The organism is Bacillus cereus group sp. BfR-BA-01380 (assembly GCF_022663535.1).
GTDB lineage: Bacteria > Bacillota > Bacilli > Bacillales > Bacillaceae_G > Bacillus_A > Bacillus_A cereus_BB.
The window spans coordinates 57,672-115,342 of sequence record NZ_JAKUFS010000012.1; the positions used below are offsets into that span (position 1 = coordinate 57,672).

The window sequence follows — 57,671 nt, forward strand, 5'->3', positions numbered from 1 at the left end:
GATTGAAACAGCTGAGCTTCCAACGATGGATACAACATTGACAACGGATGCAACATCTTCCAGCGTAATGAATAATACAATGGAAGGGTTATATCGTCTTGGAAAAGATCAAAAATTAGTTCCAGGTGTTGCCGAGTCGTATGAAAAATCACCTGATGGAAAGAAATATACATTTAAATTACGTAAAGATGCAAAATGGTCAAATGGGGACCCTGTAACAGCAAAAGATTTTGTGTATTCTTGGCAACGAGCAGTAAATCCAGATACAGCTGCAAAATCGTCTTACATAATGTTTGATGTGAAGAATGCAGAGAAGATTAATTTGAAGCAATTACCACCAGACCAATTAGGTGTAAAAGCAGTTGATGATTATACATTAGAAGTAGAACTAGACAATCCAGTTCCGTATTTTCTGAATTTAACAGTGTATCCGTTGTTCTATCCTCTTAATGAAAAATATGTGAAAGAACAAGGTCCGAAGCATGGACTAGAAGCAAATACAACATTGTATAATGGACCATTTGTATTAAGTGAATGGAAACATGAGCAAAGCTTCCAGTTAAAGAAAAATCCATCTTATTGGGATAATAAAACAGTTAAATTAGAGGAAATCAACTATAATATCGTAAAAGAGATAGGGACAGCGGTAAATTTATATGACACAAAAGCAGTTGACCGTGTTTATTTATCGGCAGAATTTGTGGATAAATATAGAAAAGATAGCGGTTTTAAAACGACAAGTGATCCAACAGTATATTTCTTACGTTTAAATCAAAAAAATCCAGTTTTAGAGAATAAAAATATTCGTAAAGCAATTTCTTTAGGGTTTGAGCGTAAAGCGATGGTAAATACATTATTGAATAACGGTTCAAAATCAGCTGGTGGTTTAATTCCAGAAGGCTTTGTTAAGAATTCTGACGGAAAAGATTTCCGTAAAGAAAATGGAAATCTTGTAAAAACTGATGCGAAAGAAGCGAAAAAGTATTGGGAAGCTGGTAAAAAAGAACTTGGGAAAGACACAATTGAACTTGAATTGTTAAACTCTGATATAGAATTATCAAAGAAAACAAGTGAATATTTAAAAGGTGAATTAGAAAAGAATTTACCAGGATTAAAAGTAAATATTAAATCACAACCTTTTGCACAAGTGTTAAAATTAGAAAAGAGCGGCCAGTTTGACATTTCATTTAGCGGTTGGGGACCAGACTATCCAGATGCAATGACATTCCTTGATATGTTTGTAACAAATGGTGCGCAAAATAAAATAGGTTACTCAAATGCTAAGTATGATGAAATCATTAAAAAAGGTAAACAAGATAGTTCAGACGTAAAGGCTCGTTGGAATAGTTTATTGAGTGCAGAGAAAATCTTATTCGATGATGCAGCGATTGCACCAATCTATCAACGTGGAAGAGCATATTTAGAGCGTGAAACAATAAAAGATCTTTACGTCAATAAATATGGTCCAGAGCTAAGCTTTAAATGGACTTCTGTAGGAAAATAATAAGCATAAAAAAAGAAGCAGGATTCGAATCCTGCTTCTTTTTTTAATACGTATGTTTTTTATAAATTCCTTTACCGCCAACTTGATTCCAGCCAGTTTGCACTTCGGCAGATTTATTTACGAATTTCATCTTGTCTTTCCGGCCAAATAATTTTTCCCCGATTCCATTCGTAATAATACCAATAGTTGCGGTAATCCCAATGACTAATGCTGCAACGATTACAAAATCAAGAAAAAAAGCCCCCATATGTAATCCCCCTTTGCACAAGTATACTTATATTGTATGTTGAAAAAGACGAAAAAAAAAGAATTGTTCGATAAAAAGATTGTATTTTCATAATTTGTATAGACAGCGGGAAAGCAGTTTGATAAAATAAAACAAGAACAAACGTTCCTTTATTTTCTTGCATACATACTTTTCTTACAAAATGCACATCTTTTGCATAACTTTTATGTATATTATGAAGAAAATTTATTGTATATTTCTTTCTTGTTCTATTGTATAATGATTATAGAAGTTACTTCTTTAAAATAATTATTTTTTTAGAGAGATTCGCTTGCAAATTTTGAAGTTCTTTATTTTTAGATAAGTAATCATGAGCAATACAAAATTTGTTTGAGTATAATTATAAAAATGTGAAATAGTACAGAATTTGTACTCTTTTAAGGAGAGTGAGTAATGTATGGTAACACTATATAGTTCTCCAAGTTGTACGTCTTGTAGAAAAGCGAAATTATGGTTAGAAGAAAACCATATTCCTTATACAGAACGTAATATTTTCTCTGATCCATTATCGATTGAGGAAATTAAAGAGATTTTACGTATGACGGAAAGTGGAACAGATGAGATTATTTCAACTCGTTCTAAAGTTTTTCAAGAATTGAATATTAATTTAGAATCTTTACCTCTTCAAGATTTATATAAGCTTATTCGCGATTATCCAGGTATTCTTCGTCGTCCTATTATCATTGATGAAAAACGCCTGCAAGTTGGTTATAACGAAGACGAAATTCGTCGTTTCTTACCACGAACAGTGAGAACGTTCCAATTGCGAGAAGCGCAGCGTCTTGTAAATTAATATAATATGAAAAAGGAACTGATTCCCACTCCTGCTTTAGCAGAATGGGCGAATCAGTTCCTTTTCATTTTGTACGGAGGAGAAACTGTACATTTCGTCAAACGACCGATATTGTAAGTAAATCCATTTTGATTATGCAACGCTATAAGTTGGTGCTATGAGAAAACAACATAACCGCTACTTGCTTTCTCCTTTTGTTTTAAATCCTGTCCGTGGCAGAAAAAGGCCCTGACCGCTTCTATGCATGGCCAGATACTCTCGTCCCCACAAAAAGAAAGAGGTTTTTTCTTTGTATTTATAGCAGACAGAAAAAGTCTGATCATAATCAACGATAAATAGTTCAAGTATTTCGCAGCTTTACTTGGTTTACAACCATTCCAACTAGTAGCACTGTAATCATAAAAAGAAAGGGAATGCTTGCCGTGAAAAGTGGTTTTGTCTCGAAAAATGATCTAAGATTTTCTTCATGTGCTACCATTCTGCCTGCCGTGTAAGCTAAGATTACAGCGCCGATATAGACGAGAAGAGGAAATCTTTCCATGCATAATAAAATAAGTTTACTTCCCCAAATAATGATAGGAATAGAAATGAGTAATCCGACAATAACTAATATAATATTTCCATGAGAAGCTCCTGCGATTGCAAGTACATTATCAAATCCCATAACAAGATCTGCAAAAACGATTGTTCGTACCGCCTGAAATAATGTTGTCTTTGCCTTAATATTAGAAAGATCATGGCTGTTATCTGTAAGAAGATTGATTGCAATGAAAGTGAGTAAAATGCCGCCTATTAATTGCAAAAAAGGAATATTAAGTAAATAAACGGCCATTATTGTGAGTAGGATACGTAATATGATGGCTAAACCAGTGCCTAAAACAATCGCCTTATTCCGTTCTGCCTCCGGTAAGTTTCGACTAGCGAGTGCAATGACTATTGCGTTATCGCCGCCTAATACAACATCGATACCAACGATGATAAAGATGGATGTGAGAAAGTCTAAATCCATTCAGTTTGCCTCCATTTACTCAGTCCTAATAGGAAGAAATATCGTCTATCAGGAGCGGATTTGTTTTCATTCACGTCATAGGTAAGAGAGAGATTTTGTTTATGTATCGTAAGCTTGTTTCGTTTACATCATATGCAGGAAAAAAGAATATAGGACAATCATTTCTGGTGATAGCATGTCCAATGTTTTTCCTAAAATAAGAAGAGGGGGATCCATGTTGATTTTTCAACGCTATAAGTTGCTGCAATGAAGAAAAACCATGCCCTGTACTTGCTTTCTCCCTTTGTTTTAAATCTTGCCCGTGGCAGAAAAAGGCCCTGACCGCTTCTATGCACGGCGAGATGCTCTTGCCCATCAAAAAGAAAGAGGTTTTGAGTTCGGTTTTTCAATTTGTATTCCTATACAGTAAAAATCGTTGCTCTATATAAACAAAAAGTTGGGTAAATGACTGTTTTTTTGGCAAATAAGGTGATTTTATTTCCATTCTGGCGCATCTTATCATAAAATGAGAGTACAAGATTCTAATTTTTTTGTAATATGATTGGGGATTCCCTTCATAACTATTCCAAACAGGAAGGGAGAGGTGCATTATGGATATTGAAAGAGTTAATGATCATACGATGAAATTTTATATCTCGTACATTGATATAGAAGACCGCGGATTTAACCGTGAAGACATCTGGTATAATCGCGATAAAAGTGAACAATTATTTTGGGAAATGATGGATGAAGCGCGTGACCATGATGACTTTTTTATAGATGGGCCGCTTTGGATTCAAGTGCAGGCGCTTGAAAAGGGAATTGAGGTACTTGTAACGAAGGCACAGCTTTCGAAAGACGGGCAAAAATTAGAACTACCAATTGGCCTTGATAAAATTATCGATATTCCTTTAGATGAGCGAATTGAATCGTTATTTGAACAGGAATTAGCAGAGGTAGAAGCAGGAGCAATTTTTAACGAAGATGGTACATTCGGTTTTTTAATTAAATTTGACGACTTTGAGCATGTTATTTCATTAAGTCATCGACTTATATTTGAAGAGATAAAGGATGAATTATATTCATTTGAAGACCGCTATTATGTATATGTTGAGTTTGATGAGGTAGTGCACGATGAAGAGGAAATTGACCGTATTTTAAGCGTGATTTTAGAATATGGAGAGGAATCTGCTTTAACAATTCATCGTGTTCGTGAATACGGAAAGCAAATTGTTGTTGAAGGGGCGCTTGAAACAATTCGTCATCATTTTTCTCCTGGAATGTAGGCCGATTTCCTTATAATGAAATCGGCTTTTTAAATGCGTATATACGAACAGTGATTGCAAGTAAGGGGGACGGGTATGAAAAATACGTTGAAGTTATTGTTCTTTTTAATTGGTTTATTTGCTGTATTTATTTCGTTGCGTTTGTTTATTGATGTAACATTTTATTCAGATGTAATTGGCATTAAAGATATTTCGTTTTTAGGAATTTTAAGTATTTTATTTACAATATCAGGGTTTCTAATTGGGTTTGTCATTTTTTTAGAAAATCGTCATCCCTCGAAAACATTAACTTGGTTAATTGTGCTTGGCATTTTTCCGGTAGTTGGTTTTTTTGCATATCTTCTGTTTGGACAAAATTTTCGAAGGAAACGAATGTTTCAAAAGAAAGCGCTTTTAGACGAACAAGCATTTTTACAGTATAAAGGGCATGAATACGATCAGGATCGTATATTGAAAAAGCATGGACATCAAGAATTATTGTTTCGGTTAGCTGATCGTCTAGGAGCATTAAATATTTCCTTTCATACGGAAACGAAAGTATTAACAAATGGGAAAGAGACATTTCAAGCTATTTTAGATGGATTGAAAAAGGCAAAGCATCATATTCATATGGAATATTATATTGTGCGTGATGATAAAATTGGCACAAAAATTAAGGACATCCTTATCGAAAAAGCAAAAGAGGGTGTGGTTGTTCGATTTTTATATGATGCTGTAGGGAGTTTTAAACTTTCAAACACATATATTGAAGAATTGAACAAAGCCGGTGTTGAAATGGTCCCGTTTTTTCCTGTGCGTTTTCCGATTTTAAATGACAAAATTAACTATCGAAATCACCGGAAAATTATTGTTGTTGACGGAAATGAAGGATTTGTTGGCGGTTTAAACATTGGGGACGAGTATTTAGGAGAAAATAAATATTTTGGTTTTTGGCGAGACACTCATTTATATTTACGAGGCGAAGCGGTGCGAAGTTTACAACTTATCTTTTTACAAGATTGGTTTTATATGACGGGGGAAGCTGTATTAACTCCTGATTATTTACAGGCGGATGTTGTAAACGGGGAAGAACAGGGAGGTGTGCAGCTCGTTGCAGGCGGACCTGATAATAAGTGGGAAACGATTAAGCATTTATATTTTGCGATGATTGCCTCAGCACGAAAATCAATTTGGATTGCAACGCCATATTTTATTCCAGATGATGATATTTTATCAGCATTAAAAGTAGCGGCGTTAGCAGGTATTGATGTTCGCTTGTTAATGCCGAGTAAACCGGATAAGAGGACTGTATTTTATGCGTCACGCTCTTATTTTCCAGAATTATTAGAGGCAGGCGTCAAAATATATGAATATGAAAAAGGGTTTTTACACAGCAAAGTTGTGATTGTTGATTCTGATTTGGCGTCAATTGGAACGGCAAATATGGATATGAGAAGTTTTCATTTGAATTTTGAAGTGAATGCTTTTTTATATGATACAAACAGTATTCGTAAACTTGTGACCGATTTTGAAGAGGATTTGCGGGTGTCGAATGAAATTCATGCCGATCGTTTTCATAACCGTCGTCTTGTGATGCGGATTGTGGAATCGACATATCGGTTATTATCTCCTTTACTTTAAAGGCTCATGGAAATGAGTCTTTTTTGCACTTGGGCAGGAACTCATTCCTCGTTGTCGAATAGTCCATACGGAAGAAAGGAGTGATTTTATGTTTATTGCAAAGAGAGAAAACGGGGAAGAAATTCATCTTCTTCATGGATGGAAGGAAAAGCAGCTTATGGTGTTACGGAAGAACGAGCGCTTTTTCTGTCCCATTTGTTACTTCGAAGTACAGCTGAAATTAGGAAAACAAAAGCAGTGGCATTTCGCTCATAAGAAATCACATAGCTGTAAAATTGAGTTTGAAAATGAATCAGCGTATCACTTGCAGGGGAAAGAGCAGTTATACAGATGGTTTCAGTCACAAGTTTATTCAGTAAAAATAGAGCACTATTTACCAGCGATTCAGCAGCGGCCTGATTTGTTTGTAACAATTGGGAATCGGCAAATTGCAATTGAATATCAATGCGCAACTTTATCAGAGAAGCAGTTGTTAAAACGAACGGAAGGGTATTGGAAAGAAGGGATTCAAATATTATGGATTTTAGGAGGGAATCAATTCAAACGTCACGGGGCATATTGGTTGTCGCTTTCCTCATTTCACTCATGCTGTGTGCAATATCACCCCAATCCATATCTCCTCTATTATTGTCCAGATGCAAAGGCCTTTTTCAAATGTAATCTTCTTTTACCCTTTTCCTCGTCTATCGTTTTTTCACATGCAATTTATTTTCCTCTTCATATCACTACATTCAAAACCCTTCTTACAACATCTCCCATTTCCATTCAACGTATAGAAAAAGAGTGGCTGAATAAAAAACAGCGCTTCCGAGCAAATAGCATTCATATGTGGAAACAAAGTGATCGCTCTTTTTTAGAGCTTCTTTATCAGCACAGCATATCTCCCTCTTGTTTTCCTGCTGAAATTGGTGTTCCTTTACCATCGCTTTTGGCATTTCGTACTCATTCTTTCGTATGGCAAGCTTATGTTTTAATTGAGCTATTAGGAAAATTTGAGGTTGGAGAGTATTTTTCATTGCATACTGTTTTTCGGTATGTTGAACGGCATAGGGGGATTCGTAGACGCTCTCTTCCATATTTTTCGCAAATATTTTGGCAGCAAGCAGTGAGAGAATATATGCAATTTTTATGTGTAATTGGGGAGATTGAGCAAGTAGATGTTTACAAATATCGAAAAATACGCTGTTTTATTGTTGCTAAAACAGAAGAGGAAGTGCAGAAATTTGATCGCTTATTTTTAACAGAGGCTCTTATACTTTTGGAAGCAAAGTACAACATGAGTGAAGGGAAAACGGATATAATAGAAAAGTACCCAGAAGGAATTACATAAGAAGAATCGAATTGTACTATATAAATACGAATTGAAAAAACAGCATAAAAACCCTTTCTTTTTAGGTGGACGAGAGCATCTGGCCATGCGTAGAAGCGGTCAGGGCCTTATTTTGCCACGTGTAAGATTTAAAACAAAGGGAGAAGGCAAGTAGCGGTCATGTTGTTTCTGCATAGCGGCGACTTATATGTTGAAAAATCAAAATGGATTTATATGGGATAGGAATAAGGAGGGTTTACAAATGAATGAACAAAAAACAGCAAAAGCATTGCCAGCGCGTAGTGAAATTGAAGTAGAAAACACGTGGCGCTTAGAAGATATTTTCCAAACGGATGCAGAGTGGGAAACGGAATTTCAAGCGGTGAAAGAATTATTACCAAAGATGACGGGATTTAAAGGCAAACTTGGAGAATCAGCAAATACATTGCTAGAGGCACTGCAATATGAAGATGAAATATCAATGCGTCTTGGTAAACTGTATACATACGCACATATGCGCTATGACCAAGATACAACAAATTCATCTTATCAAGCATTAAATGACCGTGCGAAGAGTTTGTATTCTCAAGTATCAAGTAATATGGCGTATATTGTTCCGGAAATTTTAACGATTTCAGAAGAGACATTACAATCATTTTTACAAGAAAGTAAAGAATTAAAGGTATATGAGCATGCATTAGAAGAAATTACGCATCAACGTCCTCACGTATTATCAGAGGCGGAGGAAGCGTTATTAGCGCAAGCTTCGGAGGTTATGAGTGCATCTAGTAACACATTTGGTATATTAAATAACGCAGACTTAAAATTCCCATCTATTCAAGATGAAAATGGGGAAGAGGTAGAAGTGACGCATGGACGTTATATTCAATTTTTAGAAAGTGATGATCCTCGTGTTCGTCATGATGCGTTTCATGCGGTATATGAAACGTATGGAAAATATAAGAATACATTTGCGAGCACATTAAACGGTGCAATTAAACGAAATAACTTTTATGCGAACGTCCGTAAATATGACTCTGCTCGCCAAGGGGCGCTGAGCAATAATAATATTCCAGAGTCTGTATATGATCAGCTTGTGGAAACAGTAAATGAAAACTTACATTTATTACATCGTTACATTGACATTCGGAAACGAGCACTTGGATTAGATGAATTGCACATGTATGATTTATACACACCGCTCGTACCAGAAGCGAAAATGAACGTCACGTATGAAGAAGCGCAAGATATCCTTTTACAATCATTACATGTACTTGGGGAAGAGTATGTTGAGATTTTAAAAGAAGCGTATGAAAATCGCTGGGTAGATGTATATGAAAATAAAGGGAAGCGAAGCGGTGCTTATTCATCTGGTGCATATGGAACAAATCCATATGTATTAATGAACTGGCATGACAATGTAAATAATTTGTTTACGCTTGCGCACGAGTTCGGTCATTCTGTGCACAGTTATTATACAAGAAAAACGCAGCCTTATGTGTATGGCGATTATTCGATTTTCGTTGCGGAGGTAGCGTCTACATGTAATGAGGCACTTCTCAATGATTACTTATTAAAAACGACAGATGATAAGAAGAAGCGCCTATATTTATTAAATCATTATTTAGAAGGCTTCCGTGGTACAGTATTCCGTCAAACAATGTTTGCTGAGTTTGAACATGTAATTCATCAAAAAGTGCAAGAAGGCCATGCAGTAACGCCAGATATGTTAACGGACATTTACTATGAGCTAAATAAAAAGTATTTCGGCGATAGCTTAGTAATCGATAAAGAAATTGGTTTAGAGTGGTCTCGTATTCCACATTTCTATTACAATTATTATGTATATCAATATGCGACGGGCTTCAGTGCAGCAACTGCTCTATCAAAACAAATTTTAGAAGAAGGTAAGCCAGCTGTAGAACGTTACATTAATGAGTTCTTAAAAGCAGGAAGCTCTGACTATCCAATTGAAGTATTGAAAAAAGCTGGTGTTGATATGACGTCATCAGAGCCTGTAAAGGAAGCAATGCAAGTATTTGAAGAGAAATTAAATGAATTAGAAGCACTTCTATTTGAAGAGAAGTAGAAAGAAACGAGAGTCGCATGACTCTCGTTTTTTGTCCCGCTCTAACGGCTAGAATCTCCGGTCGTTTCGCTCCCTCGGACGAGGCAAAAAGCGCCTCTTTGTCAGGGGCGTGGGTGTCCTGCGATTCTGAGCAAGCCGCTTCCGCTTTTCTAAAGAGATAGGTGGGGGATGAAAAACCCCCCACTGATGGAAGTTTCACTGTATTTAAAATCCTTTAAAACGCTTTTGGCTACTGAAATAAGATACAGTGAATATAATTGCTCCAAATAAAAGGGGAAGTGATAAAATGAGCGGAAACACTTGTAATAATGAAAGAACGTATAAACAAAAAAGGAGAAAAACAATACAAAGGAGTAATAAAAGATAGGATTTTTTCAATGAAATCCCTCCTAAAAAGATTCTTTATAAATTGTATTCTAAAATGAAAACGTTTAGAATGTGACAGAAATGTGAAATTCGACAAAAAAGGTTGTCATCTGACGTCGAATCTTGTAATATAATAAACGTGAACGAATTCACATACAAACATATACCCCTTTGTTTGAACGTGAAAATTTCTCCCATCCCCTTTAATATTTTTATAAGCCGTAAAGAAAACGACCTAGTGTTTTACACTAGGTCGTTTTCCTTTGTAATCCATTTCCAATAACGTTCTCGTTTTATATCAATCATGCGTACTTTTCTCTTCAGTAACAATTTTTTCATTTCTCGTTCTGTTTCATTTTCAGAGTAATTATAAATAAAAGCAATTTCTTTTGTTGACATAAACTGAACATGCTCTAGTAATATTTCTAGAGAAGGAAGTGGCTGTGGCTCAATTTCTTCTTTCACAATTTCTTTTAATACTTGTACGTATACATCGTAACAATAAATACCGCCAATTTTAATTCCTTCTTCGTTTGAGTTTGCGTGAAAGAAAACGAGAGAAGGAATTTCTGTAATGTGCATTTCATTCGTAAATTTTAAATCACATTGAAAGGCTTTTGTCGCGCTTACAGAATGTAAATCTTGTTTGAATTCTTCCACATCAATTCCACTTTGCTTCGCACATGTGAGCAGCGTATCTATGTTAGGCTTTGCTATATTTTCAAGTAAAATGTACTCTTGTAGTTTTCGTAAAAATTTCGAACCTGCTTTTCGACCTTGTAATTCTGCTGCTTTAATTGCAATTGAAATGATATATGGAGTGGAAGCGCCGCTGTGCATATATACTTTTCCGTCGCAAGAAAACCCTTGTAAACTTGTTGTTTTCTCCCACACAAATCGAATATTAGCAGGTTTATTCCATTTGTGTGATGGGGAAATAGCCCCTTCTACTTTACCGGTAACGATGTGACGGAGTGAAAAGTATTTTCCATATTCGAGCCATAATTTAATTATTAATGGATCAATGTCCCAACAATCTTTACATAGTGGATCAATAAATAAATATGCTTCTACAGACTTAGGCTCACATTTTGAAGGAGAGATTGGTACAGTATATTTTGTTTCCTGTTTATCCATTAAGCTTCACCTGTTTCGGGAGTGTTCACCATATGCTGTGCAGTTAATGTCAAACGTTCAAATATAAAATCACGAATCGGTCCATGTACATCCGTATCATCCATCGCTTGCTCCATACAGGAGAGCCAGGCTTTTGCCCGCTTTGGTGTAATTTCGAATGGCAGATGGCGAGCGCGTAGCATTGGATGACCATGCTCTTCTGTATAAAGGCTCGGTCCTCCTAAATATTGCGTTAAAAATTGTTTTTGCTTCCTAGCAGTTTCTGTTAAATCGTCTGGGAAGATGGGAGATAAGTCAGGGTGTTTACTGACATAGGAATAAAATGTATCGACTAATCTTGCAATGCCTTGTTCACCGCCAATTGCTCCAAATGGTGTCGTTGGTTGCTTGTTCATCCTTGTAACTCCTTTTTCCATCAAATGTATATATCTATCCTCGCTATGATTTGTAGTAAGACAAAGAGATAGGCGAGAGATAATTGTAAGTAAGAGCCCGATTGGTTCAACTAACCTCTTGTGAGGAAAAACGTCTCACAAGAGGAAGTTTCACTTTATTGTAGCAACGGATTGTCATGAAGAGCAAATAAATAGCTCTCAATCAATCCTTTGCTAGTTTATTGCTCTTTTTGCTCTTTGGCAAGAAAAAAGCGTTGTACTTTATTTTTTGTATGTCTGATAGGAATATTATGCTCCTTTAAGAAAGAGGAAAATGCTGCTTGTCCAGCCTGTTCATCGCTTACTTCATATTCAATTTCATAATCATCATGCTCGTAATAAAAACTATGATCGAATACGAGTGTACCGCCTTCAAATGTTGTTTCTGCTCGTTCTGTTGTTAAGCTTCCCATATACTGTAGTGAAGAAACAGGAATTTGTAGCTTTTCTAATTGCTTAGAAACGGCACCCTCGATTACTTTATTTGTTTCAATCATTATGTGAGCTTCTTCTTCTGTTAACGTTTGATGTGTCTCTAATAAGCCGATCTCTGCTGGCTGTTTGAGTGTTAGCGTATACGTATTATTTTTATGGCGAATACGAAGGGCAGAACCGGCGTTTTTTAATGAAAATGCTGGCGTTTCGAAATAATGATTGACTTGTTTTGCAAATGTTGTAATGGAAAATGCGTGACATAAAGAATGGAATTCTTCTTTTGTTACTATATTTTTAAATTCAATTTCAATTTCTTGTTTCATATGTACGCTCCTTTTGTGAAATATCTGTTATTCATTATCGCTTTTTCTTAAATTTCAATCAATGTTTTATTTGTTTCAGTGTATGTTATGTTACAATGAAAATGTTGATTATGACAGGAAGTAGGATATGGAGGAGTTAAAGTATGCAAAATAAAATTCAAGTTAAGAGCGTAGAAAAAAGAGAGAATGCTCTTATTTTTTGTGCAGAAAATACGGAGCTATGTGTAGAAAAATTAAAAGCACGTAGTCATGTACTTGTGGATTCAGACAATTTATCATTTTTATATATTTTAGAGAATGAAACATCTTTTATTTACATAAGCATCCTGCATACGTTTTGGGAAGAATTAAAACTTGCAATGCAGAATGACGAAAAAATGTTTGTTCGTATTCAAGACGTTGAAATTGAATTAGAACAAATGAAAGAAGAATTAGAGTATTTAATTGGAAATATTGAAGGAAATGCAAATTACGGTGAGGAACTCGTAAATGAAGTAGAAAGAGTGTTTCTGTAAAGGGAAGCTTTCAGCGGGATAAAAGAAACTGATTTGTTTTGGTGGTGGTTACATTGGATCGAAATTGGGAAGAATTTTTAGCCCCTTATCATCAAGCTGTAGGAGAATTGAAAGTAAAATTAAAAGGAATGCGTTCTCAGTTTGAAATGTTGGCCGAACATTCGCCGATTGAGTTTGTAACAGGTAGAGTCAAATCTGTTGCAAGTATTATTGATAAAGCAGAAAAACGAAACATTTCGCTCAGTCGTTTGCAAGAAGAGATGCAAGACATTGCGGGGCTTCGGATGATGTGCCAATTTGTTGATGATATTAAGCCAGTTGTAGAGTATTTACGAAAACGTAACGATTTTGAAATTGTCGAAGAACGCGATTATGTGACGCAAAAGAAAGAAAGTGGATATCGCTCCTATCACGTTGTTATTAGTTACCCTGTGCAAACGATTCGCGGAGAGAAAAAAGTGTTAGTTGAAATTCAAATTCGAACGTTAGCAATGAATTTTTGGGCAACAATAGAGCATTCTTTAAATTATAAATATCGTGGACGCTTTCCAGAAGATATTAAAGTGCGTTTGCAGCGCGCAGCTGAAGCCGCTTATTTATTAGATGAAGAGATGTCTTCGATTCGTCTTGAAATTAAAGAAGCACAAAAGATTTTTTCGCGCAAGAAAGAGACGAAGGAAACAGAATAATAAACTAAAGGGTGTTGGGCGATGAAATTTGCAATTATGTCAAAGGGAGATCAATCATCAAATGCGCTTATGAGTACGATGACCGAGTACTTATGTGATTTTGAATTTACAATGGATGAAAACGAGCCAGATATTGTAATTTCCGTTGGAGGAGACGGAACGTTGCTGCATGCGTTTCATCGCTACCAGAATCGGTTAGACAAAACAGCATTTGTCGGGGTACATACTGGGCATTTAGGATTTTATGCAGATTGGTTACCGACAGAAGTTGAGAAGCTTGTCATTGCGATTGCGAAAACGCCTTTTCAAGTTGTTGAATATCCATTATTAGAGGTCATTATTCGTTATATGAATGGGAATAAAGAATCACAATATTTAGCGCTAAATGAAGCAACGGTAAAAAGCAGTGAAGGAACACTTGTTATGGATGTAGAAATTCGCGGTGAATATTTTGAAACATTTCGCGGCGATGGTCTCTGTATTTCAACACCTTCTGGTAGTACTGCGTATAATAAAGCGCTGGGCGGTGCCATTATTCATCCATCGTTGGAAGCAATTCAAATTACAGAAATGGCGTCTATTAATAATCGTGTTTTCCGTACGGTCGGATCTCCTCTCGTATTACCGAAACATCATACGTGTGTGTTAAAACCAGTTAGAGGAATGAACTTGCAAATTACAATTGATCATTTAGCAATGGTTCACCAAGATGTTAAATCAATTCAATATCGGGTCGCAAATCAAAGGGTTCGATTTGTTAGATTTCGCCCATTTCCATTTTGGAAGCGAGTGCGTGATTCATTTGTCGCGGATCAGTAAGGAGAAATTTATAGCAGCGGTCCGGGTTTTTTCTGCCATATGCAAGGGTGAAAACAAAGGGAGAAAGTGAGTGCAGGTCATGTTTTGCTCTGCATAGTAACGATTTATATGTTGAAAAATCAAAATGAATGTATATAGTTAGCCTGGCCATCGGGCTCGTACGGGCGGTTTTACATTGTGAGCACACCATTAGAGAGGGTTAGAAGAGAGCTATGCAATTGAGAAGGTTTACTTTAACGTGGTGTATAACAAAAGCGGATGAAGGAATACTTATTCGCGATTTTTTAAAAACGAAAGGTATTTCAAAGGCAGCGTTAACAGATATTAAGTTTCATGGCGGTGCGATTGAAGTAAATGGACATCATGTAAATGTACGTCATGTTTTGCAAGAAGGTGAAAAGTTAGTAGTATGTTTCCCACCTGAGCAAAGAAGTGAAGGGATGCTAAGTGAGAATATCGCTCTTTCAGTTGTGTATGAAGATGATTCGGTCCTTGTTATTAATAAACGGCCCTATATGTCAACAATTCCGTCAAGAGAGCATCCAAGCGGGAGTGTAGCAAATGCTCTTTTGTATTATTATGATCAGCAAAATCTGGCAAGCACAGTACATATCGTAACGAGGCTTGACCGGGATACATCTGGTTTAATGTTAATTGCTAAAAATCGTTTTATCCATCATTTATTATCGAAGCAACATCAGCAAAAACAAGTGAAAAGAACATACGAAGCGATTGTTCATGGAACGATAGCAGAGGATAGCGGAACAATCGATGCTCCAATTGCACGAAAAGAAGATAGCATTATTGAACGCATAGTGCGTAAAGATGGACAGCGAGCTGTGACTTATTTTCATGTGCAAAAAAGATTGAAAGATAAAACGCATGTAGCGCTTCAATTAGAAACAGGGCGTACGCATCAAATTAGAGTACATATGGCGCATCTTGATCATGCGTTACTTGGTGATGATTTGTACGGCGGGAAAACAGATGAAATAAAGCGGCAAGCACTGCATAGTACAAATTTAACATTTTATCACCCGATATTAGAAAAGCAACTAACATTTTATGCGGAGTTGCCGGCAGATATGAAAAAGCTGATGGAATAGCAATTAAATAGACTAAACTAAGAAGAGGATATTATGTTCAATATATGAGCATATATCCTCTTTTCTTTTACTTTTTAATTAGCACCTACATTGCCCCAATTTTTTCTCTGAGTACAAAAGAAGGTTTATTTCAGCTATGGATTCCCTTGGGATTTGTAGTAGTATTTTTTTACTTGTTTCGTAGCAAAAGAAACCATCCATCTAAAATGAAAGCGAGTATTTTAGGACTTTGCATAGCATTATATCAGTTAATTTTTCAATATGTTGGGTAGTTTTGTTATTCAACTAACTGATGCAATAGTAATTTAAGAGCTGCGATTGTAGCTCTTTTTCTTATGCAGCTAACGGTGCAGTTTAGTGGAAGAAGGATTTTAATTTACTATGATGAAATATATAATCAAGATAAAATCTAAGAAGGAGGTTTAAATACTATAAAAAAATGTTTTGTAGAATGAATGTAAGGGAGGAGAGCTAACTTGGAAATCACAACAGAAAGATTAATAATTAGACCTTTTAAGAGTACTGATTTACAGGATGTATTTGCTATTTATAATAATGATGATACATGTAAGTTCCTATTACATAATAAGTGGACTCATGAAGATATGCAGAAAAGATTTAATAAGAAGCTAGCAAACAATGTACTCACTAAAGAATCAATATTAAGTTTGGCAGTTATATACAAGACTAAAGTAGTTGGTGATCTATCCGTATGGTACACAGATATGAAAGACACTGTTGAAATTGGTTATAGTTTTTCAAATGAAGTAGCTGGGAGAGGTTTGGCAACAGAAGCAGTAAGTAGTTTGGTATTTAAATTATTTGATGATTTTAATGTACATCGTATACAAGCTAATCTTGATGCACGTAATACAGCTTCACAAAAATTGTGTGAACGAATAGGCATGAGAAAGGAAGCCCATTTCATACAAGATTTTTGGAATAAAAATGAATGGACAGATAGTATTGTATATGGAATGTTACCCTCCGATTTGTAGTAATAGACTTAGTGATTTTTATTATGCTAACGGGTGCGTTAGTTGAATAACAAAGGGCATATTATATATGACTAATATGCCCTTTAATTTAGTAACCTTTTTTTAATTTAGGTCTTGATAATCTTTATTCCATCAACTTTTTTTAGTCAATAGAGCGGAATTTCTCCGGTACAAACGGCATCGAAGAAGGAACAGAAAGCGTCTCCATTTCTGGATAACGAAGTCCAGTTAATTTCCCGCCAAATACTGATCCAGTATCAATATTCACGGTATGATTGACGAATCGAGGCTCTTGGACAGGTGTATGTCCATATACAATCCAAGCATCCCCAGTATAATGCTTCGCCCAGTCACGGCGGACAGGAGAACCATCAGGGTGCTTTTCGCCTGTAATGTCACCGTACAAGACGAAAGTTTGAACTTTCTTATCACTTCTCCCGATATAATCTTGGCGAATACCAGCGTGACAAACAACGAGTTTTCCGTTATCTAGGACGTGATAGAGAGGTGACTGTTCGTAAAGGTCAATAAATTTTTTTTGTATTATTTTTTGCTCACGTGTGTTTAATGCTTCGTATTCTGCAACGGTTGTTTCTAGGCCATGTGTCACCTGCACCTTGCGCCCAAGAAAGTAACGATATAATTTATTGCAATGATTCCCAGGGGCATAATATGCTTCTTTTCTATGTATGACAAGTTCCCACACGATTTCAATCATGCGAAGAGAATGAGGACCACGGTCTGTAATATCGCCTACAAAAGCAAGCTGTCGTTTTTGCGGATGAACAGGTAATCCGCTATCCCATGTATAACCAAGCTGCTTTGTTAATGCTTGAAACTCCTCTAAACAGCCATGAATATCTCCAATAACATCATACTTCATATGAAATCACCTACTCTTTTTTTGATTAGTATACCGCTATGAAGGAAAAAAACCATATCCACTCGGATATGGTTTAATCAAACATAAATTTCTTCGTTCGTGACTGCACATTTAGAATGAAGCCAATTGCAATCATATAGGTGAGCAAGGAACTACCACCGTAGCTTAGAAGTGGTAATGTAATACCAGTAATAGGAAGTAGTCCGATTGTCATACCGATATTTTGGAATACTTGGAATGTAAACATCCCGATTGTTCCTGCGCATATATAACTGCCATATGGATCATTACTTTCTAACGCAATGTGAATCATACGATAAATCAATAAGAAGAAGAGTGAAATAACGACGCTTCCTCCTAAAAATCCAAACTTCTCAGCAATATTTGTAAAAATAAAATCCGTATGAGGTTCAGGGAAGTATACTTGTCCATTTGCCCAGCCTTTTCCATATAACTCACCTGATCCGGTCGCTAAAAGGGCCTGAGTTAGCTGATAACCTTGTGTTGGGTATTCATAAGCTGCTAACCAGCCATAGAAACGATCTAATTGATACTCTTGTAAAATATGTGCTTTAAAAAATGCTGTGTGTGCAAAGTAAATATACACAAGTGTTGCACCAACTGCAGTGACAATACCAGCTAAACCGAAAATAAAACGCCAGCGAACGCCGGATACTAGAATCATGGCTGCAAGCATTGCTGAAATTACCATCGTATTTCCTAAATCCGGTTCTTTTGCAATTAATAATAGCGGTGGTAAACTTGCTGCAAATATTTTTCCAAGCAAGAGCATATCTTCTCGAGGTGTTCGAACTACATATTTTTCATTATGATCTACGATAAGACGGCCAACGACAAGAATTAAAAAGAGTTTCATGATTTCTGAAGGTTGGAAATTACCGATACCTGGAAGTGAATACCAAGCTGTTGCCCCTTTAATTGTTACCGAGCCTGGAACATGAAGCTCGAGTCCAAGAAGAAGAACCATTGCGAATCCGTATAAATACCAGCAAATTTGTTTATAACGATCAAAGTCGACCACCATAATTGCAACAATTGCAATCGCACCAATTATATACCATTTAATTTGCTGTGCAACGAAATTAACCTTTTGTAGATTTGGTGGTAATGAAGGCTGTGCACTTGCGATGGCAAAGCAACTTACCGCAGCAATTGCAAGTACAATTAGTATTAAAACGTAATCTATTTGATAGCGAGAATTTTTATCTTTCACCGTACTGTATTCCTTTCTATTACTCATTGTTATTAAAAAACGACACTATTACCATCTTAGCCGATTTTTTGGTGTTTGCAAATATGTTGTTTAGATTTAGGGAGAGAATGTAAGATGTTGGGACAAGAAATGTATCATATGGAAGCTTATGTGACTTTTATCCCGCTATTCGTGGGCAGTAATACTCCCGCCTCAAAATTCAGCGGAAGCATTGTCCAGTTCCAGTGGCTAGAATCTCCGGTCGTTTCGCCCCCTCGGATGAGGAAAAGAGCGCCTCGTGCTCCAACGTCCTGCGATTCTGAGCGAGCCGCTTCCGCTTTTCTTAAGAAGTTAGGCGGGAGATCAACTGCCCGTAAAAGCCCGATTGGTGAGGGCTGATTAAAGTTTCACTTTATGTAAGAACCTGCAAAATGTTTTGTTAGCTACAAATATATAAAGCAGGATTGTGATACTTCTGTATTGAAATATGGTAGAAAATGATTTTTTATTTTGCCTTATAGATAATTTATGATATTATAAAAATAGTATCAGGTACTAATAACTACTGTTATTTATGAAAATAGGAGGATAAATACATGGATCTTCTCAATCTAAAAGGAAAAAATATTGTCGTAATGGGTGTTGCAAATCAACGAAGCATCGCTTGGGGTATTGCTCGTTCATTACATAGCGCAGGAGCAAACTTAATTTTCACATATGCTGGAGAGCGTTTAGAAAAAAATGTTCGCGACTTAGCAGAATCATTAGAAGGACAAAATTCACTTGTATTACCATGTGATGTAACAAATGATGAAGATATCGCAAACTGCTTCCAAACGATTAAGGAAGAGGTTGGAATTATTCATGGACTGGCTCATTGTATTGCATTCGCAGAACGTGATGATTTAAAAGGTGAGTTCGTTGATACATCTCGTAATGGTTTCTTATTAGCTCAAAATATTAGCTCATTCTCTTTAACAGCTGTGTCAAGAGCAGCGAAAGAAGTGATGACAGAAGGCGGAAGCATTGTTACATTAACATACCTTGGCGGAGAACGCGTTGTATCAAACTACAACGTAATGGGTGTTGCCAAAGCATCGTTAGAAGCGAGTGTAAAATATTTAGCAAATGACTTAGGAAAGCATAACATCCGCGTAAACGCAGTATCTGCAGGACCAATTCGCACATTATCTGCAAAAGGTGTTGGCGACTTCAACAGTATCTTAAAACAAATTGAAGAACGTGCGCCAATGCGTCGTAACGTAACGCAAGAAGAAGTAGGAAATACAGCGTTATTCTTATTCAGTGACCTAGCGAGCGGTGTAACTGGAGAGAATATTCATGTGGATTCTGGGTATCATATTTTAGGGTAATCAAAAAAAGCTTAAAGGATTTAAATCCTTTAAGCTTTTTTTTGTTTGGATACAGCATCCATACTCGTTATATGTCATTCAAACAAGTTCACTGTCACTAAACAAAAGTTTTACTGTACATATGGGACTTGTAGACTGAATATAATAAATTTGGGATCGACAAGGCGAGTTAATAACGGAAGAGGGGATGTTATGTCTATTCAGTTGTTTGTTCCTCATTTCGAGATAGATGAGTGTTTGGAAGAAATAAGATTATGCTTAGAAAAGGGCTGGACAGGACTAGGATATAAAACGGTTGAGTTTGAAAATGAGTGGAAACGATATACGGGACTGCCTAATGCACATTTTATTAATTCAGCCACAGTTGGTTTACACTTGGCCGTGAAAATATTGAAAATGGTTCATAATTGGAATGATGGTGACGAGATCATTTCTACACCGTTGACCTTTGTTTCTACTAATCATGCAATAGTTTATGAAAATATGAATGTAGTCTTTGCGGATGTCGACCAATATCTTTGTTTGGATCCAAAGGACATTGAAAAGAAAATTACAAATAAAACGAGGGCAATTATGTATGTGGGACTAGGCGGAAGCACAGGACAATATAAAGAAATCTTAAGCTTATGTAATCAATATAATTTACGCTTAATTGTTGATGCCGCTCATATGTCTGGTACAAGATTAGATGGTGAAATCCCAGGGAAAGAAGCAGATGTTATGGTTTATTCTTTTCAAGCAGTAAAGAATCTTCCTACAGCTGATTCTGGCATGATTTGTTTTAAAGATGATCAATGCGACAGTCTGTGCCGAAAGTTAACGTGGCTTGGAATTAACAAAGATACATTTGAAAGGGTAGGAGATAAAGGATCTTATAAGTGGAGGTATGATGTTGAATATTTAGGATATAAATACCATGGCAATTCGATTATGGCGGCCATCGGTTTAGTTCAATTGAGGTACTTGGATCAAAATAATGCTTACAGACGCCAAATCGCTCAGTGGTACAATCAAAAATTCCTTCATCATCCTGAAAAATTAAAAAGAATTCCTATACCGGCGGGATGTGAGTCATCAAATCATTTATATATTATTGAAGTGAAGAATAGAGATGAGCTTTTACTGGCATTAAATCAAGTTAATATATATCCAGGTGTGCATTATAGAGATAACACGAACTATAATTTATACGCTTATGCTCAAGGTACTTGTCCGAACTCTCACAGGGTAAGTGAGCACATTTTATCGCTTCCTATACACATGAAACTTTCAAAAACGGATGTAGATTATGTGTGCGAGCAGGTCATTAAATATGCTAAGGGCTAGGAGGAATTGATTTGTTCAGTAGCTTTATAGAAAATGATGAATTAATTTTGCGTGAAATTGAGGAAAAAGATGTTGAAATGGTAAGGATTTGGAGAAATCAAGATCACATAAGAAAATATTTTATTAACAGCGGTGTAATAAATGGAGATCAGCAAAAAAGGTGGTTTGTCGCTTATGAGAATAACGATAATGATATGATGTTTATAATTGAAGAAAAAGTTAATTTGCAAAAACCGATTGGTGCCGTTGCTTTATATAACATAGATTTCCATAATCAATCTGCAGAATTTGGGAGATTAATGATAGCGGATAAAAGGGTGCATGGTAAAGGGTATGGTAAAAAAGCAACCCAGCTGGCATGTAAATATGGATTCGAAAAATTTTCGCTATCTAACATATATTTGGATGTGTTTTTTGATAATGTAGCAGCGTTAAAAATATATAGGGATATAGGTTTTACAGAAGTTTCAAGGACTTCAGATTTAATAAGAATGGTATTAAATAAAAAACATTTTAACAACTAATATATTGAATTTATAATTTTTATATAAGAATAACTAATTTTGACATAAGGTGTTTTTTATTGAGCTCATAGTCTATGTTTTACATGAGAGAAACATATAGAGGATTTCATTGTTATATAGGGAGGGAAAAAAATGAAGGGAATTATACTAGCAGGGGGAACGGGATCACGTTTGTACCCCATTACAAAGGTGACCAATAAGCACCTGCTTCCCGTTGGTCGTTATCCAATGATTTACCATTCTGTGTATAAGTTAAAAGAATGTAATATTGAGGACATTATAGTGATCACGGGTAAAGAGCACATGGGAGACGTTGTAAATTTTCTCGGCAGCGGAATGGAGTTTGGAGTATCTATCACATATAGAGTACAAGAAAAAGCCGGAGGGATTGCACAAGCATTGGGACTTTGTGAGGCATTTGTAGGAAACGACAAGATGGTTGTCATTTTAGGTGATAATGTGTTTTCTGATGCATTGAAGCCATATGTCGAAAAGTACAAAAAGGAAAAAAAAGGAGCGAAAATTCTATTAAAAGAGGTGGATAATCCTCAGAGGTTCGGAGTTCCAGAAATTAAAGGAGAACATATTATTGCAATTGAGGAGAAACCGAAAGTTCCAAAAAGTTCTTATGCAGTGACGGGGATATATATGTATGATTCTCATGTGTTTCAGTATGTGAAGGATTTAAGACCTTCTGCTCGAGGAGAACTCGAAATAACTGATTTAAATAATGCTTATATTAAAGAAGGAACGCTAACATACGACATTTTTGAGGGATGGTGGACTGATGCGGGTACGCACAGTTCTCTCTACCATGCCAATACGCTCGCAAAAGATATACGCCTGAGAGAGGAGGAAGATGCATAGAATGAAGCGGATTAAAACGTTATTTACTGATGTAATATTAGTAGAGCCTACTATATACCGAGATCATAGAGGTTTTTTTAAAGAAAGCTTTAATGAAAAAGTATGGGAGAAACAAAAAATTCAATACCAATTCATTCAAGATAATATTTCTGAATCTTCAGATCCGGGTACAATAAGAGGTCTTCATTTTCAACTGAATCCAAAAGCACAAACAAAGCTGGTGCAAGTTGTAAAAGGAGTTATTTATGATGTGATAGTAGATCTGCGAAAGGGTTCACCAACGTATAAAAAATGGCAAAGCTTTATTTTAAGCGAATATAATCATCGACAGTTACTTGTGCCAAAAGGATTTGCTCATGGTTTTTGTACTTTAGTTCCCAATTCCATGGTTATGTATAAGGTAGATGAATATTATGCGCCAGAATATGATAGTGGGATTAATTGGAAAGATGAAGAACTTGGAATTGCTTGGCCATTTAACAATCCCATTTTATCTGAAAAGGATAAACACTTGCCTTTTGTTAATGAGGAACAATATAATTTTACATTTGAGGAGAAAAAGATATGAATATCCTAGTAACAGGAGGAGCTGGATTTATTGGCAGTAATTTTGTGAAATTTCTGGTTGGAAAGTATCCAGACTACCGCATTGTAACCTATGATTTATTAACTTACAGCGGGAACCTTATAAATTTGAAAGATGTAATGGATTGTAATAATCATATATTTGTGCACGGAGACATTCAAAACCGTGAGCTTTTAGAGTATGTAGTTCATACGGAAAGAATTGATTTTATTATTAATTTTGCCGCAGAATCACATGTTGACAGAAGCATTATAGAACCTCAATTATTTTATCATACAAATATTTTAGGAACGATTACCTTGTTAGAAGTAGCAAAAAAGTATAAAATTAAAAAATTTATTCAGATCTCAACTGATGAAGTATATGGTTCATTGGGTGAAACAGGTTATTTTGTTGAGAATACTCCTCTAGCACCAAATAGTCCCTATTCTTCAAGTAAAGCAAGCGCTGATTTAATTGTATTATCTAGTTATAAGACGTATGGATTAAATATTAATATTACTCGTTGTTCTAACAATTACGGTCCTTATCAATATCCAGAAAAACTTATCCCGCTTATGATTACAAATGTCCTAGAAAATAAAACATTACCTATATATGGGACAGGAAAAAATATCAGGGACTGGTTACATGTATATGATCATTGTACTGCAATTGATTTAGTTCTGCATAAAGGGAAGAAAGGTGAAATCTATAATATTGGTGCGAGTACTGAGAAGCGGAACATTGAAATAGTAAAACTCATTTTAGAAAAGTTAGGAAAAACGAAAGAATACATCACATTTGTGAAAGATCGCCTTGGGCATGATTGGCGATATGCTATTAATGCAAATAAAATCAAGAAAGAACTTGGTTGGGTCCCAGTGTATACATTTGATAAAGGGATAGAAGAAACAATTCAATGGTATGTGCATAATGAAAGTTGGTGGAAGCCATTAAAACACGGCAGTAGCCTTTAATAGGTGTGAAAAATGAAGAAAATTGTAATCACAGGAGCAAAGGGCCAATTAGGAAGACAATTTTCCAAAGATTTTTTGTCTTCTTCATACGAGGTATACTCTTTAGGGAAAAACGAAATGAATGTAGTGAATTATGAAGAGGTGTGCAGTGTCTTAGAAGAATTGAGTCCTAGTATTATAATTCATTGTGCAGCCTATACAAAAGTAGACTTAGCAGAAATTAACAAGGACGAAGTGTTTTTTGTAAATGCAACGGGAACAAGAAACATAGCCATTGCAGCGGAAAAGATAAAAGCAAAACTTATCTATATAAGTACTGATTATGTATTTAATGGCAGGAAAGGCACAGAGTATAATGAATTTGATCCTCCTTCCCCTATAAATGTGTATGGTGCATCAAAGTATGTAGGGGAGAATTTTGTTCAAGAGTTTCATACCCGATATTTTATCATCAGGACTTCTTGGCTATATGGGAAATATGGGAAAAATTTTGTGGAAACTATGCTTAATCTAGCTAAAGTGAATAGATCAATAAGGATTGTGAATGATCAATATGGGTCGCCAACTTACGCGAAAGACTTAGTGAATTGTGTAAGAAGATTAATGGGGACAGACCTGTATGGAATTTATCATGTTTCAAATGAGGGCGTATGCAGTCGATACGAATTTGCAAAAAAAATTTTCTCTTTAGCAAATATAGATATACAAGTAATTCCAGTTTCTGCAGATGAGTTTAAGACAATGGCATCTCGTCCTACGTACTCGGCTCTACAGCATACAATGCTTCAACTTCATGATATTTGCTACATGCGTTCATGGGAAGAGGCATTAAAAGATTATATAGAAAAAACTACTGATTCGGTACGAGAATACTGAAAAAATACTTACTTTAAGCGAGGAATAGAGATTGTTAATAACGTATAGAAAAAGAAAAGAAGTGAACCGCTTATAAAGTAGGTGATTCGCTTCTTTTTCTCTTCAAACACGCTTTTTTAGTTTTCTTCTCGGTTTTCAGTGATTTTTTCATTTGTAAGTAATGATAAGAACTTAATTTCTAGAGTTTCTTTACACTGTAAAAGATAATTACGTTCTTCCATTGTCAGTTGGTTTTGTTTAACAGATAGTATACTATGAATATATCGTAAGAGGTTATTTATACTTCTTTGCAAAAAATCAACATCAGTTAAAAAGTTCTTTATTTGAGAATGAAAAATCATATGAATCCAATCGTTTACGGTTGTTATTGGTGTTTTCCAAGTATTTCTATTTGGATGGATTCTTACATAGCTGAGTTCATCAGCGATATAAACTAACTTTCCTTGTGATAATAAAGTAAGCCACGAGGCCATGTCGATTTCGGATTCATATTGATGTCCAATAAAACAACCAAACGGTTCGATTAAATCTTTTTTGCGGAATAGAACTGTTGTGGGTTCGCCTATCCAATTTGCCACTGCCATCATAGAGTTTCCACTTGAGACTCCGTCTAGTACTGTATCAGTTTTATATAATTTCTTTGTGTAAACTAAATCTGGGACTATCATTCCAGATTCATTAATTGGTTTTCGATAAGAAGTCACTAATTTTATATCTTCATTCGTATCTGATAAAAAGTAATTCATCATCTTTTCAATTTTTGTTGGATCAAACAGGTCATCTTCCATCAAATAATTAATGTATTCTCCATTTGCATCTTTTAATAGGTACTGCAGAACGTGAGGTCTGTTCATGTGAGTGGGGTTTTTTATATACGTAATTCGTTTCGAATATGGAAGAAATTCTTTTTCCACGAGAAGCTGTATTTCGTTAGTTAACGAGTTGTCCCTTATAATAATTTCAAAATTCGAATAAGTTTGAAGCAATGCACTTTTTAATGCAAGCTCAAAATATAAAGCACTTTCAAATGCTGGCATTAGGACGCTGACTAGAGGATTATTTTGAGAAGCCATAGAGGAACACCTTCTTGTTTGCATTTTTATATGTTTTTGAGTTCTGAAAAATCAAATATATTTACCTATCTCTTTTTCATACCTTATTAAACAGTTTTTATAATACAGTAAGGTATGTTTTTCGCTTTCAGATAATTGATTTGGAAAGGTACTCGGTAAGGAATCAATAAATCTGAGACACCCTTTTAAACTTTTCTGCAATAAATGCGGTTCTTTCAAAAAGCCTTTTTGAGGACAATGATAAAGCATATGAACCCAATCATGTGCTGCATTTACCCTCATACTAGCATTTTTTCCTACATTTGAGCTGTGCATTCTTAAATAACTTAATGTATCTGTTATATACAATGCTTTTCCTTGAGATAACAAAGAAAGCCACGAAGCCATATCAACTGCCGAGTCATATTGATAACCGCAAAATTGACCAAACGGTTCAGTTAAGTCTTTTTTGCGGAATAGAACTGTTGTGGGTTCACCGATCCAGTTTGTAACAGTTATCATAGAATTTCCGGCTTTTATCCCATCTAGTATCGTATCAGATATATATTGTTTCTTTGTAAATACTAAATCGGGAATATTGTTACCAAAGTCATCAATTGGTTGGCGATAAGAAGTTACTATTTTAATTTCTTTATTTATATCTTGTAAATAAACATCCATCATTCTTTCAATTTTTTGGGGATGAAACAAATCATCATCCATTAGGTAGTTAATATATTCTCCTGTTGATCGTTGAAACGCAAGTTGAAAGTTCTGCTTTCCTCCAACATTTTGTTCATTTTTAAAATATTTAAGAAATGGATAGATGTGTGTGTATGCAGATACAATTTCATATGTTTCATTGTTTGTACTATCATCACATATAATAATTTCAATATTTGGATAAGTTTGTGAAATAGCACTTTTCAATGCTTGCTCAAAATAGATAGGTCGATTATAAGTAGGAATTAGAATACTTACAAGTGGAAGATTCAAGTTATATATTTCTCCTTTCTTATCATACAATTATTGGTAGTGTAAAGGTGAATGTTCAACATAAATACAAATTAAAAAAACGAAATAAAAACCTCTTTCTTTTTAGGTGGGAGAGAGAATCTAGCCATGCATAGAAGTAGTCAGTGCCTTTTCCCTGTTATATTTCTCCATCGGGATGTGTTAGTGTGGAGCCTTGTACACATAACATAATATTTTTTTGAGATACATAAAATAATAAGTCTATTGATAATGGTTAAGATTTATCATCATAAAACAATATAAAATAATAATTTTTTATAACGCAACTTTTGGAGCGATTAAGCAAGGTTATAGTAGGAATATTTTACAAGCGGACCTGGATCAGAAAAAACGGCAGCTAAATAAGCTTTTACAAGGTCATTTAGCTGTCAATTATACCGATAAGTTCCGAAGAGTAGAGTTATTTCAATAAATCCGGAAGCTTATGAATTTGCTCTTGATCAAAGGCCTCGTTATACAGATTTAGTAACTCTGTACATACGTACTGAGGATCTCCTACCATGTTGATAATCTTGAAGGCATTTGTAATGATTTCTGTCCTTTGCTCTGCGCTGAGGTGGAAGGCTCTTTCAAGGGCAGTAGCTAATGCATTTTCATCAACTCCATCGGCAATGATTCCTGAGTAGTTATCTTTTATCAATTCCTTAACTCCTCCCACATCTGTTGAGACTACTAAAGCTCCTGAAGCCATGGCTTTCAAAATTGTTTGTGGCATAGATTCTTCTGTTGAGCTGCACAATAAAATATCAGTATTAGCGTAGTAATCTTGGGGGGTATTTGTAAATCCTCGAATTTTTACTTCTTGGCTCAATTCTTTATCTTGAATAATGGAATGACATAGATCAGTATAGTCTTTTATCAAATGGTGATAACCAATTAAATCTAGCTGTACACTATATCCTTTCTTTTTTAGGATAGAAACAGCTTTGATTGCAGTATGTTGATTTTTTCCTTCTTTTAAAGTGCCAGGAATTAATATTTTAATTGGTTTGTTATTCTCTCTCTGCTTTTCTTTATTCTCCATGTAGTACTTAAAATAGATTTCGTCAACAGGGCAGACTATTTTTCGCGAAGGAACATGCAATTCTTCAGACCATACGTTCGCATATTTAGAAGAAGAAGAGTGAACTATATCGATCAAAATGTTATTTATTAGGAATTCTTTAGAGGCTTTATTTGAATAAAACTTATGAAGTGACGAAACATGAGGAATCTTATTCATTTTGCAGGCTATGCCAACTGATGGGAAAAAAGTTACTGAATGGACCAAGCCAATGTTATTCTCTTTTAGCCAAGTGGATATCCCTTTTGCGTAATGCAAATCGTCATTCCTTGGACAAATGATTTCGATGAAGTTTTCAGAGTGTAAATAATGAACATTCAAATTGTGTTTTTGCAACAATTGGGGAAGAGTAGGGATATGTTTTTGATAGTGTGGTAAACAAATCATAATTTCTATTCCATAGCTTTTTGCCATAAGAGCGTGTTTGAGTAGATGAATAGTTGCTCCTCCAAGATCTGACTCATGAAAAAAATAAGCAATTTTTCTTTTATTTAATTTAGCGATCAATTCTGTGGCTTCTAATGTGGACAAAAACGAATCCATTTGGGCTTCAGTCGAATAATTTTGTATGATATAATTATAAGCTTCCTCATAAATTGTGGATCTTTTTTCACTTTTCAAACGAATCGCATGATCTATTGTCTCATACCATGATTCTAATGTGTTTTCCGCTTTTAAACACAGATGATTTGGAATATTCTTGTAGGGTTCTACGTTGGAAAATATCCCAACAGCTCCGGAAATAGTACCTTCTAAAAATTTTACAGGACTTTTGCTTAGGGAAGCCTGAAAGATACCATCTAATGGACATATATGATAATCGAAATAAGAATCTATTAATCTTTCAATATATTTATCGTAACTATGGGTAAAGGGAACGTAGTATACAGGGCTTTTTAATTCTCCAAATTCTTTTGGGTTTAATCCCCAGAAATGAAATTCTACAGCATTCCCATATTTTTCTGCAATTTGCTCTAAAGATGTCCAAATTGTTTTTAATACGTTTTTGCGAGCTGGCCCAGAGAATATGGCAATTTTAATTGCTTTATCTCCTTGCCGTTTATATTTTTTCTGGAAATAACGATATGGAATGTTTGTATTTAATTCAGCGACACTTTTGTTATATTTCTTACAATCCGCACTAATGATGGGATTATAACTACCAACTAAATGACTGTTGCTAACTTGGTACTCCAGATTTTTATAATAAACAGTATGGGGTTTAAGGTACTCAAATTCCTCACCCAATTCATGAAATCTAAACATATTATCATCCATAAAGTAAGCTGTAGGCTTTTTTTGTATAACATTTTCTTCTAATAATTTGGTTGAGTTTGGACCAATAGTTCTTGATAAAATAAGAAGAGAATAGTCGGATGGGTGTATTGCATCTAGAGCTGCCTCGTTTACAAAGAAGTAATCATATGGAAAATTATTTATTCTATGAGTATAATTCCGAATGGTAACATCAACGGAGGTTGAGAAATCCGGTTTGGTAACAGCAATTGTCCTTTTATGAGGTCTTGTAATATTTGCGGTGTATCTTTCAAGATCGGTCAAATAATAAGGGACATTACATCGATAAGGGATGATTTGTGTTCTGTTTAGAGTATCTATTTCCAGCGCATTAAAACATTTGCAGTGATCCTCTAAATTATCAACGTCATATTGACAAATATTTTTGGGTAAAAGCGCTTTTTCCCTGAAGCTTTCAATATATTTTCTTATATAGCTTAATTTGAATCCGATGTCGGTGCCTAAAGCATGTTTCTCGCCAGCAAAAGCTTTCGTTACGGGTTTGTCAATCCAATAAAAAGGGAACTTTTTTGACATTCTAAGCCATAAATCCCAATCAGAAAACCTTCTGATTACTATATGTGGATCATACATGCCTGTACTTTCAAAAATGACTTTATGATGTAAGACAGAGTTATTAGCTATATAGTTACCGTTCACGAGCAAGCCATAATTAAACGGTTTACCTAATATCTTTTGTGCCACATCGCTTTTATCTTTAACATGCAGTTGACAATTCCCATACACTAAACATGGTTCAGCGTATTTAATGATTTCATGATAAAGGGTTTGGAGACAATCGGGTAGGTATTCGTCATCATCAAACTGATAACTGATATATTTTCCGCGTGCTTCGATAATGCCCTCATTAACTCTTAAAGCAGGCAACCCGCTGTTAAGATGGTGGCGAATGATCACAATTCGGTGATCTTTGGCTTGATATTCCTTTAGAATTTGAAATGTATGGTCTCTTGAACCATCATCAATGATAATGAACTCAAAGGAAGTGAATGTTTGATTTAACACGCTTTCAATTGCTCTTCTAAGGGACACTGCTCCTCTGCGATAGGTTGGCATAATGACACTAACGGCGGGATTTAAAGGGCTAAGATGTGAACGTATAATCTCTCTATTCTCAATAAACCTTGATACTTTTAACATTCTATGTTCCTCCCTTCAGGGCTTGTATTTTTGAAAAGAGTACTCTTTATATTCTTTTTCTTATATCTTTCAATAATATCATTATATGCATGGTGGGGATGTGGAGATATAGGTAGTCGTATTAATCTTTTACAATTTGGTACTTTGTCTTAGAAGTTTTATTATCTTTAAAAAGCAGATATTGAGAGTAGGTTTGTACGTGAGACTATCCACATTAATATACATTATAGAATTTTTCAAAGGATGAAGTTTCTATAGAATACCGTAGTAATCTTTATACCAGTCAATAAAACGGCTGATTCCTTCTTCAATTGGAGTTTCGGGTTTAAATTCCACGTCAGCTATTAAGTCTGTTATATCTGCATATGTTTCAGTAACATCCCCTGGTTGCAACGGCAAAAATTCTTTTTTGGCTTCCAACTGGAGTTTTGTTTCAATGATATGAATAAAGTCCATTAAGTGAACGGGATTATTATTCCCTACGTTATAGATTTTATATGGTGCGTGACTTGTGGAAGGGTCCGGGTGGTTTCCGCTCCATTCTGGGTTAGATTGTGGTTTTTTATAAATTAACTGGATGATGGATTCTACAATATCATCGATATAAGTAAAGTCTCGTTTCATATTTCCATTGTTAAATATTTTAATAGGTTTTCCTTCAAGGATCGCTTTTGTAAACAAAAAGAGGGACATATCGGGTCTGCCCCATGGTCCATAAACGGTAAAAAATCGTAGACCAGTTGTCGGTAAACGGTATAAATTACTATAGGTATGAGCAATCAATTCATTTGCTTTTTTGGTGGCTGCATATAAACTTAAAGGATGATCCACATTGTCTTTGGTGGAAAAGGGTAATTTAGTATTTGAACCATAGACAGAGCTAGAAGAAGCATAAATCAGATGCTCAATAGTGTTGTGACGGCATGCCTCCAAGATATTAGTAAAACCAACTAAGTTAGAATCAATATAGGCGTGTGGATTTTCAAGACTATACCGTACGCCTGCCTGTGCCGCCAAATGTATGACAATAGTGGGTTGCAAATCAGCAAATATCCGATTCACATTATTCTTATTTTCCAGATGTAACTTTTTAAAAATAAAATTTTTATTTTTTAAAAATTTTAATCGGTCTTTCTTTAGTGAAACATCATAATAATCATTTAAATTATCAATTCCAATAACATGATGTCCTTCTTGCAACAATCTTTTTGTGATGTGTGCCCCTATAAACCCGGCACATCCGGTTACTAAAATAGGCAATGAAAAATCCCTCCTGATAAAGAGTTTTGTTAACCGGCACCGAGGAGAAAGACTTTGGCTTTCCCTGATAGCCCTTGAGTAATATTGCGAGTATCATAAATAATCTTGGCTTTCTCCATCATCTCATGAATGGGAATTTGAGTATGGTCAACTAAAATAATAATACAATCAATTTTTTGATAAAGTTGATCATTAAGTGGAACACTGACCATTTTTTGACCAGCTATATTAATTTCATTAACATAAGGATCATGATAGTAGACTATGGTACCTAACGCTTTTAAGTTTTCGATAATGGGGTAGGCAGGTGATTCTCTTAAATCATTGATATCCTTTTTATATGTGACTCCATATATAAGTATAGAAGGGTTTTCTTTATCCTGAATAAGCCTTTGTACTTGGTTCACAACATAATGGGGAATGGATTGATTAATTTGATGGGACAAATTGATAAATTGAGTGTCGAATCCATTTTGTTTGACTTTCCATTGTAAATAAAGTGGATCGATGGGGATACAATGTCCACCTATTCCGGGTCCGGGAAAAAACGGTGTATATCCAAAAGGTTTTGTTTTTGCAGCATCAATAACTTCCCATACATTGATTTTTAATGTGTCACAAAGAATGGCAATTTCGTTTATAAATGAGATATTGATAAAACGGAAGCTATTTTCCAGAATTTTTGTCATTTCGGCAACTTCTGTGGACGATACAGGAATAACTTTTTTAAATATTTGACAGTATAAATCATAAATGTTTTTTAGGCAGGAATCGGTTACTCCGCTTACAACCTTAGGGATCTCTTCTAACAAAAAAGCACGGTTACCTGGATCAACCCTTTCTGGAGAGTACGCAAGATAAAGGTCTTTCCCGATGGTTAAACCACTTTTTTCTAGAAGGGGTTGAATCACCTCTCTAGTAGTCCCAGGGTATGTTGAGCTCTCTAATATAATTAATTGATCTTTCTTAAGCCAAGGGATAAGTTTCTTTCCTGTTGTTTGTAAGTAGCTTAAATCTGGAGTGTTATCGGCAGACAAAGGAGTTGGAACACAAATAATGATGACATCAAAGTCTTTAAGATCATGATAGTTACTAGAAACTCTGAAATCCCCATTTGTGATTAGTTGATTGAGATATTCATCCTGAATATCTAGAATATAACTGATACCTTTGGCTAAACTTTCAATTTTATTTTGGTCGATGTCAATTCCCAAAACTTGAAAACCTTTTTGTGTGAAAAGCAGGGCTAAGGGTAAACCGACATATCCTAATCCTATTACACCGATCTTTAGCTTTCCACTTTGAAAATTTATATTTTTAGGCAATTGTCTAATCATCCTTTCTAAGAAAATCCGCTATTTTATCCTATGGAAGAGAATACATGCTTGTGTTGGTTATTGATACTAAAAATTAATAAATTCTTAGTCTATATATAATCTGATATTGGATCTTGTGTTTCATAATTTGTTAAAAAGATAAAATTTTACTATTTTTTTATCTATGAATTCAATCTTACATCAGGCAGATTTCGCTTCTTGTTGAAGTTTCAGATCCAATACGTTAATAAACTGATGATCTTGTTCTACGATATTGTTTAGATATTGAGTTCGCCTTATTAGTATCCCTTATAATAATTGTGTGTTTTTTTCAACTCTGCAATTGTTATAAGGGAGGTAAGGCTCTTATTGACTGTCACGAAAAAAAGGTATAGAAATATAAAAAGGCTGCAAAGCTTTCTTTAAGGGCCGCTTTGCAGCCTTTTTGTCTTTTGTTTGATGGATTATTAAGATAAAATATACTTCTATAAAATTAAGGCTTTGGTTATTGAATAATCTCAATCATTTCCTTAATTCTATGGCGAAATGTATGCTGTTCTATCACTATTTTTCGAGCTTTTTGGGCAATTCTTTCTCTCATTTCTTTATTATTCATATAGATGATCACTTTACGTAGACAATCCTCATAATCTAAATAAGATATCATCTCTTCTTCGGTAAAGAAGGAACGGAGATCAGGCTTTTCTTCTATTAGTTGAAAAGCTCCGCATGCTGCAACATCAAATGTTCGGTTATTCATACTTTCGCTCATAACTCCACGCGTATTTTGATTATGCCAGAAATTGTGAGTTCGATGAGGATTTAATACAATGCTGGCTCCATTATAATAATAGGTAACTTTCTGCGGTTCAATCCATATATCTTTAATCATAACTCTCGAGTTGTTTCGCCATCTTTTTTGTAGTCTGTTATACCAACCTTTTCCAATTAGTGTGATTTGATATTTAGTATGTTCTAAAAGAAAATGAATAAAATTTACTCTTGTAGGATAGGGATAACCTACAAGAAGCAGCTCACTTTTATATACATTTTCTATGGGTACGGGCTTAAAGATAGTATCGTTTGTACCTAACGGTAAATGGTAGGTATTTGGATGAACAGATTGATAGTACTTTAGAGCTCCGGTATCAATGGTAAAGATATAATCAAATCTATGAATGATTTGAATAGTCTTATCAATATAAAAAGGGTCTTCAGTCATCCAACATGCCAGCTTAATACCATTTTCCTTTAAATATTGAATAGCTGGTACTGAAAGATAATCTCCTAATACTGTCAGGGCTAGCTGTGGTTGAAAAGTGGCAACAATAGTCTTTAACTTCTCTATATTCTCTAATGGGTGAAAGTGGAGCCATTCATAATGATTGTTACTTAGCTCAGCTTTCATACTTTGGTCTAAATAATCGTAAATTCTCGAATAACCGGAAGAGATATATAATAATTTCACTATACACCACCAATTAAAGTTTTCGCTTCACAAAAATTCCTTGGGCACTTTTTGATGAAAAAATGGTATTACAAGCGGTCGTCATGCTTTGTGAGGATTAAAGGTGAGGTTGATGGACGGTCCCCGCCGCCTCCAGAGCCACCTGGAGTATATGAGACACTCTCAATATCGTTGCAACCGATTTGTAGAACAATAGGATAACTGGGAGTCGTCATGTCTTCCTCTAGTAATGTAACTACACAATTTTCTGAATTAAAGAATGCAAACGTAGCCGGTCCATACATATGACCTGATTTACCTACAATCGTTACAACGGTTCCTGGGAGTATACTAGAGAATACAAAACATGCACTTCCATCACATATCTGTGCCATAGATGAATATTTCCTCCTTTTAATAAATTGATTTAATATTTAGAAATTTACGGGGTGCTATAAGGTGAAACTTCCATCAGTGTTGATTCCTTACTGATGGAAAGTTCTCACCAATCGGGCTTTTACAAACAGTTATCCCCCACTTACTTTCTTCGCTTCTCCCTCAATTGTGAGGACCCGTTAATGCGGGAGAAATTAATAGATATACTTTGGTTTAAATGGTGAATTTCGCTACCATTAATTGGATAATCCGAACAGCTTTTTTAGGAATGTTCCTCATTATATAAAGCTAACTTAACTCTTCTATTTTCTAAGGTACATATCTGGTTTTTTATAGAATGTGTATGATTTTGATGTCAGCCCCCATGGAAATTACTTCCCGGCGTGCAATTCGATTTAATTAATTTCTTTCTTCGCTTGTAATATCCCTTGTACAAAAATTGTCATAAAAATCACTTCGTTACTTTTTCCATGAACTCCTTGGTAACTCTTGATGGAGCAGCCGAGGAATAAGAAGTCTACATCAATGCTATATTGAATTGCACCAAACTGAGTTGGACCTGTTATATGTTGAACAGTACAATATAGAAGAGATTCAGGAACTAGTTTTCTTCCTTGTATAAGTACTTAAACAACCTGTACTGCTCGTAGAGAAGCAAATTGAACCTGTGCAGCATCTAAATCTAATTTGTTCCAGATGACATCAACTCCAATGAGAGTGCCAGAAGTGGTCACCTTGAAAAGAACAGAGCCAGTTAATGTATCTGCAAATCGCCCTGTAAATCCACTGCCGCTAGTGCCTGGAATAGCTTCTACAGTTGAATCTGCAACCCTAGAAAATGAACCAGGGATTTGAGAAGAAATAGCACCAGCGGTAGATGTTAATACTCCAGTGAAATCGACTAAATCAGGAGGGATAATTGAAAAAGGAATATTGAAAGTTACAGTATAGTCAATTTGATATACTCCTGTTTCGTTAATTAATAATCCGTTATCTGCATTTACTGTTTTATTTAGTGGACCGCTTGAAGGGAAAATTACAGTATTTGTGCCATCGGCAAGTGTTTGTGCTTCTTCTGTAAATATAAATCCATATGCAGGAGGGGGTGGTGGCGGAAATTCAACTGGGAATGGTAGAGGACACTTGAAATAATTAAGCATTTTTTCACCTCTTTTAAGTTTCTTTAATACATTTAATGAAATAGTGAGCCGAATTGTTATGGATAAGCTCCTATTTTACTGGAAATAGGGGCTTGTCTATGAGTACCGAAATATATTAAGAAGGCAAAAACAGGGCTTTTAATTCGCACTGTTTTTTTATCGTTATATTATTCATAAAACTTTGAGTTACTTTCAACAGAGAGCGCTATATTCGTTGGTAATTGTTTCATTTTAGATTCAAGTCGTTTCTGAGCAGTGCGGCCTAGATGACGTTTGCTTTCGATATAATAAGCACATATGGAGATTTCATAGTCAAAAAGATGATCATAGATGCGATAGTCTACAAAAAGAATATCGTCTTTGGAAAAAGGGGTTTTTTCCTTGTAATGCATACATCAAGCTGATGTTGTTTTTTGATTTATGTCGGTATATTTTTGTAAGATGGTATAAAGATTCGGCCCTGCTAGGTCTGTATTCCAAAGAGTTTTGAAGATAAATAGTTGCAAGGGCAAAAAATTGTTCTTCTTGCTGAATAAGGCCATCTATCGACATAACTGGAACGTTCTCTCCACCTATAATACGGGGTTTGCCATATAGAGGATCGGAAAGTGAAAAGCCACCAAAATTATAATTTTGTTCCATTCACCAAAAGAACGTAAGAATCAAAAGGTGTTGGCGACTTCAACAGTATCTTAAAACAAATTGAAGAACGTGCGCCAATGCGTCGTAACGTAACACAGGAAGAATTAGGAAATACAGCGTTATTCTTATTCAGTGATCTAGCAAGCGGTGTGACTGGAGAGAATATTCATGTGGATTCTAGGTATCATATTTTAGGGTAGTACGAAAAGATAAACGAATTATGTTTATAAAATAAAAAGTCCTCTTAAATTGTAAAAAATACGATTCAGGAGGGCTTTTTTCGTATAGAGAAAATTGTATAGTTTTTACTCATACATTTTTATTATATTTTTCCAAAAGTGACATGGTGCAATGTTACAGTAACCCATTGGGATTCTTCAACATACTTTAAAACATACAAACAATAAGATCAAAAAAGTCATTACAAGTCGTTCATACAATTACAGAAATGATTTGCGGATCCACTTAGTTATATCAAGGCTTATCCGCCTATTTGTATGCCCATACAACAGCAATGATAATGACATAAAGTAATATAGTACCGAAGTTTAAGTGAAGGAGGTGCTCGAAATGAATGGTTTGTGTAATCAATTATGTATATTAAAACCAGGAAATGAGGTTGATTTTTTATTAAGAGGAGCCTCCAGAACAACCACCCTGACTTTTATAAATTTTGATCCTGAGAATGGGTGTATTACAGGGAAAGATTGTAATGGAGCTATTAGAACATTAAGTTGTCATTGTATTTGTGCGTTTTCACCCCGTATTCCTCGGAAAGAATTGTGTTGTAAAATTATAGTGGAGCATAAGACGCAACTGGTGCCTCCTGCAAAAAGGGGAACTGCTAGTGCCACTAAAACGGTAGTAGCTAACATTGAAAAGGTATGTCCGGAAGTGGTTGTTATTTGCGGTGTGATTCATAAAACCATAACCTATACGGCAGTAATAGATGGCTGTGAGGTTGAGAACCATGTAATTAAAGACGATGTCCCATTTCAATGTCTGATTGAACAAAATGATATTAAGGAAGGGGATGATCAATGCGGTATTACTCAACAGGATGGTATCAAGGAAGGGGATCAATTCCGCATTATCCAACAGGGTATTTTGTGCGAGGTTTTTGCGCATGAAGCGAATTTTGGCGGACAGGATCATTCAGTCGCCTTTAAGTTTGTAGAAAAAGATATTGTTAAGGTATGTATTGAAAAAGTAAGATCAACCAACTATTGAGAGAAACCCCCATCAGTATTCGGCTGATGGGGGTTTTATTTTGCGTTACGGGGAACTGAACGACGAAGTGTAACAGCGAAAGATTAACACTTAAAAGGGCTGCAGCATAGGTTTTAGTTGATTAAACCATATCCACTGAGGACTATAACGTTGTCTTGCCATTGTTTTCGCGTGGACTACGTGATTTTCACGCATTAGATTGACAATAATTTCTGCATGTTCTTTCAAATATGCTTCCTCGGAAGGGTGGTATGTTTCGGCGGTATTATACCCAAAATTTCTTGCATCCCACTTCATAAAGTAGGAACTCAATGCTTTTCCAATTTCCTCCAAAGCAGGAACTCTTTCATTCAATACAATAAAATTCCCTTTACTTGCCGCTTCTAACACGGTTAATCCAAACGACTCAGAAAAAGAAGGACATATAAAAAGATTAGAAAGGGAAAATAATTCTAAAACACCCTTTCTAGGAAAGCCATTTTTAAAAGCTTTCATATCTGAAGTGAAAAACATATCATTATGTTCTAAACCGAATGCCGCTCCTTGTGTCTTAATTAAATCTTTATATTTTTTAGTCCCAATATCCGCGCTTGGAAAATCGCAAAATATGACTTTCACCGTCTTTTCGCAGTTTTTCTTAATAGCCCCGCATAACGATGCGACTTTTTCGAATTTCTTTCCAGGTGTCAGTCTCCCCGGATAAACGACAAGTATATCCGGGGATATTAAATCAACTTCCTTGCCGAGCAACTTGACTTCATCGCTCATGTAATTTAATAAATCAAGGCTGTTATTGACTGCTCGGCAGTTCCCTTCCGGAGCATTGTACTGTTTGGAGAGTGCGGAAATTCCTGATTGGGTAGGATAGACATATAAAGTATTAGGCATGGGTGTAAACCTTGCTGAAAACGGCCATTTAGGATTTGGGGGACGATTTACGGGAGCCGAATGTGTAAAAGCAATAAATTTGACATGTTGTAGCTTTTCTTGTGCTTTTCTCACCGCTACATTATGGAGTAAATGCCAACCTTGATAATGAATATCATGCATAATACATGCATCTACATCAGATAATTTTGTTACTAAATCATCCGCAATCACATCCACTTCCTGATAAAAGGTTTGATGCACTTTTCCACTGGCCTGCGTATAGTCTCTCCAATGTATTTGATTGCCGTTAAGATGATTGACTACTTTTCTCCATTCAATTCGTTCATCCAAGAAAATTCCGTGCCGCGCATCAAGCGGACAATTTTCACTTACAAGCATGATCGGCTGTTTATCATCATCCAACAACATCCTGATTTGTTCCGCTACAACATTTACTAATGAGTACGTACTATCTAAACCATTAAACATTGTGAGAAGCGCAACTTTCATGCGTGAAGCCCCCTTTTATGAATCCGTTGTTAAAAATATCTACCTTAAAATTTATATGAGTTTTTGACAAAATTATACTTATGCTTACTTCTTGTTCTTACTGTAAAACCGTGTAATGTTTTGGGGACATGAATTAGAAAAAGATCACAAATGATCTAACTAAGAAGTTTATAGAAGGATTGTTATTAGGAAAGTTTGAATATTCATATCCGAGTCCGAGTTCTGTTTGAAATACACGTTCAGAAGGAATCTTTGTTCGCTTTCTTTTTTCTTCATTTAAAGGGGAAAACTCACTTTTAGGAAGGAACCATATCACCTGTCCAATCAGATTCGCGTGCGAGTTCTTTTTGAATGGTGTAAAAGACGGATTTTGCAGACCAAGGGAAATCCGTGATGAAGTGTTGAATAGCTTGTCCATCATCTTGTATATCCATAATACGTTTAGAGATATTTGTATAATTCCGCTTAGTTTCCAATGGGATCAGTCCCTTCAAGTATGTATGCGTATGAAGGCTTGAATATCGTGTTTTTGTTTTAAAACAGGGACGTAATCACCCAATATAACCCGCAGCTTTTCTAGTAACATATGAATCTTGTCAATCTGTAATCTAAAACGTTCTACTGTAAACGGATGAGCCATACTGGTAGTTGGTTTTATATTCAAACCCTCTCTCATTCCTGATTTACACATCTACTTTTCGTATAAATGATTACATGAAGAGAGGGTTCTTTTAGATGTGAACAAATATTCGAATTTAACATTGTCGAACTATTCAGATCTTCTCTTGATTTGAGGGTTTCTTATTTTTCTGTTAACACTTGAATTATCAAGGTTAGGAGGTGAAAGAGAGATGAACCAGGAACAAATTTTAGAAGTCTACCATCAAGGTCCTGAAGCCGGTGTGTCCCTTGTATTCGGCATCGTGGAAGCACACGAACAACGCATTCAGACAATGGAGAGGCACACTGGTTCTATGAACCTATTTACTGAAATCCCTTATGATGAGCAACAATTTCAAATTACTCATATTACACACATCTCTGTCTGACCGATAATGTGAGAGAATGCTTGTATTACATTATCGATCCATGCTTATTTAATTGTTTGAAAAGAGGGGGGGGAACATAGGGATTAAACTTCTTTTAAATGGCTTACTTGAATCGATACGCCCTCAGGTAGACAGAGCATATTTTCATCCCGATCCCAGTACATTCTATAACCTAGGTTTCGAATAAAATGAATTAACGAATTTGAATTATTAGGTCGATTATTTTCAACGTACATGATTGGGCTATATTTATTTATTGTTTTTTGTGCTCCTCGTAACACGTTTTCCTCCATTCCTTCAACATCAACCTTTATAAAATGACATTTCTGTAAGTTAAGATTATCTATTGATATAACTGGAACAGTCTCTCCGCCTAAGATACGGGGTGCCCCACGCAATGGTTCAGCAAGTGAAAAACCACCAAAATTATAATTTTGCTCCATATCAAGTTCGGGTACAAATATGGTTCCCTCTTCATCTGAAACGGCCTTTTGGAAGCACCAAACATTTGTTAAACTATTTAACGCTACAACTCCCGCTAACATATAATAAATTAACCTTTGTGGTTCAAATGCCAAAACTGTTCCATTATCACCAACTATTCTAGATAGGGCAAGAGTATGAGTTCCAATATTAGCTCCAATGTCTAATACCGTCATATCGGGTTCAAGGAATGTTTTCCATAAATCAACAGCGTAGGATTCCCATTCACCGTGATCTCTAAGAATTTGACCAATATAGTCATGGTTATTATAAATCAACATACCTAAAGGACTATTAATTATACGATTAAAATTACCCATAGAATTCCTCCGTATTTATGATTTTACTCTTTATAGTATTCTTGAACATTTGTAAAGTGTTAAAAATAAAGCCTAGTTTTCTCACTTGTGAGAAAACTCTTTTTGAAAATTTAATTTCAAAAAACAGTTTTGGGGGATAAATAACAAAAATAGTAATTATCTATCCTGTATTAATAGGCAGTGAGGTCTCCACATGCGGGGATTATTTTACGCTTACAATTAAAAGGCATCGTTGACAGACGAGGTAATGAGGTAAATACCGACACATATTACATTTTGTTCACATATCATGCAGTGATAGTATTAGTATAACTATATCGAATCAAGGCAGTTTGATGCTAGAGGAGGAACAACAAAATGAAAGTTCTGTTATTTACACCATCGTATAAACGTCCACACATGCTTCGTCAATGTATACTCAATGCAAAAAACCAATCGTATACAAATTTCACCCACTCAATCAGCATTATGTATGACGATGAGTCTGAAATTGCAAATTACGAAATTTTATTTGATGATATACTTGATGATAGATTTATAATCCAGTACAACAAAAATTCCAGCACGCATACAAATACAATGACTACACTATCACAATGTCCGGTACCTTATGATATATATATTAAAATTGATGACGATGATATATATAAAAAAGATTATGTCAAAACAATAATCGAATATTTTGAGACACATAAATGTGATGTTTTAAGCTCACAAGTTGGTTATCAGCTAAATAATTATTTTTTATCAAAAGGTAATTATGGAAGTCTAGGTGGTCATTTTCCAAATAATAATTTTCTGATGCCTGCGACATTTGCTTTTAGTCATAAAGCATATCAAGTTTTACTTAAAATTCAAGATAACAACGGTTATGAAGATTTGCAGTGGAGAACTGCTTGGAGCACGTGCGGATTGAAAGATCATAATGTTGATAATTCTAGTAATATCATTTGGCATATTCACGGTAAAAATATATCAGTAGCTGATTGGTTCCGTCCTAATTAAAATACTACACCATTAATTGTAATGTTCATGAATTGAAATCCTCATAAATGTTATTGAATTTCTCTACAATATATGCGTTAAGTATTATCTGTGATTTTGTACGTAATTAAATTGTTATTATAATTTCAAAGGTATCATAGGAGGAGTTTTTAACCTGAAAATCAGTAGATATCCTTGTAGTTAATTTTGTTCATGAAAGAGGCGCTAATTCATTTTTCTATGACCCTTCTGAATCCTTGTGCCTACACGTATGCAAACTATTTAATTGTTCCTCGCTTACTAAAAAGTTCCTCTTGAAAAAATGAATGAAACAATCATTATATTAGATGAGTGTTTCTCATAGTATATATTTTTTAAACTATAAATAATCCCACACATATTTCACAATCTAGCTTGATTGTAAATATCATTTTTCACTATATATGGAAACTAAAAGAAAAGTTCGGACCTACAATTAGCTTGTTATCAAGTGTTTTCTTATCGCAAAAACCTCATTATTCCTTGTGGAAAAATCATGAAGGACATAATAAAAGATCCACAATGATGAATTTATCCAAACCATTATTGTTGTAAAGACATACTATAGTTTGGAAAAGAGGGAAAATTCGATAAAAATAGACCTTTTTCTTTTTTTACATTTAAGTTTATTAAAAAGGAGTGTAAATTTTATATGTCAGTAGTTGCATCTATAAGCGGAACAGGTCCAGGTGGAGAACCATTAAATGCAACCGTCACTGTGACACAAGATGGCGATTGTGTCACAATGGAAATATTTAACCATGCAGATAGTGAAGGGAGTATTGGTGCTTTCTGTTTAAATACGAGTAACGCTGGTCCGTTAGTACAAACTTTTGGACCAGGCACTATCGGAACACTACCTTCTAATGGTTGCCCAGGTGCAGGGAATTGTATTGAATTAGTAGAAGCTGTTAGCAAATTTACAAATGAACTAATTCTACCAAATCATAGTGGTATCTTTACAATATGCTCAAATACTCCACCGCTATTGGAATCTCAATTCCTTACTGTAGCTGTGCATTTCCAGGATATTGGTCCTAATGGGGATAGTCAATGTCTTGCTGCCGATTTTGGTCCTGTAACAACAACGACAACAACGACAACAACGACAACAACGACAACAACGACAACAACGACGACAACGACGACAACAACGACGACAACGACAACAACGACGACAACAACGACAACAACAACAACAACGACAACAACGACATCTACAACATCTACAACATCAACGACAACTGTATGTCCAGTTCCAAACCCACAAACTTGTTGTCAAGTAGCTGTTGAATTTAAAACACAGCTCGTTCCGCCTGCATTGGCTGCAGCAGTGCTAAAAACGGAGGTGTTTTTCACGCAATCACCTGTTATTGAAAGTGTTTGTCCTGAAAAAGTCATCATTTGCGGTTCAGTAGCGAAAAAAATTACGTTTACGTCGGTGGATGAACAAGGAAAACAATGTCCGAAAGTTATTTGTGATGAAGTACCATTCCAATGTATCATTGACCGTGATGATGCAAACGAAGGAGACCATTTCGAAGTTTGTGGATTTGCCATTTTATGTGAAGGTACACCAAGACCACAAAATTTCGGAACACGCCCAGGACCGAACGACGAGGGAAGTGTCGAAGTATTCTGGAAAATTACCGAAAAAGACATTGTTAAGGTGTGTATTAGAAAATTTAATTGCAACTGTGAACCACCTTCCCCGCCTTGTATGTAGTTTCTTTAAGTCAGCAATATGAAAACGTAGAGACCTCTCGACTCTTTATGATTCTTGAGGTCTTTTCTTATATACAAAGACAGAACAAATCTTTGATTGCTAGTTTAGTTACCATCATGAACAAGACGAGATAGACATCTATGACTTTATTGATAGGCGAATGCATATTGTTTCTTTTTACAGCCGATTCTCAGCAACTACCTATACTGAATTGTACGATTTCACATATTGTATTTTAGCACAGTAGATTATTATCATACTTATTTTTTCCTAATTCATTTGTCTCATATTCACAATATAAGGAGGAATAAAAATGAATGGATGTCCAATTCCAAACCCGCAAACTTGCTGTCAAGAAGCCGTTGAATTTAAAACACAGCTCGTTCCGCCTGCATTAGCTCAAGCAGGGGTAATGACAAAGGTGTTTTTCACGCAAGCACCTGTTATTGAAGATGTTTGCCCTGAAAAAGTCATCATTTGCGGCTCACTAGCGAAAAAAATTACGTATATAGCGGTGGATGAACAAGGAAACCAATGTGAGAAAGTCATTTGTGACGAAAGAGCATTCCAATGTATCATTGACCGTGATGATGCAAACCAAGGAGACCATTTCGAAGTTTGTGGATTTGCCGTTTTATGTGAAGGTACACCAAGACCACAAAATTTCGGAACACGCCCAGGACTGAACGGCCAAGGATCCGTCGAAGTTTTCTGGAAAATTACTGAAAAAGACATCGTCAAGGTGTGTATTAGAAAGAATGATTGCGACGATTGTCATCCAATCTCACCTTGTGACTGTGACTAGTCTCTCTAAGTGAGAGATATGACAAAGTATAGACCTCTCGACTCTTTATGATTCTTGAGGTCTTTTTTATGCAAAGACAGAACAAATCTTTGATTGCCAGTTTAGGCACCATCATGAACTAGACGATATAGACATCTATGACTTTCGGATAAGGCTATTAAATTGGCAGGTAAACAAATAAAAGAAGGAAAAAATCAACCGTTATTATACAGTCATCATTTGGATTTATCCCGCTATTTGTGGGCAGTAATACTCCCACCTCAAAATTCGGCGAAAGTGTTGTCCAGTTCCAGTGGCTAGAATGTTCGGTGGCTTCGCTTCTTCCTACGAGGTAAAAAACACCTCTACGTCAGAAGCTCCATCCCCCTCAAATTCTGGGCGAGCCACTTTCACATTTCTTTGTTGTCCAGCTCTAGCGGCTAGAATCTCCGGTCGTTTCGCCCCCCCGGACGAGGCAAAAAGCGCCTCTCCGCCCTGTGCGTGGGCGTCCTGTGATTCTGAGCGAGCCGCTTCCGCTTTTCTTAAGAAGTTAGGTGGGAGATAAACTGCTGGCATGCGCCCGATTGGTGAGGGCTGATAATCAGTGGGGGATGAAGAAAACCCCCACTGATTAAAGTTTCACTTTATATAAACTTCAGCGCCATATGCAGAAAGGTATGATTATGTAACAGATAGAACAAGCTGCTGAAACACAGGAAAACGAGAGTATCATTGTTTGTTAGCTGCTTTAAGCCGATATTAATGAACTGTAGAGCATACTGTAGTAAAAGTTCACATAAATTGTAAAAATATTGATTTTATAGGTTCATCACTGTAACATGGGGTTGATTTTTTGAAAATGAATCATTTTTCATATACGGAACGGAGAGTGGCGACTCCTGCGGGAATAGCGAGGAAAGTGAGACCCCGCAGGCTTGCCGAGGAGGCTCGCTCTCACCCGCGGAAAGCGTCCTACTCGGAGTGAAGTGTACATCTATCTAAATGTCACCCCCGTCTTTTGGTGATGAACCTCTTATATGTAAGGAAATACAACTTTTGGGGAGGGTAAATATTTGAAAGTTTTAGTCACAGGCGGAGCTGGCTTTATTGGTTCACATATTGTTGAATCCTTATTGGAAAACAATATAGAGACAGTAGTTGTTGATAATTTAGCTACCGGTCATAAGTATCATATTCCATCGGGGGTTGCTTTTTATCATTTTGATGTACGAGATCCTGCTATTAATAAAATTTTCATGATAGAAAAACCAGATTTTGTAATACATCAAGCGGCGCAGGTGTCTGTGCAGGAATCTGTAAAACAGCCGCTTTACGATTGTAGTGAAAATATCATGGCGACTGTAAATATTCTACAATCTTGTATAAAGTATAACGTGAAAAAAGTGATCCACGCATCAACTGCTGCTGTATACGGTAATCCTAAATATTTACCTATTGATGAGAATCATGATCTTAATCCTGTATCATTTTATGGTTTATCGAAATTGACCAGTGAAGCATATATTCAGTTATTTGCAAAACTTTCAGGTTTACAGTATACAATTCTTAGATATTCCAATGTGTATGGTGCAAGGCAGGATACAAATGGAGAAGCTGGTGTCATTTCCATTTTTATTGACCGTTTATTAAAGAATGATAGTCCAATTATATATGGTGACGGAAATCAAACAAGAGATTTTATCTTTGTTAAAGATGTAGCATATGCTAACTTTTTGGCTCTTAGGAATGCTGACAATCAAATATGTAATATTAGTTCGAATCAACAAATTTCAGTCAATGAACTGCTGGATATAATCTATAATGTAATGAAAATAGAAAATAAAAGAATATACAAAGAGGAAAGACCAGGGGATATTGTTCATAGCTATTTATTAAATAATAAAGCTAGAAAATACTTAAATTGGAATCCAAAATTTTCATTGCTTCAAGGATTAGAAGAAACTGTTTCCTTCTTTCGTAAAAAATAAAACGATTGAATATCATCTGGAAAATTATTATAAGAATGCGTATTAAATTTTATCATTAAGGATAGTGAAACAATAAAGGGGGTCCTAGTAGGCCTCGTCGGTCTATAGGACATGCATAAGGAGACATAATTTAACTCTTGTGCATGTTCTAATTCTATTTAATAGGGAGAATAGGAAAAGGGTTATAGACAAGCTCCTCATTTATCCCGCTATTTGTGGGCAGTAATACTCTCGCCTCAAAATTCAGCGAAAGCATTGTCCAGTTCCAGTGGCTAGAATGTTCGGTGGCTTCGCTTCTTCCTGCGAGGTAAAAAACACCTCTACGTCAGAAGCTCCATCCCCCTCACATTCTGGACGAGCCGCTTCTGCCTTTCTTAAGAAGTTAGGCGGGAGATAAACTGCCCGTAAAAGCCCGATTGGTGAGGGCTGATTAAAGTTTCACTTTATAGAAAATAGGGAATGTACCTTATGTAGACAGATAAAGAATCGATTTTTAACGAAACTTCTCCGCCCTGTATGAATATAACTGTAATAACGTACGTTTTCATAAAAAAGGGGGATGGAGATGGCGGAGAAACAAATAAAGAAAGGAAAAAATCAACCGTTATTATATATTCATCATTTAGATTTATATAAACTACAGCGTCATATGCAGCAAAGTGTAATTGTGAAACAGATAGAACAAACGGCTGAAACACAGGAAAACGAAATAGATCATGTTGAAACTAGTGAACAAACTCACTATATTGTAGAGGAGATAAGCGTAGCTGATCAACAAAACATGCAAACGGATGTAATGGAGATAGGTGTCGTTAATCAACATAACGTGCAAACGGATGTAACGGAGATAGATGCTGTTGATCAACATAACACGCACGCGAGTGTAGCGGAAGAGAATCAACCAAAACAAAATGATGAACAATTTGTAGAATCTTTAAGTAGCACGAAGCATAATAAATCGTTTAAAGATATGAATAACGAAGAGAAGATTTATTTCTTATTAAGTCGACCGCATTATATACCAAGTGTGAAATGTGTTGTGAAAACAGAAGAAGCTTCTTATGTAGGGGTTGTTACTTCTTATGAAAATGGGGTGCTGCAAATGGTGGTACCAGGCTATATTAGTAATTTTTTTCTTAATATAGAAGATGTCATATCGATTCGCATGATGGGATTATAATGTGGAAAAGGTGGTAGGAATCCTACCACCTCAATAGTTTTTTTGTTTACACATTATACGCCTGAAACGTGTGCGTCACGTAAGCATTGAATTGCACAGAAACAATTTAAATCAACAGTTACAACAGAATTTGTTGCCTGTAGTGTAGCGTTAGGATGGTTTAAGAAGACACAAACTGGTTCTTCGCAATCACCTGGATTTGGATTGTGTACTTCTAATGCACGTAATACTGCACAGCAGTCGTCTACACTTTCTACACGGAAAATGTCCGAAAAGCATTTCTTATCATGGCCAGCAGAAGCAATAAATACCCGGAATGGATCTCCTTCGCTAGTAAATAAGACAAATGGGCGCGTATTTGCGAGTCTAGAACCCTGATGTGCACCGAGGAATGGAACATCGCATCCTGTTGGACACGTGCTTGTTGCACAGTCTTGTAATTCATTGATGAAGTTTACGACATCACATACGCAATTGATGTTCATATTCTTTTTGTCATCATTGTTACCCATTCTTTTCACTCCTTATCATAAGTTTTGATTTACACTATTAGAATATTGAATGCAAGGTAAATCGGTTACTGCTCTTAGGGTGTTTTTTTTAAGGGATAAGCCTGTATTTAGATGGAAAGGAAAGGAGATGAGAAGCTTGCTTTTTAAGAGTTGGCTTATGTTTTTTATTTTCTCATTTGCAGTATTTCGCTTAACACGCCTTTTTGTCTTTGATAAGATTACGTCTTTTATACGTGCGCCTTTCTTTGAAGAATTACAGATTACAGAGCCTGATGGTACGGTTTCAACGTATATGAAAGTAAAAGGAAAGGGTTTGCGGAAATGGATGGGTGAATTGCTAAGTTGTTATTGGTGTACAGGGGTATGGATGAGTGCTTTTTTACTTTTGTTTTATTATTGGATTCCTAAAGCAATGGAGCCTATTATATTCTTGCTAGCAGTTGCAGGGGTTGCGGCGATTATTGAGACAGTTGTTAGTCGATTAATGGAAGAGTAAGAAATGAAGGAACGAAACAGAAGGGTTGTTCATATAATAAAAAGAGCGTTAAAAAATAGAGGAGATGTTTGCCATGGCAAAGTATCATCAATTTGATCCATTTCAATATTGGCATCAACTGCAGCAACAGCAACAAGGGCAGCGGCAACAAGAACAGCAAGAACAACAAGAGCAACAAGGACAGCAGCAACAAGGACAGCAAGAACAACAACAACAGCAACTGCAACTGGAACAGCAAGGATATGTGAAGAAAAAAGGTTGTAACTGCGGCGGAAATAGAAATAAATATCTTGGATAATGAAATATATAAATAATAAGCCTGCTTTTGAACAAAAAATACCTTGTTTTATCCAGAGGATAAAACAGGGTATTTTTTGTTTTGAAGGATGACTGTATTTCGGAAAGTTTCATGTAATGGCGTTTCAGACAGAAATCATTTCATTTGTTATTTTGTTTTTTGTAGGTCATCTCTCGTCAAAAATAAAAATCTAGAAACATCCAGCTTCTTCCCTCTAAAAAACTGCGGGGAAGAAATGTACAATTCTTCTTTTGCACGCGTAATCGCAACGTATGCTAAGCGCCGTTCTTCTTCTAATGCTTCTGAAGTATCCGTAATACGGTCGTTCGCGTCTTTTAAGGATGAAGAATGCGGTAATATACCGTCGCTTGCACCGAGTAAGAAAACACACGGAAATTCAAGTCCTTTGGCGTTATGAATAGACATAAGCGATACAGCATCTTGCTGCGTTCGTGTTTTTAATGCTTCCATTTCTTTTTGATTTTGAATAGCTGTGTTTACAAATTCTAAATACGCTGGAATGTCCGAAAAACGATTTGCAGATTCAATGAGTTCTTCAAGCATTTCTTCTTGTATTTCTTTTTGCATCGTAAAGGAAGAGCGGTCATTGCTCTGTAAATACTCTAAATATTGTCCTTTTCCTTTGATGATTTCTTTTAATGCCTTTTTCGGTTCAAGCTCTTTAATAAATTTTAGAAAATCAATACGATCATTGATTTTCTTCACTTGGAAAGGTTTTAAGTTTGGATTGAGTAAAAGGAAATGTAAGAGGGAAGGGAAGCGACCTTCACCGTATTTCCATTGTTCTCGTTCAATAAATGATATACATTCATCGCGCCCGATATACATTGTCGGTAAAATGCTTGCGAGTGATTCTATGCGAAATGGTTCAAAGGCTAACCGTAATTGATCTAATACAGGTTTAATGAGCGAGTGTTCATAAAACGATTGGCTTGCCCCGTATTTGACGAAAGGAATCTTATGAATCGTAAGCTGATCGAGTAAGGAGCGGCTTACAGAATGCGTCCGGTATAACAAACAAAAATCTGTATAGCGTCGCTGGCCACTTGCTACTTTATCTTGAATAAGTTGCAGTACTTGATTGGCTTCATCTAATGTTGTCGCTGGTCTTGAATAAAATGGCTGCATTCCTTCTTCGTGAACGGTGTACAATTCTTTGTTAAATCGTTCCTGATTCAGCTTAATGACTTCATTACCAAGTCCGACAATGTAGGGGTTGGAGCGATAGTTTGTATTTAAAGTAATAATGGTTGTATCATCAAACTCTTTTGGAAAAGAAAGGATAATTTGATGACTAGCTCCGCGCCAGCCGTAGATGGCTTGATCATCGTCCCCTGCGATAAATAAGTTGTTTTGCGGTGCTGCTAATAGTTTTACAATTTCATACTGGGCGTATGATGTATCTTGAAATTCATCCACTTCAATATATTGAAAGCGTCCTTGCAGCTGTGTTAATAATGCCGCATTATTTTCTAGTAAATAAAACGTTTCAAGTAAAATATCATCAAAGTCTAGATAGCGATGACTCTGCTTTACGTCTTCATAGCGCCTGTATACTTCTTGAAATTCACGTTCAACGGGTGTTTTGGCCTGTACATCTTTCGGTCTATTTAATTTATTCTTTTCAAGTGAAATCATTGCTAGCATACTTTCCGCGTCATAGTCATCTTTTAAACGAAGTTCTTTTAAAATTTTCTTTATAATAATTTGTTTATGTTTTTCGTTGGCTAAAATTTGTTGATTGTATCCTTGGCTACGAAGTAACTTTAAGAAAACAGAGTGGAATGTTCCAGCTACAAGATATTGGCTCGCTGCGGGTGTCATACCAGGTAATGTTGCTACGCGGCTTCGAATTTCTTCCGCTGCTTTTTGCGTAAATGTAAGCAATAAAATGTTACGCGGGTGAACGCCTTTTACATTGACTAAATAGCCAACGCGCGTTGTTAAGACAGACGTTTTTCCGCTGCCAGCACCAGCTAATGTAAGAACGGGTCCTTCAGTCTGGCGTACAGCTTCTAATTGTTTTTCATTTAAATATATTCCTTGTTTTTCAAGAGCGCGAAAATAGATAACATCCGCATCATTTTGTTGAACTAAGTCGGTAGATGTTTTCGGAATATGATAAATTGCGCGAGGTATATTCGAATGTGTTAATGATTTTTGCGAAAAATTTTCCTTAGTCATAATTTCACCTTCAATAAGTAGCATCAACTTATAACTTTATCGGAAGATAGGGGAAATGGCAATGTAAAAAAGTGAGATAGTAATGTGGTTAGGGGTGAATACAAATTGCACCCCCTACTACAAACCTCTTTTTTTAGATTGGCGAGAGGAACTGGCTATGCGTAGAAGCGGTCAGTGCCTTTTCCTGCCCCGTGCGGTGTTAAAACAAAGAGAGGGAACGAGTGCAGGTCAATTATTGTTTGGCGTAGCTGTGATTTATATGTTGAAAAATCATTATGTGATGATTGTAGAAATCATAAAAAGAAGCGCCAAATAAGGCGCTTCTTTTATAGATTTTTTATCATGACAACATGCGGGATATCAGCTTCTATAAATACATTAGAAGTTGTTTCGTATCCAAGCTTATGGTAAAACGGCTCAGCGTGTGTTTGCGCATGAAGCTTCAGCTTTGGAAGAGATTCTTCTTTCGCAAGAGCTTCTAATGCGTCCATGATCATCTTGCCAGCCCCTTTTTGGCGGTGAGATGATAAGACACAAATGCGTTCCATTTTCCCGATACCATCGACGATACGAAAGCGCCCAGCACCAACTGGAACATCTTGATCGTATAATACAACATGTTTTGCAGCGTGATCATATTCGTCGTATTCTTCTTCGGCTGCAACCTTTTGTTCATCTACAAACACTTGTTTACGAACGGAAAAGGCATCATCTAGCTGTTTTTTGTTTTGTACAACTTGAACTTGCAAATTATTGTTGCTCCTTTCCTAAATGGAACGTTTCATATACTGTCCACGTTCCGTTCTCTAATTGATATAGTAAATGGAAACGATCGATTGGTTGCTCATAATAGAAATCTTTCATTTTTAAGCGACCTAAAACATCCGCATGCTCTGCGTCTGATAATTGTTGTCCAATTGTAAGGTGCGGCACAAAAGCATATTCGCGATCTTGTGTGAACATACCTCTATGCATTTCTTCGTTTAGGAATGTTAATTCTGGTGTTTTTTCTACTTTAAAATAAATAACATTATTTACAGGTGCAAATGAGCTCACTTTTCCTACATGTAGTGTAAAAGGATTTGCTTTATCTGCAATTGTATGAAGCTCTTGCACAATCGTTTCTAACTGTTCATCAGCTACTTCAAAAGGTGCTTTTAATGTAATGTGTGGTGGAACTAATGCATAATGTGGATCATAACGCTTACGCAGACCGTTTGCTTTATCTTGAATCATTTTTGATGGAAAAATTACAATACCTAGTTTCATCTCTAAATTCCTCCCCTTGTCTGAACGTAAAATGTTTGTATGAAAAAAGAACTCTTTTTATTATATCAGATAATTCTGAATGAAACTGTATATTATTTCAGCGCTAGCATGTGAGAAAATGCATGCGGTAAGTTTTTTTGCCAATATTTCCATGTGTGATTGCCAGCAAACTCTTCGTAATAAGTTGTAAATCCTCTTTCAGTAAGAAGAGAATGTAGCTCACGGTTCGGCGCTACAAAATCTGAAATATTACCATCTGTCGTTTTTACGTCTGTTTCTTCTGTACCGATGATGTGATATAAGTCTAACATGTGTGGCTGCGTAAAGACCTTAGCACGCTCTAGTACAGATTCATTTACAAATGGCGACTGCATAATTACTTTTCCGAATGTATGCGGATACATAAGTGCTGTCATAAATGAAACTGTACCGCCTAAAGAATCCCCGATTAAAACGCGGCCTTTCCCCATGTGATATGTTGGGTACTGCTCATCTAAATATGGAACGAGTTCATGAGCTAAAAAGCGAATGTACATGTCATTTTGCGATCCGTTTGGATGATATTTTTCTCTTCGATCATGTACATCTTTATATGGGATGCCAACAATAATCGTTCGATCAATTTCCTCTGTTTTGCGAAGTGACTCTATCACGCGATGTGCTTTTCCAAGTTGAAAATAATCTCTTCCATCTTGTGCAATTACAATGGTGTGCTTATGAAGCGGCGTGAAATTTGCTGGTAAATAAATGAGAAGCGTCAGTTCTTCTTGCAATGATTTGCTGTAAAATGTAAGTTCTTCAATTTTTCCTATTGTTTGTGTCATCGTGTAATCTCCCCTAAGTAAAAAGTTACTACAACTTTATTTTAGCATAAGAATGAGAAGAATCTAAAAAATTAGTATTCAGTATTGGAAGAAACGGCTATAATGAAATGAGAATTTTCCTTATATAAATACAAATTGAAAAACAACATAAAACCGCTTTTCTTTTAAGGGGGGCGAGAGCACCTGGCCGTGCATAGAAGCGGTCAGGGCTTTTTCCTGCCACGTGCTAGATTTAAAACAAAGGGAGGAAGCAAGAAACGGTCATGTGTTGATCTGCACAGCCGCGACTTATAAAGAAAAGCGGAGTCGACTGTTTAGGCCCGTTGGCTAAGGTTCTTTCACACAGAAGGTGTTTTTTACCTTCTCGTGTGGAAGGTTTTTAGACATGAGGGCCTAGGAGGCAGAGCTAGACAAAAATGTTGAAAAATCAAAATGGATTTATCCCGCTATTTGTGGGCAGTAAAACCCCCACCTCAAGATTCAAAGAAAAGCGAGGAAGATGGGTGGGGGATAACTGCTCGTAAAAGCCCGATTGGTGAGAGCTGATAATCAGTGGGGGATAAAGACCCCCCACTGATGGAAGTTTCACTTTATATAGATAAGGAGACAACACATGAAGCAGCAGAAATCAATAGCACTGCCGCTAGCGATTTCGATTATTACGATCTCATTTGCGGCTATTTTTGTAAAAATGTCTACAGCACCATCTTCTATTTTAAGTATGTATCGTTTATGGATTATTGTAGTTATTATGATTCCGATTGTATGGAAGAAAAGAAAGGAATTTACGAGAATTGAGAAGAAAGACTGGGGATTTTTAATTGGATCCGGTTTCTTTTTAGCACTGCATTTTCTTCTATGGTTTGCATCGTTAAAATTTACAACAGTTGCAAGTTCTACGATTATTTTAGCATTGCAGCCACTCGTATCCCTCATTGGAGGATTTTTCCTATTTAAAGAAAGAACAACACTCATTTCACTTGCAACAATGGGAATTGCCATTATTGGTGTAGGGTGTATCGGATGGGGAGATTTAGGACTAAGCAAAGAAGCAGTCTTAGGGGATATATTATCATTTTTTAGTGTAATTGCAGTGGTTGGATATTTATTTATTGGGCAAACGACAGTGAAAAAAGTATCGCACTGGATTTATAGTTTTACTGTCTTTACATTTGCAGCCTTATTTTTAAGTATATATAACATGATGTTGCAAATTCCATTTACAGGGTATTCATCATGGGACTGGACTGTATTTTTCTTACTTGCAACTGTACCGACTGTATCTCAAATGATTAATAATTGGTTATTAAATTATGTAAATGCGACAACGATCTCTATGAGTATTTTAGGTGAGCCTGTTGGTGCGATGATCCTTGCTTTCTTTTTACTCGGTGAAAAATTAAATTCTACGCAAGTGGTCGGAAGCGTTCTTGTATTATGCGGCGTATGTATCTTTTTATTACAACAACAAAAGCGCACATATGAAGAACCGGTAGAAGGTATGGTATATACGCAAGAGACGTAGTTGTTAAATCGTAATCGCTCTATCTCATGAACATATGAAAAAATGATAAAGATACAAGTAGTAGAATTGAACATAAGCGCAGCTTCCATTATTGGAAGTTGCGCTTTATCCCGCTATTTGTGGGCAGTAAGACCCCCACCTCAAGATTCAGAGAGAAGCGTTGTCCAGCTCTAGCGGCTAGAATCTCCGGTCGTTTCGCCCCCTCGGACGAGGCAAAAAGCACCTCTCTGTCGGGAGCTCCAACGTCCTGCGATTCTGAGCAAGCCGCTTCCGCTTTTCTAAAGAAGATAGGTGGGGGATAACTGCCCGTAAAAGCCCGATTGGTGAGAGCTTTCCGTCAGTGGGGGATGAAGAACCCCCCCACTGACGGAAGTTTCACTTTATTTCGGTTTTGTCATATACGGCTGAACGTTGACAATACATAGATCACGAAATTTACCTTCTGCGGTTGTGACAATAATAACAGCTCGCCCAGCTTGTTTTCCTATTAGAGTTGCTTTATGTTTTTCGGTATGAATCTCTACAATATGGGGGTTCGTGCATGTCCAAATGATCTCCTGGTTACTTGCTTGAGAAGGAAGGACAGTTGCTGTAAGTTCCGCGCGTTGCCCAGCTTTAAGTTTTAGCTTAGCTTTGTGCAGTTGTATACCAATGACTGGTACAATTGAAGAAACAATAGTAATATGAGGCAGATCTGTTTGTATTTCAGCGCATGACGAAGATGTAAGGTATTTTTGCGGGTGAGATGGTAATCGCATGTAAGTTGTCCTCCTTCAAAAAATATACATAAAAGTATTCATGTGTGGTCATTCATAGGAAATACAACCCTCTAAAGCTCCACTTTAGTACACTTTTTCTTGCATTTACTCTTTTTAGGTGTTTCTCTTTTGTTTGGATATTAATTTGTAACATTGATTTAGTCCTTCTGTATCATGTTCTTAGTTATACTATATACAAAGAATGTTAGAAAAAATTTAAGGTAATATAAAGAATTTGTTAATTTACAGAAAATTCAGTACAATAATATGTAAATACAAAGTGAAAAAATGACATAAAAAAACCCCTTTCTTTTCAGATGGGCGAGAGCATCTGGCCGTCCATAGAAGCGGTCAGGGCCTTTTCCTACCACGTGCAAAGTGTAAAACAAAGGGAGAAAGCAAGTAGCGGTCACTGTTTGTTCTGCATAGCAGTGATTTGCATGTTGAAAAATCAAAAGGGATTAATATAAAAAACAATCCCTGCTTCTATTGTACAGAAGCAGGGATTGTTTTTTATATTAAGAAGCTATTTTTTCGAACTCTTCAAATTCTTTTTGAACATTTTCTGATGGCTTTGTTAATAGGCTTACAATAATAATAACGAGTAAGCTCGCAGCAAAACCAGGAATCATTTCATATAGCATATCTTTTAAAAACTTAAATTGTGTCCACGTAATAACGGTTGTTGCGCCGGCGATCATCCCAGCAAGAGCGCCCCATTTCGTCATTCGTTTCCAGTACAAGCTTAATAAAATAACTGGTCCAAATGAAGAACCGAAACCTGCCCAAGCATAACCAACAAGCGCTAAGATTGAGTCATTTTGTTTAAAGGCAAGTCCGCTTGCTATTAGAGCAATGAGAAGAACGGCCATACGTCCTACAAAAACAAGTTCGCGGTCCGTTGCAGAGCGGCGGAAAAATGTTCGGTATAAATCTTCTGTTACAGCACTTGAAGTAACAAGAAGCTGAGAAGAAATAGTACTCATAATTGCCGCTAAAATGGCAGCTAATAAGAATCCAGTAATGAGCGGATGGAATAAAATATTTCCAAGCTCAAGGAAAATTGTTTCTGGATCTGCTAATTTCATTCCCTTGTCAGCATAATATGCAATTCCAATGAGTCCAGTAAACATTGCGCCGACAATGGAGAAGATCATCCAGCTCATACCGATGCGGCGAGCGCTTTTTAATTCTTTTACAGATGAAATAGCCATAAAGCGTACGATAATATGAGGTTGTCCAACATAACCAAGACCCCAAGCAAATAAAGAAATAATGCCGAGTACAGAAGTACCTTTAAAGATATTTAATAAGTTTGGATCAATAGATTGGATTGTATGAAATGCTGATCCAAGACCATTTACATGCATAATCGTTACAATTGGAACTAAAACGAGTGCAACGACCATAATAATTCCTTGTACGAAGTCTGTCCAACTTACAGCTAAGAAACCGCCAAATAATGTATAAGCTACGACAACGGCAGCAA

General features: G+C 35.9%; 54 protein-coding genes and 2 pseudogenes (2 of these 56 cut by a window edge). 30 read left to right on the forward strand and 26 right to left on the reverse strand.

Translation table 11 applies throughout. The features are described 5' to 3' along the window. Positions 1 to 1,504: the 3' portion of a peptide ABC transporter substrate-binding protein gene (locus MR076_RS12960; protein WP_242221145.1), read on the forward strand. It extends 137 nt beyond the left edge of the window; only the last 1,504 of its 1,641 coding nucleotides appear in the window; its start codon lies off the left edge, out of view; it ends in the stop codon at positions 1,502 to 1,504. Between the two features lie 43 nt (positions 1,505 to 1,547). Here MR076_RS12960 and MR076_RS12965 read toward each other — a convergent pair whose 3' ends face one another. After that, on the reverse strand, positions 1,548 to 1,751 hold the full coding sequence (locus MR076_RS12965; RefSeq protein WP_035437230.1) for a hypothetical protein: 204 nt from the start codon (positions 1,749 to 1,751) through the stop codon (positions 1,548 to 1,550). A 436-nt stretch (positions 1,752 to 2,187) separates the two neighbouring features. Here MR076_RS12965 and spx point away from each other — a divergent pair, with 436 nt between their 5' ends. Beyond that, on the forward strand, positions 2,188 to 2,583 hold the full coding sequence (gene spx, locus MR076_RS12970) for a transcriptional regulator Spx (protein WP_020059817.1): 396 nt from the start codon (positions 2,188 to 2,190) through the stop codon (positions 2,581 to 2,583). 340 nt (positions 2,584 to 2,923) lie between these two features. Here spx and MR076_RS12975 read toward each other — a convergent pair whose 3' ends face one another. Beyond that, entirely contained in the window at positions 2,924 to 3,592 is a 669-nt protein-coding gene (locus MR076_RS12975; protein WP_242221147.1) for a TerC family protein, read from the reverse strand. A gap of 590 nt (positions 3,593 to 4,182) precedes the next feature. On the opposite strand from MR076_RS12975, the gene mecA reads away from it, so the two are divergent. The 4 genes from mecA to pepF all read left to right on the forward strand — a co-directional run bounded on the left by mecA (position 4,183) and on the right by pepF (position 9,875). After that, the gene (mecA, locus tag MR076_RS12980; protein WP_242221149.1) at positions 4,183 to 4,857 is read left to right on the forward strand and encodes an adaptor protein MecA; all 675 of its coding nucleotides are present in this window, start codon (positions 4,183 to 4,185) and stop codon (positions 4,855 to 4,857) included. Positions 4,858 to 4,932: 75 nt separating this feature from the next. Further along, complete coding sequence (gene cls / locus MR076_RS12985; protein WP_242221151.1) at positions 4,933 to 6,477, forward strand: cardiolipin synthase; 1,545 nt, start codon at positions 4,933 to 4,935, stop codon at positions 6,475 to 6,477. Between the two features lie 88 nt (positions 6,478 to 6,565). Beyond that, positions 6,566 to 7,807 carry a competence protein CoiA gene (locus tag MR076_RS12990; RefSeq protein WP_242221152.1) on the forward strand — a complete coding sequence of 414 codons (1,242 nt, stop codon included), beginning with the start codon at positions 6,566 to 6,568 and terminating at the stop codon, positions 7,805 to 7,807. Positions 7,808 to 8,048: 241 nt separating this feature from the next. After that, a complete protein-coding gene (gene pepF, locus MR076_RS12995) occupies positions 8,049 to 9,875 on the forward strand; it encodes an oligoendopeptidase F (protein WP_242221154.1) in 1,827 nt (608 codons plus the stop codon). Positions 9,876 to 10,484: 609 nt separating this feature from the next. On the opposite strand, the gene MR076_RS13000 is transcribed toward pepF, so the two are convergent. From MR076_RS13000 to MR076_RS13010, 3 genes are all read right to left on the reverse strand, one after another. After that, positions 10,485 to 11,378, reverse strand: coding sequence for a ClpXP adapter SpxH family protein (locus MR076_RS13000; RefSeq protein WP_242221156.1), 894 nt, complete (start codon positions 11,376 to 11,378; stop codon positions 10,485 to 10,487). Beyond that, positions 11,378 to 11,773 carry a globin domain-containing protein gene (locus MR076_RS13005; protein ID WP_242221158.1) on the reverse strand — a complete coding sequence of 132 codons (396 nt, stop codon included), beginning with the start codon at positions 11,771 to 11,773 and terminating at the stop codon, positions 11,378 to 11,380. Before MR076_RS13005 ends, MR076_RS13000 begins: the two co-directional genes overlap by 1 nt. A 218-nt stretch (positions 11,774 to 11,991) precedes the next feature. After that, positions 11,992 to 12,570, reverse strand: coding sequence for a CYTH domain-containing protein (locus tag MR076_RS13010; RefSeq protein ID WP_242221159.1), 579 nt, complete (start codon positions 12,568 to 12,570; stop codon positions 11,992 to 11,994). 143 nt (positions 12,571 to 12,713) lie between these two features. Here MR076_RS13010 and MR076_RS13015 point away from each other — a divergent pair, with 143 nt between their 5' ends. The 5 genes from MR076_RS13015 to MR076_RS13035 all read left to right on the forward strand — a co-directional run bounded on the left by MR076_RS13015 (position 12,714) and on the right by MR076_RS13035 (position 16,697). Then, positions 12,714 to 13,085 carry a UPF0738 family protein gene (locus MR076_RS13015; RefSeq protein ID WP_242221160.1) on the forward strand — a complete coding sequence of 124 codons (372 nt, stop codon included), beginning with the start codon at positions 12,714 to 12,716 and terminating at the stop codon, positions 13,083 to 13,085. Positions 13,086 to 13,138: 53 nt separating this feature from the next. After that, positions 13,139 to 13,774 (forward strand): GTP diphosphokinase, encoded by a 636-nt coding sequence (gene yjbM / locus MR076_RS13020; protein WP_242221162.1) that lies wholly within the window; start codon positions 13,139 to 13,141, stop codon positions 13,772 to 13,774. A 21-nt stretch (positions 13,775 to 13,795) separates the two neighbouring features. Beyond that, positions 13,796 to 14,593, forward strand: coding sequence for an NAD kinase (locus tag MR076_RS13025; RefSeq protein ID WP_242221164.1), 798 nt, complete (start codon positions 13,796 to 13,798; stop codon positions 14,591 to 14,593). A gap of 218 nt (positions 14,594 to 14,811) precedes the next feature. Further along, positions 14,812 to 15,699: an RluA family pseudouridine synthase gene (locus tag MR076_RS13030; protein WP_242221166.1), complete on the forward strand. Its 888-nt coding sequence runs from the start codon at positions 14,812 to 14,814 to the stop codon at positions 15,697 to 15,699. 476 nt (positions 15,700 to 16,175) lie between these two features. Next, complete coding sequence (locus tag MR076_RS13035; RefSeq protein WP_242221168.1) at positions 16,176 to 16,697, forward strand: GNAT family N-acetyltransferase; 522 nt, start codon at positions 16,176 to 16,178, stop codon at positions 16,695 to 16,697. 142 nt (positions 16,698 to 16,839) lie between these two features. Here the strand turns inward: MR076_RS13035 and prpE are convergent, their stop codons facing one another. Then, entirely contained in the window at positions 16,840 to 17,580 is a 741-nt protein-coding gene (gene prpE / locus MR076_RS13040; RefSeq protein ID WP_242221170.1) for a bis(5'-nucleosyl)-tetraphosphatase PrpE, read from the reverse strand. A gap of 73 nt (positions 17,581 to 17,653) precedes the next feature. Further along, positions 17,654 to 18,814 (reverse strand): FtsW/RodA/SpoVE family cell cycle protein, encoded by a 1,161-nt coding sequence (locus MR076_RS13045; protein ID WP_242221172.1) that lies wholly within the window; start codon positions 18,812 to 18,814, stop codon positions 17,654 to 17,656. Positions 18,815 to 19,389: 575 nt separating this feature from the next. On the opposite strand from MR076_RS13045, the gene fabI reads away from it, so the two are divergent. The 7 genes from fabI to rfbD all read left to right on the forward strand — a co-directional run bounded on the left by fabI (position 19,390) and on the right by rfbD (position 25,304). Next, positions 19,390 to 20,166, forward strand: coding sequence for an enoyl-ACP reductase FabI (gene fabI / locus MR076_RS13050; RefSeq protein WP_242221175.1), 777 nt, complete (start codon positions 19,390 to 19,392; stop codon positions 20,164 to 20,166). Between the two features lie 192 nt (positions 20,167 to 20,358). Next, positions 20,359 to 21,492, forward strand: a complete 1,134-nt coding sequence (locus MR076_RS13055) for a DegT/DnrJ/EryC1/StrS family aminotransferase (RefSeq protein WP_242221176.1) — start codon at positions 20,359 to 20,361, stop codon at positions 21,490 to 21,492. Between the two features lie 11 nt (positions 21,493 to 21,503). Beyond that, positions 21,504 to 22,016 (forward strand): GNAT family N-acetyltransferase, encoded by a 513-nt coding sequence (locus MR076_RS13060; RefSeq protein WP_242221178.1) that lies wholly within the window; start codon positions 21,504 to 21,506, stop codon positions 22,014 to 22,016. 132 nt (positions 22,017 to 22,148) lie between these two features. After that, complete coding sequence (locus tag MR076_RS13065) at positions 22,149 to 22,883, forward strand: sugar phosphate nucleotidyltransferase (protein ID WP_242221180.1); 735 nt, start codon at positions 22,149 to 22,151, stop codon at positions 22,881 to 22,883. Position 22,884: 1 nt separating this feature from the next. Then, entirely contained in the window at positions 22,885 to 23,451 is a 567-nt protein-coding gene (gene rfbC, locus MR076_RS13070) for a dTDP-4-dehydrorhamnose 3,5-epimerase (RefSeq protein WP_242221182.1), read from the forward strand. After that, positions 23,448 to 24,428, forward strand: a complete 981-nt coding sequence (rfbB, locus tag MR076_RS13075) for a dTDP-glucose 4,6-dehydratase (RefSeq protein ID WP_242221184.1) — start codon at positions 23,448 to 23,450, stop codon at positions 24,426 to 24,428. Before rfbC ends, rfbB begins: the two co-directional genes overlap by 4 nt. A gap of 12 nt (positions 24,429 to 24,440) precedes the next feature. Beyond that, the gene (gene rfbD / locus MR076_RS13080; RefSeq protein WP_242221185.1) at positions 24,441 to 25,304 is read left to right on the forward strand and encodes a dTDP-4-dehydrorhamnose reductase; all 864 of its coding nucleotides are present in this window, start codon (positions 24,441 to 24,443) and stop codon (positions 25,302 to 25,304) included. Between the two features lie 116 nt (positions 25,305 to 25,420). Here rfbD and MR076_RS13085 read toward each other — a convergent pair whose 3' ends face one another. The 9 genes and pseudogenes from MR076_RS13085 to MR076_RS13125 all read right to left on the reverse strand — a co-directional run. After that, positions 25,421 to 26,377: a glycosyltransferase family 2 protein gene (locus MR076_RS13085; RefSeq protein ID WP_242221186.1), complete on the reverse strand. Its 957-nt coding sequence runs from the start codon at positions 26,375 to 26,377 to the stop codon at positions 25,421 to 25,423. Positions 26,378 to 26,428: 51 nt separating this feature from the next. Beyond that, a complete protein-coding gene (locus MR076_RS13090; protein ID WP_242221188.1) occupies positions 26,429 to 27,352 on the reverse strand; it encodes a glycosyltransferase family 2 protein in 924 nt (307 codons plus the stop codon). 439 nt (positions 27,353 to 27,791) lie between these two features. Continuing rightward, the gene (locus MR076_RS13095; RefSeq protein WP_242221190.1) at positions 27,792 to 30,911 is read right to left on the reverse strand and encodes a glycosyltransferase; all 3,120 of its coding nucleotides are present in this window, start codon (positions 30,909 to 30,911) and stop codon (positions 27,792 to 27,794) included. A 252-nt stretch (positions 30,912 to 31,163) separates the two neighbouring features. Continuing rightward, the gene (locus MR076_RS13100) at positions 31,164 to 32,171 is read right to left on the reverse strand and encodes an NAD-dependent epimerase (protein ID WP_242221192.1); all 1,008 of its coding nucleotides are present in this window, start codon (positions 32,169 to 32,171) and stop codon (positions 31,164 to 31,166) included. 29 nt (positions 32,172 to 32,200) lie between these two features. After that, a complete protein-coding gene (locus tag MR076_RS13105) occupies positions 32,201 to 33,496 on the reverse strand; it encodes a nucleotide sugar dehydrogenase (RefSeq protein WP_242221194.1) in 1,296 nt (431 codons plus the stop codon). 496 nt (positions 33,497 to 33,992) lie between these two features. After that, positions 33,993 to 34,955: a CgeB family protein gene (locus tag MR076_RS13110; protein WP_242221196.1), complete on the reverse strand. Its 963-nt coding sequence runs from the start codon at positions 34,953 to 34,955 to the stop codon at positions 33,993 to 33,995. 68 nt (positions 34,956 to 35,023) lie between these two features. Further along, a complete protein-coding gene (locus MR076_RS13115) occupies positions 35,024 to 35,329 on the reverse strand; it encodes a CGEA protein (protein ID WP_242221198.1) in 306 nt (101 codons plus the stop codon). A 627-nt stretch (positions 35,330 to 35,956) separates the two neighbouring features. Further along, complete coding sequence (locus tag MR076_RS13120) at positions 35,957 to 36,490, reverse strand: hypothetical protein (RefSeq protein WP_242221200.1); 534 nt, start codon at positions 36,488 to 36,490, stop codon at positions 35,957 to 35,959. Positions 36,491 to 36,657: 167 nt separating this feature from the next. Further along, positions 36,658 to 37,018: pseudogene (locus MR076_RS13125) on the reverse strand (glycosyl transferase); the annotation flags it as partial. A gap of 134 nt (positions 37,019 to 37,152) precedes the next feature. Between MR076_RS13125 and MR076_RS13130 the strand changes: the two are divergent. Together MR076_RS13130 and MR076_RS13135 are read left to right on the forward strand one after the other, a co-directional pair. Continuing rightward, positions 37,153 to 37,332 (forward strand): annotated as a pseudogene (locus tag MR076_RS13130) (SDR family oxidoreductase); the annotation flags it as partial. A gap of 370 nt (positions 37,333 to 37,702) precedes the next feature. Further along, the gene (locus MR076_RS13135; RefSeq protein ID WP_242221203.1) at positions 37,703 to 38,362 is read left to right on the forward strand and encodes a hypothetical protein; all 660 of its coding nucleotides are present in this window, start codon (positions 37,703 to 37,705) and stop codon (positions 38,360 to 38,362) included. Between the two features lie 90 nt (positions 38,363 to 38,452). Here MR076_RS13135 and MR076_RS13140 read toward each other — a convergent pair whose 3' ends face one another. Both MR076_RS13140 and MR076_RS13145 read right to left on the reverse strand, forming a co-directional pair. Beyond that, positions 38,453 to 39,742: a glycosyltransferase gene (locus tag MR076_RS13140; RefSeq protein ID WP_242221205.1), complete on the reverse strand. Its 1,290-nt coding sequence runs from the start codon at positions 39,740 to 39,742 to the stop codon at positions 38,453 to 38,455. A gap of 296 nt (positions 39,743 to 40,038) precedes the next feature. Continuing rightward, positions 40,039 to 40,218 carry a hypothetical protein gene (locus MR076_RS13145; protein WP_242221207.1) on the reverse strand — a complete coding sequence of 60 codons (180 nt, stop codon included), beginning with the start codon at positions 40,216 to 40,218 and terminating at the stop codon, positions 40,039 to 40,041. Between the two features lie 375 nt (positions 40,219 to 40,593). Between MR076_RS13145 and MR076_RS13150 the strand changes: the two genes are divergently transcribed. Beyond that, entirely contained in the window at positions 40,594 to 40,791 is a 198-nt protein-coding gene (locus tag MR076_RS13150; protein ID WP_242221209.1) for a hypothetical protein, read from the forward strand. A gap of 83 nt (positions 40,792 to 40,874) precedes the next feature. Here MR076_RS13150 and MR076_RS13155 read toward each other — a convergent pair whose 3' ends face one another. Further along, positions 40,875 to 41,594 (reverse strand): FkbM family methyltransferase, encoded by a 720-nt coding sequence (locus MR076_RS13155; RefSeq protein ID WP_242221211.1) that lies wholly within the window; start codon positions 41,592 to 41,594, stop codon positions 40,875 to 40,877. Positions 41,595 to 41,951: 357 nt separating this feature from the next. On the opposite strand from MR076_RS13155, the gene MR076_RS13160 reads away from it, so the two are divergent. The 5 genes from MR076_RS13160 to MR076_RS13180 all read left to right on the forward strand — a co-directional run bounded on the left by MR076_RS13160 (position 41,952) and on the right by MR076_RS13180 (position 48,295). After that, positions 41,952 to 42,599 (forward strand): glycosyltransferase, encoded by a 648-nt coding sequence (locus MR076_RS13160; protein ID WP_242221213.1) that lies wholly within the window; start codon positions 41,952 to 41,954, stop codon positions 42,597 to 42,599. Positions 42,600 to 43,269: 670 nt separating this feature from the next. Further along, the gene (locus MR076_RS13165; RefSeq protein ID WP_242221215.1) at positions 43,270 to 44,343 is read left to right on the forward strand and encodes a hypothetical protein; all 1,074 of its coding nucleotides are present in this window, start codon (positions 43,270 to 43,272) and stop codon (positions 44,341 to 44,343) included. 313 nt (positions 44,344 to 44,656) lie between these two features. Next, positions 44,657 to 45,148, forward strand: coding sequence for a hypothetical protein (locus MR076_RS13170; RefSeq protein WP_242221216.1), 492 nt, complete (start codon positions 44,657 to 44,659; stop codon positions 45,146 to 45,148). Positions 45,149 to 46,200: 1,052 nt separating this feature from the next. Then, complete coding sequence (locus tag MR076_RS13175) at positions 46,201 to 47,115, forward strand: NAD-dependent epimerase/dehydratase family protein (RefSeq protein ID WP_242221218.1); 915 nt, start codon at positions 46,201 to 46,203, stop codon at positions 47,113 to 47,115. 565 nt (positions 47,116 to 47,680) lie between these two features. Then, positions 47,681 to 48,295, forward strand: coding sequence for a CotO family spore coat protein (locus MR076_RS13180; protein WP_242221221.1), 615 nt, complete (start codon positions 47,681 to 47,683; stop codon positions 48,293 to 48,295). 53 nt (positions 48,296 to 48,348) lie between these two features. Here the strand turns inward: MR076_RS13180 and MR076_RS13185 are convergent, their stop codons facing one another. Further along, positions 48,349 to 48,807 (reverse strand): CotY/CotZ family spore coat protein, encoded by a 459-nt coding sequence (locus MR076_RS13185; RefSeq protein ID WP_242221222.1) that lies wholly within the window; start codon positions 48,805 to 48,807, stop codon positions 48,349 to 48,351. Positions 48,808 to 48,943: 136 nt separating this feature from the next. Between MR076_RS13185 and MR076_RS13190 the strand changes: the two genes are divergently transcribed. Together MR076_RS13190 and MR076_RS13195 are read left to right on the forward strand one after the other, a co-directional pair. Further along, a complete protein-coding gene (locus MR076_RS13190; RefSeq protein ID WP_277928465.1) occupies positions 48,944 to 49,303 on the forward strand; it encodes a DUF1360 domain-containing protein in 360 nt (119 codons plus the stop codon). 73 nt (positions 49,304 to 49,376) lie between these two features. After that, entirely contained in the window at positions 49,377 to 49,601 is a 225-nt protein-coding gene (locus tag MR076_RS13195) for a hypothetical protein (RefSeq protein ID WP_396021699.1), read from the forward strand. A 147-nt stretch (positions 49,602 to 49,748) separates the two neighbouring features. Here the strand turns inward: MR076_RS13195 and MR076_RS13200 are convergent, their stop codons facing one another. Next, positions 49,749 to 51,806, reverse strand: a complete 2,058-nt coding sequence (locus MR076_RS13200; protein ID WP_242221227.1) for an ATP-dependent helicase — start codon at positions 51,804 to 51,806, stop codon at positions 49,749 to 49,751. A gap of 82 nt (positions 51,807 to 51,888) precedes the next feature. Between MR076_RS13200 and MR076_RS13205 the strand changes: the two genes are divergently transcribed. Then, entirely contained in the window at positions 51,889 to 52,122 is a 234-nt protein-coding gene (locus MR076_RS13205) for a hypothetical protein (RefSeq protein ID WP_242221229.1), read from the forward strand. A gap of 10 nt (positions 52,123 to 52,132) precedes the next feature. Here the strand turns inward: MR076_RS13205 and MR076_RS13210 are convergent, their stop codons facing one another. From MR076_RS13210 to MR076_RS13220, 3 genes are all read right to left on the reverse strand, one after another. Continuing rightward, on the reverse strand, positions 52,133 to 52,555 hold the full coding sequence (locus tag MR076_RS13210; protein ID WP_242221231.1) for a GNAT family N-acetyltransferase: 423 nt from the start codon (positions 52,553 to 52,555) through the stop codon (positions 52,133 to 52,135). Between the two features lies 1 nt (position 52,556). Then, positions 52,557 to 53,075, reverse strand: coding sequence for a YjcG family protein (locus tag MR076_RS13215; RefSeq protein ID WP_242221233.1), 519 nt, complete (start codon positions 53,073 to 53,075; stop codon positions 52,557 to 52,559). Between the two features lie 92 nt (positions 53,076 to 53,167). Continuing rightward, positions 53,168 to 53,899, reverse strand: coding sequence for an alpha/beta hydrolase (locus MR076_RS13220; RefSeq protein WP_242221235.1), 732 nt, complete (start codon positions 53,897 to 53,899; stop codon positions 53,168 to 53,170). Positions 53,900 to 54,512: 613 nt separating this feature from the next. Here MR076_RS13220 and MR076_RS13225 point away from each other — a divergent pair. Next, on the forward strand, positions 54,513 to 55,424 hold the full coding sequence (locus MR076_RS13225) for a DMT family transporter (protein ID WP_242221237.1): 912 nt from the start codon (positions 54,513 to 54,515) through the stop codon (positions 55,422 to 55,424). A gap of 380 nt (positions 55,425 to 55,804) precedes the next feature. Here the strand turns inward: MR076_RS13225 and MR076_RS13230 are convergent, their stop codons facing one another. Together MR076_RS13230 and putP are read right to left on the reverse strand one after the other, a co-directional pair. Beyond that, positions 55,805 to 56,182 (reverse strand): Ig-like domain-containing protein, encoded by a 378-nt coding sequence (locus MR076_RS13230; protein ID WP_242221239.1) that lies wholly within the window; start codon positions 56,180 to 56,182, stop codon positions 55,805 to 55,807. 518 nt (positions 56,183 to 56,700) lie between these two features. After that, positions 56,701 to 57,671, reverse strand: partial view of a sodium/proline symporter PutP gene (putP, locus tag MR076_RS13235; protein WP_242221240.1) — the 3' portion only. The gene runs 493 nt beyond the window's last position; only the last 971 of its 1,464 coding nucleotides appear in the window; its start codon lies off the right edge, out of view; it ends in the stop codon at positions 56,701 to 56,703.

Bases quoted from the DNA above. Each gene is read 5' to 3' on its own strand.
- MR076_RS12965 (WP_035437230.1), bottom strand. From the start codon at position 1,751: ATGGGGGCTTTTTTTCTTGATTTTGTAATCGTTGCAGCATTAGTCATT.
- spx (WP_020059817.1), top strand. From the start codon at position 2,188: ATGGTAACACTATATAGTTCTCCAAGTTGTACGTCTTGTAGAAAAGCG.
- MR076_RS12975 (WP_242221147.1), bottom strand. From the start codon at position 3,592: ATGGATTTAGACTTTCTCACATCCATCTTTATCATCGTTGGTATCGAT.
- mecA (WP_242221149.1), top strand. From the start codon at position 4,183: ATGGATATTGAAAGAGTTAATGATCATACGATGAAATTTTATATCTCG.
- cls (WP_242221151.1), top strand. From the start codon at position 4,933: ATGAAAAATACGTTGAAGTTATTGTTCTTTTTAATTGGTTTATTTGCT.
- MR076_RS12990 (WP_242221152.1), top strand. From the start codon at position 6,566: ATGTTTATTGCAAAGAGAGAAAACGGGGAAGAAATTCATCTTCTTCAT.
- pepF (WP_242221154.1), top strand. From the start codon at position 8,049: ATGAATGAACAAAAAACAGCAAAAGCATTGCCAGCGCGTAGTGAAATT.
- MR076_RS13000 (WP_242221156.1), bottom strand. From the start codon at position 11,378: ATGGATAAACAGGAAACAAAATATACTGTACCAATCTCTCCTTCAAAA.
- MR076_RS13005 (WP_242221158.1), bottom strand. From the start codon at position 11,773: ATGAACAAGCAACCAACGACACCATTTGGAGCAATTGGCGGTGAACAA.
- MR076_RS13010 (WP_242221159.1), bottom strand. From the start codon at position 12,570: ATGAAACAAGAAATTGAAATTGAATTTAAAAATATAGTAACAAAAGAA.
- MR076_RS13015 (WP_242221160.1), top strand. From the start codon at position 12,714: ATGCAAAATAAAATTCAAGTTAAGAGCGTAGAAAAAAGAGAGAATGCT.
- MR076_RS13025 (WP_242221164.1), top strand. From the start codon at position 13,796: ATGAAATTTGCAATTATGTCAAAGGGAGATCAATCATCAAATGCGCTT.
- prpE (WP_242221170.1), bottom strand. From the start codon at position 17,580: ATGAAGTATGATGTTATTGGAGATATTCATGGCTGTTTAGAGGAGTTT.
- fabI (WP_242221175.1), top strand. From the start codon at position 19,390: ATGGATCTTCTCAATCTAAAAGGAAAAAATATTGTCGTAATGGGTGTT.
- MR076_RS13055 (WP_242221176.1), top strand. From the start codon at position 20,359: ATGTCTATTCAGTTGTTTGTTCCTCATTTCGAGATAGATGAGTGTTTG.
- MR076_RS13065 (WP_242221180.1), top strand. From the start codon at position 22,149: ATGAAGGGAATTATACTAGCAGGGGGAACGGGATCACGTTTGTACCCC.
- rfbC (WP_242221182.1), top strand. From the start codon at position 22,885: ATGAAGCGGATTAAAACGTTATTTACTGATGTAATATTAGTAGAGCCT.
- rfbB (WP_242221184.1), top strand. From the start codon at position 23,448: ATGAATATCCTAGTAACAGGAGGAGCTGGATTTATTGGCAGTAATTTT.
- rfbD (WP_242221185.1), top strand. From the start codon at position 24,441: ATGAAGAAAATTGTAATCACAGGAGCAAAGGGCCAATTAGGAAGACAA.
- MR076_RS13085 (WP_242221186.1), bottom strand. From the start codon at position 26,377: ATGGCTTCTCAAAATAATCCTCTAGTCAGCGTCCTAATGCCAGCATTT.
- MR076_RS13095 (WP_242221190.1), bottom strand. From the start codon at position 30,911: ATGTTAAAAGTATCAAGGTTTATTGAGAATAGAGAGATTATACGTTCA.
- MR076_RS13115 (WP_242221198.1), bottom strand. From the start codon at position 35,329: ATGGCACAGATATGTGATGGAAGTGCATGTTTTGTATTCTCTAGTATA.
- MR076_RS13120 (WP_242221200.1), bottom strand. From the start codon at position 36,490: ATGCTTAATTATTTCAAGTGTCCTCTACCATTCCCAGTTGAATTTCCG.
- MR076_RS13135 (WP_242221203.1), top strand. From the start codon at position 37,703: ATGAATGGTTTGTGTAATCAATTATGTATATTAAAACCAGGAAATGAG.
- MR076_RS13140 (WP_242221205.1), bottom strand. From the start codon at position 39,742: ATGAAAGTTGCGCTTCTCACAATGTTTAATGGTTTAGATAGTACGTAC.
- MR076_RS13150 (WP_242221209.1), top strand. From the start codon at position 40,594: ATGAACCAGGAACAAATTTTAGAAGTCTACCATCAAGGTCCTGAAGCC.
- MR076_RS13155 (WP_242221211.1), bottom strand. From the start codon at position 41,594: ATGGGTAATTTTAATCGTATAATTAATAGTCCTTTAGGTATGTTGATT.
- MR076_RS13160 (WP_242221213.1), top strand. From the start codon at position 41,952: ATGAAAGTTCTGTTATTTACACCATCGTATAAACGTCCACACATGCTT.
- MR076_RS13165 (WP_242221215.1), top strand. From the start codon at position 43,270: ATGTCAGTAGTTGCATCTATAAGCGGAACAGGTCCAGGTGGAGAACCA.
- MR076_RS13170 (WP_242221216.1), top strand. From the start codon at position 44,657: ATGAATGGATGTCCAATTCCAAACCCGCAAACTTGCTGTCAAGAAGCC.
- MR076_RS13180 (WP_242221221.1), top strand. From the start codon at position 47,681: ATGGCGGAGAAACAAATAAAGAAAGGAAAAAATCAACCGTTATTATAT.
- MR076_RS13185 (WP_242221222.1), bottom strand. From the start codon at position 48,807: ATGGGTAACAATGATGACAAAAAGAATATGAACATCAATTGCGTATGT.
- MR076_RS13195 (WP_396021699.1), top strand. From the start codon at position 49,377: ATGGCAAAGTATCATCAATTTGATCCATTTCAATATTGGCATCAACTG.
- MR076_RS13200 (WP_242221227.1), bottom strand. From the start codon at position 51,806: ATGACTAAGGAAAATTTTTCGCAAAAATCATTAACACATTCGAATATA.
- MR076_RS13205 (WP_242221229.1), top strand. From the start codon at position 51,889: ATGTGGTTAGGGGTGAATACAAATTGCACCCCCTACTACAAACCTCTT.
- MR076_RS13215 (WP_242221233.1), bottom strand. From the start codon at position 53,075: ATGAAACTAGGTATTGTAATTTTTCCATCAAAAATGATTCAAGATAAA.
- MR076_RS13220 (WP_242221235.1), bottom strand. From the start codon at position 53,899: ATGACACAAACAATAGGAAAAATTGAAGAACTTACATTTTACAGCAAA.
- MR076_RS13225 (WP_242221237.1), top strand. From the start codon at position 54,513: ATGAAGCAGCAGAAATCAATAGCACTGCCGCTAGCGATTTCGATTATT.
- MR076_RS13230 (WP_242221239.1), bottom strand. From the start codon at position 56,182: ATGCGATTACCATCTCACCCGCAAAAATACCTTACATCTTCGTCATGC.